The sequence below is a fragment of the Arthrobacter sp. TB 23 genome, assembly GCF_000294595.1.
GTDB lineage: Bacteria > Actinomycetota > Actinomycetes > Actinomycetales > Micrococcaceae > Arthrobacter_D.
In genome coordinates this window covers 1-42,123 of record NZ_ALPM01000077.1, presented here as the reverse complement: position 1 = coordinate 42,123, position 42,123 = coordinate 1, and the positions used below count along the sequence as shown (strand labels likewise).

48 protein-coding genes, 1 pseudogene and 1 riboswitch are annotated in these 42,123 nt (G+C 65.0%); of the genes and pseudogenes, 19 read left to right on the top strand and 30 right to left on the bottom strand.

Features of this window, described 5'->3' with window-relative positions; translation table 11 throughout:
- Positions 1 to 431, top strand: a 431-nt coding sequence (locus tag B384_RS0111725; RefSeq protein ID WP_019483306.1) for a hypothetical protein, incomplete at its 5' end; no start/stop codon positions are given.
- 158 nt (positions 432 to 589) lie between these two features.
- Here the strand turns inward: B384_RS0111725 and B384_RS0111720 are convergent.
- From B384_RS0111720 to B384_RS18750, 8 genes are all read right to left on the bottom strand, one after another.
- A complete protein-coding gene (locus tag B384_RS0111720) occupies positions 590 to 1,444 on the bottom strand; it encodes a hypothetical protein (RefSeq protein WP_019483305.1) in 855 nt (284 codons plus the stop codon).
- A 3-nt stretch (positions 1,445 to 1,447) separates the two neighbouring features.
- Positions 1,448 to 2,248, bottom strand: coding sequence for an exodeoxyribonuclease III (locus tag B384_RS0111715; protein WP_019483304.1), 801 nt, complete (start codon positions 2,246 to 2,248; stop codon positions 1,448 to 1,450).
- Between the two features lie 28 nt (positions 2,249 to 2,276).
- Positions 2,277 to 3,101: an ammonia-dependent NAD(+) synthetase gene (nadE, locus tag B384_RS0111710; RefSeq protein WP_019483303.1), complete on the bottom strand. Its 825-nt coding sequence runs from the start codon at positions 3,099 to 3,101 to the stop codon at positions 2,277 to 2,279.
- Between the two features lie 102 nt (positions 3,102 to 3,203).
- On the bottom strand, positions 3,204 to 4,202 hold the full coding sequence (locus tag B384_RS0111705; protein WP_019483302.1) for a sugar phosphate isomerase/epimerase family protein: 999 nt from the start codon (positions 4,200 to 4,202) through the stop codon (positions 3,204 to 3,206).
- A gap of 8 nt (positions 4,203 to 4,210) precedes the next feature.
- The gene (locus B384_RS0111700) at positions 4,211 to 5,314 is read right to left on the bottom strand and encodes a Gfo/Idh/MocA family protein (protein WP_019483301.1); all 1,104 of its coding nucleotides are present in this window, start codon (positions 5,312 to 5,314) and stop codon (positions 4,211 to 4,213) included.
- Complete coding sequence (locus B384_RS0111695; protein ID WP_019483300.1) at positions 5,311 to 6,048, bottom strand: sugar phosphate isomerase/epimerase family protein; 738 nt, start codon at positions 6,046 to 6,048, stop codon at positions 5,311 to 5,313. Before B384_RS0111695 ends, B384_RS0111700 begins: the two co-directional genes overlap by 4 nt.
- A gap of 28 nt (positions 6,049 to 6,076) precedes the next feature.
- Entirely contained in the window at positions 6,077 to 7,237 is a 1,161-nt protein-coding gene (locus tag B384_RS0111690; protein ID WP_019483299.1) for a Gfo/Idh/MocA family protein, read from the bottom strand.
- Entirely contained in the window at positions 7,234 to 7,683 is a 450-nt protein-coding gene (locus B384_RS18750; protein ID WP_024476243.1) for a TIM barrel protein, read from the bottom strand. The genes B384_RS0111690 and B384_RS18750 overlap by 4 nt, the downstream gene beginning before the upstream one ends.
- A 116-nt stretch (positions 7,684 to 7,799) precedes the next feature.
- Between B384_RS18750 and B384_RS0111680 the strand changes: the two genes are divergently transcribed.
- The 3 genes from B384_RS0111680 (at position 7,800) to B384_RS0111670 (ending at position 10,687) form a co-directional block, all read left to right on the top strand.
- Complete coding sequence (locus B384_RS0111680; RefSeq protein WP_019483297.1) at positions 7,800 to 9,011, top strand: ROK family protein; 1,212 nt, start codon at positions 7,800 to 7,802, stop codon at positions 9,009 to 9,011.
- A gap of 95 nt (positions 9,012 to 9,106) precedes the next feature.
- The gene (pyrE, locus tag B384_RS0111675) at positions 9,107 to 9,670 is read left to right on the top strand and encodes an orotate phosphoribosyltransferase (protein WP_019483296.1); all 564 of its coding nucleotides are present in this window, start codon (positions 9,107 to 9,109) and stop codon (positions 9,668 to 9,670) included.
- A 15-nt stretch (positions 9,671 to 9,685) separates the two neighbouring features.
- Positions 9,686 to 10,687: a thioesterase domain-containing protein gene (locus B384_RS0111670; RefSeq protein ID WP_019483295.1), complete on the top strand. Its 1,002-nt coding sequence runs from the start codon at positions 9,686 to 9,688 to the stop codon at positions 10,685 to 10,687.
- On the opposite strand, the gene B384_RS18745 is transcribed toward B384_RS0111670, so the two are convergent.
- On the bottom strand, positions 10,681 to 11,415 hold the full coding sequence (locus B384_RS18745; protein ID WP_019483294.1) for a tyrosine-protein phosphatase: 735 nt from the start codon (positions 11,413 to 11,415) through the stop codon (positions 10,681 to 10,683). The two genes, B384_RS0111670 and B384_RS18745, sit on opposite strands and share 7 nt — an antisense overlap.
- 3 nt (positions 11,416 to 11,418) lie before the next feature.
- Positions 11,419 to 12,198, bottom strand: coding sequence for an HAD-IIA family hydrolase (locus B384_RS0111660; protein ID WP_019483293.1), 780 nt, complete (start codon positions 12,196 to 12,198; stop codon positions 11,419 to 11,421).
- Positions 12,199 to 12,261: 63 nt separating this feature from the next.
- On the opposite strand from B384_RS0111660, the gene B384_RS0111655 reads away from it, so the two are divergent.
- The 3 genes from B384_RS0111655 to B384_RS0111645 all read left to right on the top strand — a co-directional run bounded on the left by B384_RS0111655 (position 12,262) and on the right by B384_RS0111645 (position 14,525).
- Positions 12,262 to 12,897: a TrmH family RNA methyltransferase gene (locus B384_RS0111655; protein WP_019483292.1), complete on the top strand. Its 636-nt coding sequence runs from the start codon at positions 12,262 to 12,264 to the stop codon at positions 12,895 to 12,897.
- A 187-nt stretch (positions 12,898 to 13,084) separates the two neighbouring features.
- A complete protein-coding gene (fbaA, locus tag B384_RS0111650) occupies positions 13,085 to 14,104 on the top strand; it encodes a class II fructose-bisphosphate aldolase (RefSeq protein ID WP_019483291.1) in 1,020 nt (339 codons plus the stop codon).
- Position 14,105: 1 nt separating this feature from the next.
- Positions 14,106 to 14,525 carry a DUF3151 domain-containing protein gene (locus tag B384_RS0111645; RefSeq protein WP_019483290.1) on the top strand — a complete coding sequence of 140 codons (420 nt, stop codon included), beginning with the start codon at positions 14,106 to 14,108 and terminating at the stop codon, positions 14,523 to 14,525.
- Positions 14,526 to 14,535: 10 nt separating this feature from the next.
- Here B384_RS0111645 and B384_RS0111640 read toward each other — a convergent pair whose 3' ends face one another.
- Positions 14,536 to 15,138, bottom strand: coding sequence for a hypothetical protein (locus B384_RS0111640; protein WP_035747412.1), 603 nt, complete (start codon positions 15,136 to 15,138; stop codon positions 14,536 to 14,538).
- A gap of 47 nt (positions 15,139 to 15,185) precedes the next feature.
- Between B384_RS0111640 and B384_RS18740 the strand changes: the two genes are divergently transcribed.
- The 4 genes from B384_RS18740 to B384_RS0111615 all read left to right on the top strand — a co-directional run bounded on the left by B384_RS18740 (position 15,186) and on the right by B384_RS0111615 (position 17,774).
- Positions 15,186 to 15,572 carry a DoxX family protein gene (locus tag B384_RS18740; protein ID WP_019483288.1) on the top strand — a complete coding sequence of 129 codons (387 nt, stop codon included), beginning with the start codon at positions 15,186 to 15,188 and terminating at the stop codon, positions 15,570 to 15,572.
- Positions 15,573 to 15,802: 230 nt separating this feature from the next.
- The gene (locus B384_RS0111625) at positions 15,803 to 17,089 is read left to right on the top strand and encodes an adenylosuccinate synthase (RefSeq protein WP_024476241.1); all 1,287 of its coding nucleotides are present in this window, start codon (positions 15,803 to 15,805) and stop codon (positions 17,087 to 17,089) included.
- Between the two features lie 8 nt (positions 17,090 to 17,097).
- The gene (locus B384_RS0111620; protein WP_019483286.1) at positions 17,098 to 17,364 is read left to right on the top strand and encodes a DUF3253 domain-containing protein; all 267 of its coding nucleotides are present in this window, start codon (positions 17,098 to 17,100) and stop codon (positions 17,362 to 17,364) included.
- A gap of 149 nt (positions 17,365 to 17,513) precedes the next feature.
- Positions 17,514 to 17,774: an EAL domain-containing protein gene (locus tag B384_RS0111615; protein ID WP_019483285.1), complete on the top strand. Its 261-nt coding sequence runs from the start codon at positions 17,514 to 17,516 to the stop codon at positions 17,772 to 17,774.
- A 17-nt stretch (positions 17,775 to 17,791) separates the two neighbouring features.
- On the opposite strand, the gene B384_RS0111610 is transcribed toward B384_RS0111615, so the two are convergent.
- Together B384_RS0111610 and B384_RS0111605 are read right to left on the bottom strand one after the other, a co-directional pair.
- Positions 17,792 to 18,568, bottom strand: coding sequence for a SurA N-terminal domain-containing protein (locus B384_RS0111610; RefSeq protein WP_019483284.1), 777 nt, complete (start codon positions 18,566 to 18,568; stop codon positions 17,792 to 17,794).
- Between the two features lie 141 nt (positions 18,569 to 18,709).
- Positions 18,710 to 19,204, bottom strand: a complete 495-nt coding sequence (locus B384_RS0111605; RefSeq protein WP_019483283.1) for a DUF427 domain-containing protein — start codon at positions 19,202 to 19,204, stop codon at positions 18,710 to 18,712.
- Positions 19,205 to 19,276: 72 nt separating this feature from the next.
- On the opposite strand from B384_RS0111605, the gene B384_RS0111600 reads away from it, so the two are divergent.
- A complete protein-coding gene (locus tag B384_RS0111600) occupies positions 19,277 to 20,083 on the top strand; it encodes a carbon-nitrogen hydrolase family protein (RefSeq protein ID WP_019483282.1) in 807 nt (268 codons plus the stop codon).
- Positions 20,084 to 20,196: 113 nt separating this feature from the next.
- On the opposite strand, the gene B384_RS0111595 is transcribed toward B384_RS0111600, so the two are convergent.
- From B384_RS0111595 to B384_RS0111565, 7 genes are all read right to left on the bottom strand, one after another.
- On the bottom strand, positions 20,197 to 20,700 hold the full coding sequence (locus B384_RS0111595; protein WP_019483281.1) for a CoA-binding protein: 504 nt from the start codon (positions 20,698 to 20,700) through the stop codon (positions 20,197 to 20,199).
- Positions 20,697 to 22,028 (bottom strand): O-acetylhomoserine aminocarboxypropyltransferase/cysteine synthase family protein, encoded by a 1,332-nt coding sequence (locus B384_RS0111590; protein WP_019483280.1) that lies wholly within the window; start codon positions 22,026 to 22,028, stop codon positions 20,697 to 20,699. The genes B384_RS0111595 and B384_RS0111590 overlap by 4 nt, the downstream gene beginning before the upstream one ends.
- A complete protein-coding gene (gene sfnG / locus B384_RS18730) occupies positions 22,028 to 23,173 on the bottom strand; it encodes a dimethylsulfone monooxygenase SfnG (RefSeq protein ID WP_019483279.1) in 1,146 nt (381 codons plus the stop codon). The genes B384_RS0111590 and sfnG overlap by 1 nt, the downstream gene beginning before the upstream one ends.
- Positions 23,174 to 23,179: 6 nt before the next feature.
- Positions 23,180 to 23,284: riboswitch (SAM riboswitch) on the bottom strand.
- 86 nt (positions 23,285 to 23,370) lie between these two features.
- On the bottom strand, positions 23,371 to 25,323 hold the full coding sequence (gene acs / locus B384_RS0111580; RefSeq protein WP_050994969.1) for an acetate--CoA ligase: 1,953 nt from the start codon (positions 25,321 to 25,323) through the stop codon (positions 23,371 to 23,373).
- Entirely contained in the window at positions 25,314 to 26,228 is a 915-nt protein-coding gene (locus B384_RS0111575) for an ABC transporter permease (protein WP_019483277.1), read from the bottom strand. Before B384_RS0111575 ends, acs begins: the two co-directional genes overlap by 10 nt.
- Entirely contained in the window at positions 26,225 to 27,268 is a 1,044-nt protein-coding gene (locus tag B384_RS0111570) for an aliphatic sulfonate ABC transporter substrate-binding protein (RefSeq protein WP_019483276.1), read from the bottom strand. Before B384_RS0111570 ends, B384_RS0111575 begins: the two co-directional genes overlap by 4 nt.
- A 137-nt stretch (positions 27,269 to 27,405) precedes the next feature.
- Positions 27,406 to 28,215 carry an ABC transporter ATP-binding protein gene (locus B384_RS0111565; RefSeq protein ID WP_019483275.1) on the bottom strand — a complete coding sequence of 270 codons (810 nt, stop codon included), beginning with the start codon at positions 28,213 to 28,215 and terminating at the stop codon, positions 27,406 to 27,408.
- 225 nt (positions 28,216 to 28,440) lie between these two features.
- On the opposite strand from B384_RS0111565, the gene B384_RS0111560 reads away from it, so the two are divergent.
- Positions 28,441 to 28,857, top strand: a complete 417-nt coding sequence (locus B384_RS0111560; protein WP_019483274.1) for a CoA-binding protein — start codon at positions 28,441 to 28,443, stop codon at positions 28,855 to 28,857.
- A 13-nt stretch (positions 28,858 to 28,870) separates the two neighbouring features.
- On the opposite strand, the gene B384_RS0111555 is transcribed toward B384_RS0111560, so the two are convergent.
- The gene (locus B384_RS0111555) at positions 28,871 to 29,698 is read right to left on the bottom strand and encodes a DUF1206 domain-containing protein (protein WP_019483273.1); all 828 of its coding nucleotides are present in this window, start codon (positions 29,696 to 29,698) and stop codon (positions 28,871 to 28,873) included.
- A 60-nt stretch (positions 29,699 to 29,758) separates the two neighbouring features.
- Here B384_RS0111555 and B384_RS0111550 point away from each other — a divergent pair, with 60 nt between their 5' ends.
- Positions 29,759 to 30,154: an MmcQ/YjbR family DNA-binding protein gene (locus B384_RS0111550; protein ID WP_019483272.1), complete on the top strand. Its 396-nt coding sequence runs from the start codon at positions 29,759 to 29,761 to the stop codon at positions 30,152 to 30,154.
- Positions 30,141 to 30,668 (top strand): DUF1990 family protein, encoded by a 528-nt coding sequence (locus B384_RS0111545; protein ID WP_019483271.1) that lies wholly within the window; start codon positions 30,141 to 30,143, stop codon positions 30,666 to 30,668. The genes B384_RS0111550 and B384_RS0111545 overlap by 14 nt, the downstream gene beginning before the upstream one ends.
- 145 nt (positions 30,669 to 30,813) lie before the next feature.
- Here B384_RS0111545 and purL read toward each other — a convergent pair whose 3' ends face one another.
- The 5 genes from purL to B384_RS0111520 all read right to left on the bottom strand — a co-directional run bounded on the left by purL (position 30,814) and on the right by B384_RS0111520 (position 35,892).
- Complete coding sequence (gene purL, locus B384_RS0111540) at positions 30,814 to 33,126, bottom strand: phosphoribosylformylglycinamidine synthase subunit PurL (protein ID WP_019483270.1); 2,313 nt, start codon at positions 33,124 to 33,126, stop codon at positions 30,814 to 30,816.
- Positions 33,127 to 33,882 carry a phosphoribosylformylglycinamidine synthase subunit PurQ gene (purQ, locus tag B384_RS0111535; RefSeq protein ID WP_019483269.1) on the bottom strand — a complete coding sequence of 252 codons (756 nt, stop codon included), beginning with the start codon at positions 33,880 to 33,882 and terminating at the stop codon, positions 33,127 to 33,129.
- Positions 33,879 to 34,151 carry a phosphoribosylformylglycinamidine synthase subunit PurS gene (gene purS / locus B384_RS0111530; protein ID WP_019483268.1) on the bottom strand — a complete coding sequence of 91 codons (273 nt, stop codon included), beginning with the start codon at positions 34,149 to 34,151 and terminating at the stop codon, positions 33,879 to 33,881. The genes purQ and purS overlap by 4 nt, the downstream gene beginning before the upstream one ends.
- Before the next feature lie 169 nt (positions 34,152 to 34,320).
- A complete protein-coding gene (locus B384_RS18725; protein WP_019483267.1) occupies positions 34,321 to 34,863 on the bottom strand; it encodes an SSI family serine proteinase inhibitor in 543 nt (180 codons plus the stop codon).
- Positions 34,864 to 34,914: 51 nt separating this feature from the next.
- Positions 34,915 to 35,892: a hypothetical protein gene (locus B384_RS0111520; protein WP_019483266.1), complete on the bottom strand. Its 978-nt coding sequence runs from the start codon at positions 35,890 to 35,892 to the stop codon at positions 34,915 to 34,917.
- Positions 35,893 to 36,002: 110 nt separating this feature from the next.
- On the opposite strand from B384_RS0111520, the gene B384_RS0111515 reads away from it, so the two are divergent.
- On the top strand, positions 36,003 to 36,209 hold the full coding sequence (locus B384_RS0111515; protein WP_019483265.1) for a hypothetical protein: 207 nt from the start codon (positions 36,003 to 36,005) through the stop codon (positions 36,207 to 36,209).
- Positions 36,210 to 36,211: 2 nt separating this feature from the next.
- Here B384_RS0111515 and B384_RS0111510 read toward each other — a convergent pair whose 3' ends face one another.
- Positions 36,212 to 36,847: a maleylpyruvate isomerase family mycothiol-dependent enzyme gene (locus tag B384_RS0111510; RefSeq protein ID WP_019483264.1), complete on the bottom strand. Its 636-nt coding sequence runs from the start codon at positions 36,845 to 36,847 to the stop codon at positions 36,212 to 36,214.
- A 154-nt stretch (positions 36,848 to 37,001) separates the two neighbouring features.
- On the opposite strand from B384_RS0111510, the gene B384_RS18720 reads away from it, so the two are divergent.
- Positions 37,002 to 37,283 (top strand): hypothetical protein, encoded by a 282-nt coding sequence (locus B384_RS18720; RefSeq protein WP_019483263.1) that lies wholly within the window; start codon positions 37,002 to 37,004, stop codon positions 37,281 to 37,283.
- On the opposite strand, the gene B384_RS0111500 is transcribed toward B384_RS18720, so the two are convergent.
- Complete coding sequence (locus B384_RS0111500) at positions 37,280 to 38,572, bottom strand: aspartate kinase (protein ID WP_019483262.1); 1,293 nt, start codon at positions 38,570 to 38,572, stop codon at positions 37,280 to 37,282. The two genes, B384_RS18720 and B384_RS0111500, sit on opposite strands and share 4 nt — an antisense overlap.
- Positions 38,573 to 38,737: 165 nt before the next feature.
- Between B384_RS0111500 and B384_RS0111495 the strand changes: the two genes are divergently transcribed.
- Positions 38,738 to 39,670: an ABC transporter ATP-binding protein gene (locus B384_RS0111495; RefSeq protein WP_019483261.1), complete on the top strand. Its 933-nt coding sequence runs from the start codon at positions 38,738 to 38,740 to the stop codon at positions 39,668 to 39,670.
- Positions 39,667 to 40,803, top strand: a complete 1,137-nt coding sequence (locus tag B384_RS0111490) for an ABC transporter permease (RefSeq protein ID WP_019483260.1) — start codon at positions 39,667 to 39,669, stop codon at positions 40,801 to 40,803. Before B384_RS0111495 ends, B384_RS0111490 begins: the two co-directional genes overlap by 4 nt.
- An 18-nt stretch (positions 40,804 to 40,821) precedes the next feature.
- Here the strand turns inward: B384_RS0111490 and recR are convergent, their stop codons facing one another.
- A complete protein-coding gene (recR, locus tag B384_RS0111485) occupies positions 40,822 to 41,418 on the bottom strand; it encodes a recombination mediator RecR (protein WP_019483259.1) in 597 nt (198 codons plus the stop codon).
- A 39-nt stretch (positions 41,419 to 41,457) separates the two neighbouring features.
- Positions 41,458 to 42,123: pseudogene (locus B384_RS0111480) on the bottom strand (hypothetical protein); the annotation flags it as partial.

The following is a 42,123-nucleotide window of genomic DNA, read 5'->3' as shown; positions in this document are numbered from 1 at the left end:
CCCGCCTGCACTCGGCCGGTCATGTGGTGGACCTGGCGGTTGAACGGCTCGGCCTGCCCTGGGTTCCAGGCAAAGGCGCACACTATCCCCACATGTCCTTCGTCGAATACAACGCTGCGCTGGCTCCGGAGGAAACCGAAGCCACGCTCGTGAGGATCCAGCAGGCAGCGCGTGATGTGGTCGGCGCCGGAAGCACCAACGAAATCAGGTTCATGCCGGTATCGGAGATGGGCGACTACTGCCGCAACGTTCCGGACAACATCCCCACCAACAAACCAGCACGGATCGTGCTGTACAGCGATGACTTCGGAGTCCCCTGTGGTGGCACCCATGTCCGGGACGTCAGCGACATCGGCACCCTGACCATCACCAAGATCAAGTCCAAGAAGGGCGTCACCAAGGTGTCCTACGCCGTGGAGGGGATCAACTAGCGCCGTCGTCGTCCGGTCTGGTGAGCGACCTGGACGTTGGCCCCCGACGTCAAGGTTCCTCACCGGAACGGCGCAGGTGGCGGCCGACGACGACGGCGCGCGCCCGGGCAGGCGGCTGGCAGCGAGGTGCTGGTGTCGATGTGGCCGGTAGCAGGCGGCTAGTTGGCGCGGGCCAACTGGCGGATCGGGATCCAGCGGGAGGCCAACCGACGATACGACGCTGCGGCGCCCGTCATGTCGCCTTCCGCCAGGCACTCGATGCCCATCCTGACGTCCATGGGTGACTCGTCGGGGAACACCAGGTCGGCGACCGGGCCGTAGTCGAGTTCCACCACCGCGTCGAGACGGAACAACTGGAGCCATTCGATAATGTCTGTCAGGTCATCGAGCAGGTCCAGCTCCGGCGCAGCGATCGCCAGAGACGCCATCGCGTGCTTGGCCCGCTCGATGCATTCGTGCACCGCCGCGGCCATCCGCACGGTGCGGACCTTGCCGCCGTCCTCAATCACCTCGGTGAGATCGTCTTCGTGGATCAGGACAAACCAGGAGAATGGAATCCCCCAGGTGGCTGATCGGGTGTGGAGCTTGGCGGTCGTCTCGGCGACGGTCTCGGGATCGAGTCGCGCCTGGTGTGCGTCGGTTGCCGCTTCGGGCAGCAACACATCCACCAGCGGACCGCGAATCGTTTGTCCCAGCGACTCGGCTGCCAGCGAGGTGCGGACCGCCAGCTGATTGGGGCAATAGTACTGAGCGGTGACGCCGTTAGTGCCGGGGAAATGAAGGACCCGGACCAGGTCTGCCCCGTGGTGGGGGAACGGGTCCGACACCTGGCGAAGAATCCGCTGCAGCGAGTTGTTGCGTTCAATCCCCTCGGTGTCCTTGCGTTCCCGCGACCGCTGCTCCAAAATCACCAGTTGCTGGGCGTCGCTGAATGCCTCAAGCGGTTCGAAGACCCTGAGGAACGACACGTAGGGGAAGGTGTGGCCCGTGGCGGCCGGACCGATGGCCGCCATCAGTTACCCCAGCTCCACAATGACCGGTGCATGGTCCGAGGCGCCCTTGCCCTTGCGTTCCTCCCGGTCGATCGAGGCGCCGGTCACACGCTCGGCAAGCGCCGGAGATGCCAGCACGAAGTCGATCCGCATGCCCATTTTCTTGGGGAAGCTCAGCTGCTTGTAATCCCAGTATGTGTAGACGCCGGGGCCCGGGGTGTGGGGGCGGGCGACGTCGGTGAAGCCCGAGTTTTCGAACGCGTGGAAGGCGGCGCGCTCCGCCGGGCTGACATGGGTGTAGCCCTCCCGCTGGAACAGGTCGATATCCCAGACGTCCTCATCCTGGGGGGCGATGTTCCAGTCGCCGGTCAGGGCGATCTGCGCCGTCGGGTCGGTTTCGATCCAGCCAAGGGCTTTTGCCCGCAGAGTGTCGAGCCAATCAATCTTGTACTGCATATGGGGGTCGTCGAGGGACCGTCCGTTGGGGACATACAGGCTCCAGACCCGCACGCCGCCACAGGTGGCACCGATAGCGCGGGCTTCCTGGATCGGCTCCGCGTCCTTCCCGAAGAGGGGCTGATCCTCGAAGGTGCGTTCGACGTCGTCGAGCCCCACCCGGGAGGCGATCGCGACGCCATTCCACTGGCTCAGACCAAAGTGGGCCACCTCGTAGCCGTTGGCTTCGAACAGATCCCAGGGGAAGTTCTCGTCCTTGCATTTGGTCTCTTGAATTGCGAGGACATCGACGTCGGAGCGGTCTAGCCAGGCTTCGACGCGGTCCGCGCGGGCTCGGAGGGAATTTACGTTCCAGGTGGCAATCTTCACAGGGAACACGTTACCAATGTCCCGGGCGTCAGCCCCGCCACCAGGTGTCCAGAATGGTGACAGGGACGGTGCGCTTGTGGCGGGTCATGGTGTGGCGGCGCTCAATCGCGAGAGCAGCCCACTCTTCCACCTCCCTGCCTTCCAGATAGTCGTCAATCTGGTCGTAGGTGATTCCCAGTTCGTGTTCGTCGGTGCGGCCGGGCTGATGATCCAGCAGATCAGCCGTCGGCACCTTGGTGTAAACCTGGGGCGGCGCGCCGAGTTCCTTGAGCAGCTCCCGGTTCTGGCGCTTGTTGAGGCCAAACAGCGGCAGAATGTCAGCACCGCCGTCGCCGTACTTGGTGAAGAACCCGGTGACCGATTCCGCTCCGTGGTCGGTGCCAATCACCAGGAGGTTGTGCTGGCCGGCGAGCGCGTACTGGGCAATCATCCGCGCCCGGGCCTTGATGTTTCCCTTGGTGAAGTCGGAGATGTCCTCACCCGTGGCACTGGCATACTCCGCTTCGAACCCGTCAACAGCTGCTGCGACGTTGAAGGTGCGCTGGCTTTTCGGCTGAATAAACTCCAGGGCCGCCTGCGCGTCATCCTCATCCTGCTGTTCCCGGTAGGGGAGGCGGACGGCGATGAAGTCCGCCTCAGTCCCTTCCTCGGCCAGTTCAGTCACGGCCAGCTGGGCGAGCCTGCCGGACAGCGAAGAGTCCACTCCGCCGCTGATCCCGAGAACAAAACCGTTGGTCCCGGTGGCCTTGAGGTAGTCCTTCAGAAAGGTGACCCTGGCACGGATTTCCGTTGCGGGATCGATGGTGGGCCGCACGCCCATTTCCTCAATGATGCTGGCTTGGTTTTCGCGCATGTGGAAAGGCTACTACGGTGGCGTTTCCGGTGCGTTACGGCAAATCACACGGCCGCTACACCGGCCCGCCCTACAGGGGCCGCGCCCTGGGACAGGAGCCCGCTACTGCTTGAAGGCAGCATCGAAGGAGGCGCCCGAGGGCCCGAAGTTAAACTGCCTCAGGAAGGCCAGGGCTTCGGGTGCACCCTGCAGCCGGTCCATCCCGGCGTCCTCCCACTCCACTGAAATGGGCCCGTCGTAGCCGATGCTGGTCAGTGCCCTGAAACTGTCCTCCCACGGCACATCGCCGCGGCCCGTGGACACGAAGTCCCAGCCGCGCCGGGAATCTCCCCACGGCAGGTGCGAGGACAGGATGCCGTTGCGGCCGCCGCCCATCCGCATCTTCGTGTCCTTGCAGTCGACGTGGTAGATCCGGTCCGCGAAGTCGGAGATGAACGCCACCGGGTCGATCTGCTGCCACATGAAGTGGCTGGGGTCCCAGTTCAAACCGAAAGCCGGCCGGTGCCCGATGGCCTCGAGCGCCCGCTGGGTGGACCAGTAGTCGTAGGCGATCTCCGACGGGTGCACCTCATGGGCAAACCGGACCCCGCACTCGTCGAACACGTCGAGGATGGGGTTCCAGCGGTCCGCAAAGTCCTGGAAGCCGGCGTCGATCACGTCCTGGGACACCGGCGGGAACATGGCCACGTACTGCCAGATCGAGGAACCGGTGAACCCCACCACCGTTTTCACCCCGAGCTTCTGGGCCAGCCGCGCGGTGTGCTGCATTTCCTCGGAGGCGCGTGCCCTGACGCCGTCGGGCTCCCCATCGCCCCAGACCCGGGCGCCGACGATGGCCTGGTGCCTGAAGTCGATCGGGTCGTCGCACACGGCCTGACCCTTGAGGTGGTTGGAGATGGCCCACACTTTCAGCCCGTTACGTTCCAGAATGTCCAGCCGGCCAGCGATGTACTCATCGTCGTCCCAGCGCCACGCATCCAGATGGTCCCCGGAGACGGCGACCTCCAACCCGTCGTAGCCCCATTCGCCCGCCAGCCTGGCTACCTCCTCGAAGGGTAGATCGGCCCACTGGCCGGTGAACAGGGTGTAGTTGCGTGCCATGGTGTCTCCTAGGAAAGGGTGAGCTGGGACGGGTCCCAGTCCTCGGGAAGGGGATCGAGTGCTGCGGCGGAACTGGTCACCGGCACGAATGCTCCGGTGTCGACTGATTCGGCAATCGCCACCATCGCATCGAGAATGTGGAAACCGGTTGAGCCCTGCGCGCGGTGAGGTACGCCTGCCCGGATAGCCCGTGCCATGTCCAGCACGCCGGAACCACGGCCGAATACCGACCCGACGGCGGGTATGGTCTCCCAATCATCGGCACCGTGCCGGTGCAACCGGACCTCCCCGTGGAACTCGTTCGGGTCGGGGAAAGCGATGGTGGCATCGGTCCCGGTGATTTCGACGAAACCCGTTCGGGGCCTGGGGGAGTCGAAACTGAAGATACTCTGCGACGACCGGCCGCCGTCGAACTCTGCCAGGGCACTGACATGGGTGGGCACGGACACCCTAAACGATTCACCCGCCTTGGGCCCCGAGCCGATGACCCGGGTGTCCCGCGCGCGGGAGCCGAGGGCCGCGACCCGCCGGATGGACCCGAACGCCTGCACCAGGGCGGTCAGATAGTAGGGGCCGATGTCGAAAAGGGGCCCTGCCCCCGCCTGGAACAGGAAGGCAGGATTGGGATGCCATGATTCCGGGCCCGGGGACTGCATCAGGGTGAGGGCGGTCAACGGCGTGCCGATATCGCCGCGCCGGATGGTGCGCAGCCCAGTCTGGAGCCCCGCGCCGAGGAAGGTGTCGGGGGCGCATCCCAGCCGGACTCCCGCTGCTTCGGCCGCGGCCAGTAGCTCGGCTCCGGAGGCGCGGTCGAGGGAGAACGGCTTCTCGGACCAGACATGCTTTCCGGCCGCGACGGCGGCAAGGGCCACCGGCACGTGGGCGGCGGGGGTCGTCAGGTTGACGATAATTTCCACGTCCGGGTGAGACAGGGCAGCTTCAACCCCACCCGCCGCTGCCACGCCGAACTCGGCGGCGCGGGTGCGCGCGGCATCCTCAAAGAGATCGGCGACGATGTGAACGTGGAGGTCGGGGAAAGCGGTGAGGTTGGTCAGGTATTCCTTGCTGATCACCCCGGCGCCGATCACGCCGACGCCGACAGGGCCCCTCATGCGCCGGTCCGGGCAAGCAGGAACCGGCGGCTCTCCTCAATGGCGGTGAAAAGGTCCCCGGCGCTGTCGTCGAGTTCGACCACTGCCGTTTCGACTGTCGACGACGCGGCCAGGACCCCCTCGATGTCCATCCGTCCGGCGCCGACTGCCACCTGGGATTTGTTGTCCTGGTCGACTGCACCGTCCTTGATATGGATGAGCCGGACCCGGTCACCGAGGCGTCCCAGCAGGGCCGCCGGATCCTGCCCGCCGACCGCCACCCAATAGGTGTCCACTTCCAGGACTACCGACTGATGCAGGTTTTCGGCCAGTACCTCAAGACCAGTGCGGCCATCAAAATCGGTCTCTATTTCGAACCAGTGGTTGTGGTAGCCCACGCGCAACCCATACTCCGCGGCGAGCGTCGCAGCCTCATTGAGCTGCGCGGCCGTGGCGGCGATGTCGGCAACCGATGTCCAACGGTCGGGGTGCACATAAGGATCGATCACGGTGCGCATCCCGAGGGTGCGGGCCGCCTCGAAGATCCTTGCCTGGTCGGTTGAGAGCAGTGGTGCGTGCCCGGAGGGTGCCGAAAGGTGGTTCCGTTTCAGGGCTGCAGCCAGCGGAGCCGGATCCGCGGCGAAGTTGTACGGCTCGACGTTGGTGAAACCCATCGCCGCGATCCGGTCAATGGTGCCATCGAGGTCCGCTTCGAGGGCGTCGCGGACGGTGTAGAGCTGGACGGACAGTTCCATAGGTTTCTCCTGCGTGCAATAGATCGTCTCAGGCGGGTGCGACGGCGGCGCCCGCCTGGGCGGCGCTGGCCTCCACTGCGGCCAGTACCCGCTGGGTTGCCAATCCGTCCTCGAACGACGGCGTCGTCGGTGTGCCCGAGTTGATCGCTGTGAGGAAGTCGGCTGCCTGGCTGGTGAAGGTGTGGTCCCAGCCGAGGGTGTGCCCGGCGGGCCACCAAGCTCCAAGGTACGGGTGGGATGGCTCGGTGACCAGTATTTTGCTGTACCCCTGCAACTCTGCCGGTGTGCCGCTGTCGAAGTACTGCAACTCGTTCAGGTGCTCCAAATCGAAGCGCAGCCCACCCCGGGAACCATAGATCTCAATCTGCAGCGAGTTCTTGCGCCCCGTCGCGAACCGCGAGACTTCAAGGCTGGCGACCGCCCCGGAGGCGAGTCGCAGGGTGGCCCAGGCGGCGTCGTCGACGGTTACCTGTTCGGGGCCGGCCGGGCCGGGACGCTCCGCCACGAACGTATTGACCGTGCCGGACACGCTCGCCACCGGGTCATCGAGCAGGAAGGCCACCTGATCAACAGCATGCGATGCCAGGTCGCCCAGGGCACCGGAACCGGCCGATGCCTTGCGCAGACGCCAGCTCATGGCGGCCCGCTCGTCGGCTAGCCAGTCCTGCAGGTAACTCACGCGAATCTGACGGACGTCCCCCACCCGCCCGTCAGAAATCAGGGTCCGCGCCAGGGCGAGCGCGGGAAGTCGTCGATAGTTGAAGCCGACCATCGACTGGACGCCGCGGGACCGGGCTGCCACAGCCGCTGCGACCATCAGCTCGGCTTCGGCAACCGAGTTGGCGAGCGGCTTCTCGACGATGACGTGTTTGCCTGCCTCCAACGCGGCGATCGCCAGTTCGGCGTGCAGGTGGCCGGGGGTGCAGATGTCGACAATGTGGATATCGTCGCGCTCCAGCACTTCCCGCCAGTCGGTGGAGCTTTCGGCCCAGCCGAATCGGGTGGCGGCGTCGGCGACGTGACCGGCGTCCCGACCAACCAGGAGCTGCTGGGTCACGCGAGGGGTCGGATAAAAAGCGTTCACATTGCGCCAGGCGTTCGAGTGCGCCTTCCCCATGAAGGAGTAGCCGAGAACGGCCACCCCGAGCGTGCCGGGCACGGCAGCTGCTGCCGAGGCGGGGGTGGTCATCGGTGGTCTCCTTGAGGCAGGGGCGTAGCGGTCCTGGGCGGCGTGATCGAGCGCAGGAAGGCGAGGCCGTCTTGGGCTAGCCGGTCCTGGGACTCGGCGAGGGGCCGCCAGATGGAGGCGGCGATGGCAATGCTGGCGTTGTGCGAGGTGAAACTCTCAATATTCAGTGGACCCTCGTAGCCCACCGTATCGAGGGCTTCGAGGATGCCGGTCCAGTCGGTCTGGTCGCCGCCGGGGGCACCACGGTCATTGCCGCAGACCTGGACGTGCACCAGGTGTTCTCCGGCACTGATGATGGCGGCCGCAGACGAACGATCCTCGATGTTCAGGTGGAGGGAGACATCTTTCAGCACCTCAATACCAAAGAAACTCTTGGACAGTCCGGAGACACTTAGCACCGTCGAGGTGCTGTCCCGAGACTCTGAGGGGAAGACATCGTTATCCACCAGCCCACTGTGACATGGAACTTATACTTTTGTCGAGCATCATTCAAAAGTAGGCCGTTGTACATGAATTAGTGGAATGTGAGACACGCCGAAGTTCCGCGTGGTTTACTGAAACTGTGTTGAAGATTGAGTCCGAAAAGCAGGCCCGAACCTCGGCTTTACCTGCTCCTGGTGCCAGCGAGGTGTTCCAGCTCCTCCGCGATGGGCAGCCGCGGACCCGGGCGGAACTGGCTCAGCTCACCGGGCTGGCCCGGTCAACCGTCGCTTCACGGGTGGAGACGCTGATGACCCTCGGGTTGGTCGCCCCGTACGGGGGTGCCGTGTCGACCGGCGGCAGGCCGCCGTCGTTGTTCGCCCTCAACCCCGGGGCACGGGTGGTGATCGGCGCCGATCTGGGCGCCACCCACGCCCTGGTAATCCTGACGGACCTCTCCGGAACAGAACTAGCCAGCGCACGCCAGTCCATGACCATCTCCGACGGGCCAGAGACGGTGCTGGGCTGGTTGGTGGCAGCGATCGGTACCCTGCTGCGGGAGGCAAAGCGGTCCAGCTCCGAACTGGCAGCGATCGGCATTGGGTTGCCCGGGCCGGTGGAGCACGAGACGGGCAGGCCTATCAACCCGCCGATCATGCCGGGCTGGGACCGGTTCGACGTGCCGGGGCTGGTGCAACGCAGCTTCAACGTGCCGGTGCTCGTCGACAACGACGTCAACATCATGGCCCTCGGCGAGCTGAGCGGTAACTGGCCGGACACCACCGATCTGATGTTCATCAAGGTGGCCACCGGTATCGGCGCCGGGATCATTTCAGGATCAATGCTGCAGCGCGGTGCGCAGGGCACGGCCGGGGACCTCGGCCACGTCCGGGTCCCACGCGGTGGTGAGATTCCGTGCCGCTGCGGAAACACGGGGTGCCTCGAAGCCCTGGCCGGCGGGCCCGCGCTCGCGGCAGCATTGAACGCACTTACCGGGGGTGAACTGACTTCCAGTCAAGGGGTGATCGACCTGGTGCGTTCGGGCGACCGCGACGCCATCCAGGTGATCCGCCAGGCGGGCCGCGACATCGGCGATGTGCTGGCCACCTGCGTGAACCTCATCAACCCATCGGTGGTCGTGATCGGTGGGAGCCTGGCGCAGGCGGGCGAGCACCTGCTGGCCGGGATCCGCGAAGTGGTCTACCGGCGTTCCCTGCCTTTGGCCACTGAGCACCTGCGGATTGTGCCATCGGTTGCCGGGCAGAATGCTGGTGTCCGGGGTGCCTCGGTGATGGCCATTTCCCACGTCCTGTCGCCGGAATCAATCGAAACCGCGAGCCTGAGCGCCCCCTGACAGGTTTAGGCATGCCAGGGGAAAGGCACTTGGCGTCCGGTCACACTGACTGGGACCTGGCATCTCCGGTACCGAAAGACATTAGGATTGCAACCATGACCGCCGATAGCACCGCCCGCGTCCGCCTGCGTGAACTGATCCAGGAACTGGCCATCGTGCACGAGAAAGTGACGCTGTCCAGCGGCAAGGAAGCCGACTATTACATTGACCTTCGCCGGATCACCCTGCACCACGAAGCATCCCAACTGGTGGGGCAGGTCATGCTGGAGTTGCTCGACGACGCCGGAATCGCCTTCGAGAGCGCCGGCGGCCTGACCATGGGAGCTGACCCGGTGGCCACCGCCGTGATGCACGCCGCGGCCCGCGACAACCGTGGCATTGACGCGTTCGTGGTGCGCAAAACCCAGAAGACTCACGGCATGGCCCGCCAGGTGGAGGGCCCGGACATTACTGGCCGGTCCGTCGTCGTGCTCGAAGACACCTCCACCACCGGTGGGTCAGCGTTGACCGCTGTCGAGGGTGTCCGGCGGGCTGGTGGCAAGGTGCAGGCAGTGGCGGTGATCGTCGACCGCGACACCGGGTCGAAGGAACGCATCGAGTCTGAGGCAGGGGTGCCGTACCTCTACGCTTTCGGCAAAGACGAGCTCGGTCTGGGGTAACACCCCCGACTACCTATGACTGAGGACGCCGAACGGCTGCTTCGCTACGCGCACGGGATCAAGGGCATGTCCCGCCGCTCTTTCCTGGTCGGCTCCGGGTTCGGCCTCACCCTCGCCGCCGACCTGTTCCTGACAAGGAGGATCCAGGAGGAACGGGAGGAGCTGCAGCTCCTCCCGGTTGAGGATGAGGAGGCGGCGCGGCGGTTCCCCCGAACCCGATGGATCATCTTCCCCGGGTACAAAACGAGTTGGGAAGAGGGCGGCTGGATCGCCAACTCCCTTCGACCGGCCCTCGCGCAGCGCGGACAGATTTCAGTCATGGGGTACTCGAACCGTGGGCTGAATATCACCAACATTGTTGCCGCACTGAACCGCTATGTACGGATCTTCCAGGTCGAAACCCTCTACTTCTATGGGCACAGTTTTGGTGGGATGGTAGCCATCGAGGTGGCGTCGCAGCTGCGTGAGTTGGGGATCAACGTGAAGCTGATCATCCTCGACTCCAGTCCGCATTCCCGCACCGATGTGCTGGACCAGGCGGTGTTCGAGGGTGTGGTGCGCCTCTACGACGCCGGATACCGGGTGCCTACCGTATTGAGGGGCGGATACGAGCTGGGAGAGCGGATCGTCAACAAGAACGAACGCAGCTGGCAGCAGGTCATGAACCAGACCCTCGAGCAACTGTCTCCGCTGGCGCCGTCGAGTTTGCTGATCCAGTCACAGTCGTCGTACATCTACCACTACAACGTCACCCGGTTCCAGGGCACCCTGGGGGATACCCAGATTGCCTTCATCGGCAACCCCAATGACAACACCGTGAACTACACGACGACCCGGCCGGGATGGGCTGAAGCGTTCCCGGACAACCTGGTGTCTGCTGACTACGTCACCGAGGGTGCGCTCCCAGCCCACGCGAGCCCGCAGTGGAACCCCTTGATCTATCAGGGCATTGTGGTGGCGCTGCAGGAGGAGTTCCTGCCGCTCCCACGTGGCGGGTCGCTGCGAACCGTCTACTGACCGTTGAGTGTCTTCCGCAGTCGCGTCAGATCGTGGCGGTCCATGCCAGCTCCCGTCAGGAAAGCGTCAACGGTCCCGTATTCGCGGCGCAGCCCGTCGATGAACGTGGCCATGGCTGCAGCCGGGGAGGTGAGGATTACCGGCGGGTTGTCGAACGACATCCGTTGCGAACCGGATGGGGCGTTCCCCAGCCAGAGCTTCGCCAGTGCTGGCAGGATTTCGGGCAGGGCGCCCGTGGTGTGGGCGTAGTCCTGGATGATCAACTCGTCGGACACCCCGGCGACCAGGAGGACGACGGCGGTGATCACGCCCGTCCGGTCCTTACCTGCCGCACAGTGCACCAGCGTGGTGCGGCCCGCCACGATCGGTTCGAGGGCGCTGACCACCGCTCCCGGGCGGCTATGCAGCCAACCGACGTAGTAATTCCCCAGGTCCTCGGCGGTCAACAAGCCCATGGTCGATGCGGGGTTGGCCTCGGAGGGGTCGAGCGGTGCGGCGACGACGTCGATCCCGGCGTCGGCGGCGACCAGCCAGGGCACCATCCCCGCCTCACGTTCGCTGCGCAGGTCGACGATTGTCTCGATGCCCCGGCCGGCAAGGAACTCCATCGTCGCGACGAGGTCCCAGTCAAAGGGCTGGCTGGAACGGAACACCCGGCCCGGCGCGGGCGCCCTCGGATCGGAGGCGGTGAGTTGAGCGATGTCGCGCAGGTTCAGGATTCCCGCCACTGCCTACACCTGGTCGATCAGGTCGGCCACCGACTCCAGGATCTGGGCGGGACGGAACGGGTAGGCGTCGATGTCGGCGCGCTGGGTGATCCCGGTCAGCACCAGGACGGTGTGCAGTCCGGCCTCCATCCCCGCGATGATGTCGGTGTCCATCCGGTCGCCGATCATGGCGGTGGTTTCCGAGTGGGCGTCGATCTGGTTCATCGCCGACCGGAACATCATGGGATTAGGCTTGCCCACAATATAGGGGACACGACTGGTGGCGGCGGTAATCAGCGCCGCCACGGCGCCGGTGGCAGGAAGCGGCCCTTCCTTGGATGGCCCGGTCACATCCGGGTTGGTAGCGATGAACCGTGCGCCGCCTTCCACCAACCGGATCGCCTTGGTGATGGCTTCGAACGAATAGGTGCGGGTTTCACCCAGCACCACATAGTCGGGGTGCTGATCGGTGAGCACGAAACCCGCGTTGTGCAACGCCGTCGTCAATCCGGCTTCGCCGATGACGTAGGCGCGTCCACCCGGCAGCTGCTCCTTGAGGAACTGGGCCGTGGCGAGGGCCGACGTCCACAGGTTCTCCTCGGGAATTTCCAGGCCCGAGGCTTTGAGCCGCGCCGCCAGATCCCTGGGTGTGTAGATGGAGTTGTTGGTCAGCACCAAAAACCGTTTGGAGGTGGCCACCCAACGGTCAAGTAGATCGGCCGCGCCTGGGATGGCCTGGTTCTCGTGAACGAGAACACCGTCCATGTCCGTCAGCCAGCATTCGATGTGTTCGTTCTCGCGCATGTGATCTCTCCCTGCCGTCCGGGCGGTGCTATCGGTCCCAGTCTTTCACCTTAGGCTGGGAGCGTGAAAGAAAATCCCGAAATTCCGCTCATTCCGGTAGGTGTCGGGCCCTGGGAGGGTCAGTTGCCGGCGGGCAGCCAGTGGGACCCCGAACTGCTGGCGGCAGGTGACACCCGCAACGTCGTCGATCAGTACCGCTACTGGACGCACGACGCAATCGTCGCCGACCTCGATTCCCGCCGTCACAACTTCCACGTGGCGATTGAGAACTGGCAGCACGACCTGAACATCGGTTCCGTGGTGCGTACCGCCAACGCCTTCATGGCCAAGGAAGTCCATATCATCGGACGACGACGCTGGAACCGTCGGGGTGCCATGGTCACCGACCGCTACCAGCACGTGCGACACCACCCGACCGTCGAGGAATTTGTTGCCTGGGCCAGCGGCGAGGGACTACGGATCATCGGGATCGACAACTTCCCGGACTCGGTGCCGCTGGAAACCTACGAGTTGCCGGAGAACTGTGTGCTGGTTTTCGGCCAGGAGGGACCGGGTCTGACCCCGGAAGTCCACGCCGCCGCCGATGCCACCCTGTCCATTGCCCAGTTCGGTTCAACGAGGTCCATCAACGCGTCGGCGGCTGCGGCGATCGCGATGCACGGGTGGGTTCGCCGGCACGTGTTCGGTCAGGGCGTCTAGCCTGGTCAGGTGAGGCCGTTTAGCGTGGTGCGGGGCCAGAAACGGCCCCCGCCGTCAGGTTTGGCGGTTGCAAGCGGCAAACCTGACCCTCCGGGTCGTTTCTGCCGAACGAGCAGTCGAATAGGATGGAATGAGCGGTCCGTTACCCATCCCGCCTGTCTAATACGCATTCCACAGAGGAGTCCTTATGCCTATCGCAACACCTGAGATCTATTCGGAAATGATCGACCGTGCCAAGGCCGGGGGCTTCGCATATCCGGCCGTCAACGTCACCTCTTCCCAGACCCTCAACGCCGCAATGCGGGGGTTCGCCGAGGCCGGATCCGACGGCATTGTGCAGGTCTCCACCGGCGGAGCAGCGTACTGGTCCGGTGCGTCGGTCAAGGACATGGTGGTGGGATCCCTGGGATTCGCAGCCTTCGCCCACGAGGTGGCCAAGAAGTATGACGTGAATATTGCGCTGCACACCGACCATTGCCCCAAGGACAAACTGGACGCATTCGTCCTCCCCCTCCTTGCCGCATCGGAAGAGGCAGTCAAGCGCGGCGGCAACCCACTCTTCCAGTCCCACATGTGGGACGGTTCAGCGGAAACCCTTGAAGAGAACCTGCGGATCGCCAAAGACATCCTGCCCCGCGCGGCGGCTGCCAAGATCATCCTCGAGGTCGAGATCGGCACTGTCGGCGGTGAAGAGGATGGCGTCGAAAACGCCATCAACGACAAGCTGTACACCACTGTCGAAGACGCACTGGCCACCGTTGAGGCCCTGGGCTCCGGCGAACACGGCCGTTACCTCACAGCGCTGACCTTCGGCAACGTCCACGGCGTGTACAAGCCCGGCGGCGTGAAGCTCCGCCCCGAAATCCTCAAGGACATCCAGGATCAGATCGGCGCCAAGCTGGGCAAGGACAAGCCCTTCGACCTGGTGTTCCACGGCGGATCCGGTTCCTCAGCCCAGGAAATCTCCGACGCTGTCTCCTACGGCGTCATCAAGATGAATATCGACACCGACACGCAGTACGCATTCACCCGACCCGTGGTGGACCACATGCTGAAGAACTACGACGGCGTGCTGAAGGTCGACAACGAGGTTGGCAACAAGAAGGTCTACGACCCACGGGTGTGGGGCGCCGCAGCCGAGGCCGGTCTTGCAGCCCGCGTGGTCGAGGCCGCAGCATCACTGGGATCCGCCGGGAAGAAGCTCTAGCATGTCGGACGAATTCCGCCGCAACCTCCTCGGCCCCGAGCCCACCCTCCTCCCCGAGGAAACGGACCTGGGTGCACGCCTCGACGCCGGCGACGAGGCGGTAGACCTCGCCGCCAAGTACCCGACGTCGTCGTTGGTGTGGGCCATCCTCGCGGATGAGGCCTACGCCGAGGGGCGCACCATCGAGTCCTACGCGTACGCCCGAACCGGGTACCACCGCGGCCTCGATGCGCTGCGGCGGAACGGATGGCGGGGCACCGGCCCGGTCCCGTACTCGCACGAACCCAACCGCGGGTTCCTCCGCTCGCTGTACGCGCTGGGCAGGGCTGCGGCCTCCATCGGAGAGATGGACGAGGCGGAGCGCATTGCCAAGTTCCTCGGCGAATCCGATCCGGAAGCCAGCAGGCAGCTCGGCAACTGAAGGTGAAAAACTAGGTTGACGGTCGCTTGATGCTGGTCACCACGGTGACCAGCATCGGCGCGGCCGGGGCGGAGCTGAACCCGAACCGCACCGGTGGGGACAGCCGGGCGAGTGCGCCCTGGTCCCTGCCGTGCCAGCGCACCGACGCGGCCGCAATTTTCACCGCCGCCGTCACCCCGTAATACTCGGTGCGGCCGTTGCCCGCCGAACCCGCCGTCTGCACCCCCGGCATCACAAGACCGGCCACCGGGTTGATCAGGCTGAGCCAGCGCGGTGACGTTGCTACCCGGGCGGGAACGAGGCTGAGCAGCCGACCGAGCCCTGTCACGCCGCCAAGGTCGGCGGTCAGTTCGAGCGGCGCCGCTGACACCGTCAGCCGATGCTCGTCGAGTGTGGAGACCACGTCCACCACCTGAATCTGATCGAACGTGTAGGTAGCGCTGACGTAGTCCGCGACGGCCTGGTTCGGCGCGAGCAGGGTGCGCCGGCCGCCGTCGTCCTCCACCATGACGTCGGTAAAGGCGCCCAGCGGCGAATCCGCCCACAGGCCAACGACCAACCGGATTCCGGCGGCGGTACCAACTCCCGCAATGTTGCCAACAAATCGATCCATGATCATATTCTCCCCTCCCGGTGCGCCCCAGGTGGCATCATGAGCCTATGCAGACGAACCGGATGGAACTGGTGTGGGTGGCGCTCGCCGCCGTGCTCGCGTTCTTCTTTGTCCGGGCCGGGATCGAGAAGGTCATGGGGGACCCCGCCGCGCTGCTCCCGTTCCAGGAATCCGGGCTTCCCGGCTGGACTGTCTACCTGACCGCTGCCGGCGAATTCATCGGGAGTGCTGCCCTATTCGTTCCCAGGGTGCGCACCCCGGGAGCGTTGCTGCTCGTTCTTGTCATGACCGGCGCCGCGGTGACGAACATCGTCAACGGTGACGTGGGGTACCTGTGGACCAACGTGCTGCTGGGCGCCGGTGCCATGGTGCTGGCCTGGCAGGGGCGAAGCCACCTGCTGAACCCACTCCGGCGGGACAATCGTCCGGGCTGAGGAGCTCGAGGCTTCCGGGACCCAGAACAGGTCAAGAAGTCGGTTGTGGATGCCGCTGCCGGAGCCGGGTAATCATCAAGCCGAGCGTCAACGGGATCTGTTGCTAAACTTGGGTGGTAAGAGCCCCAGATCTCTTGCCGCAATGCACTGAGGTCTTGGGGCATTCTCATGCACTTCTGGCGGCATCGGCACGGTGTCCGGATGCCGCCGCAACGATGGGGGAGGATCCCATGCCAGCGATCGTTATTGTCGGAGCCCAGTGGGGCGACGAAGGTAAAGGCAAAGCAACAGACCTACTCGGCGGGCGGGTTGACTACGTCGTCAAGCCAAACGGCGGGAACAACGCGGGGCACACCGTCGTCGTCGGCGGTGAAAAGTACGAGCTGAAGCTCCTTCCCGCAGGCATCCTGAGCCCCAACGCGGTCCCCATCATCGGCAACGGCTGCGTCATCAACCTTGAGGCACTCTTCGAGGAGATCGAGGGGCTCGAGGCGCGCGGCGCCGACACGTCCAAGTTGCGTATTTCGGCGAACGCGCACCTGGTCGCTCCGTATCACCAGGTGTTGGACAAGGTCACTGAACGGTTCCTGGGCAAGCGGGCCATCGGCACCACCGGGCGCGGCATCGGTCCCGCCTACATGGACAAGGTGGCACGGCTGGGGATCCGGGTCCAGGACGTCTTCGATGAGTCGATCCTGCGGCAGAAGGTTGAAGGCTCACTCGCCCAGAAGAATGAACTCCTGGTCAAGGTGTACAACCGGCGTGACGTGGAGGTGGAGGAAGTGGTCGAGTATTTCCTCGGCTTCGCCGAGCGCCTCCGGCCGCTGGTCATCGATTCCACCTATGTGCTGAATGAGGCGCTCGACGCCGGCAAGGTGGTGCTCATGGAAGGCGGCCAGGCCACGTTCCTGGACGTAGACCACGGCACCTACCCGTTCGTGACCTCGTCGAACCCCACCGCGGGTGGCGCATCGGTCGGCTCGGGGATTGGCCCTACCCGGATCAGCCGCGCAGTGGGCATCATCAAGGCCTACACCACGCGCGTCGGCGCCGGTCCCTTCCCCACCGAACTCTTCGACGACATGGGCATGTACCTGCAGACGAAGGGCGGCGAGTTCGGTGTCAACACCGGGCGGCCACGCCGCTGCGGTTGGTACGACGCCGTCCTGGCCCGCCATGCGGCCCGCGTCAACGGCTTCACCGACTACTTCGTGACGAAGCTTGACGTGCTCACCGGGATCGAGCGGATCCCGGTTTGCGTGGCGTACGACGTCGACGGCGTCCGGCACGATGAGATGCCGATGACCCAGACCGATTTCCACCACGCCAAACCCATCTTCGAGTACTTCGAGGGCTGGACCGAGGACATTACCACCGCGCGGACTATCGATGACCTGCCCGATAATGCGCAGGTGTACGTTCGGGCGCTGGAGAAGATGTCAGGTGCCCGGTTCTCGGCCATCGGCGTGGGTCCAGACCGGGACCAGACCATCGTCATCAACGACCTGATCGGTTAGGGAACCGGTTGGGCCCCGCTGGCGACGACACCGGTCGGCTGCTTGAGGACGCCATTCGGCGGCTCCTCGACGAGCGGGCCCCCGAGGCGACGATCTGCCCGTCGGAGGCTGCCCGCGCAGTATCCGACGGGCAGTGGCGGGACCTGATGGAGGCGTCCCGGGACGCTGCCAAGCGGTTAGTTGCCGCCGGTGAGGTGGAGATTACGCAGGGCGGAGCGGTCATCGATCCGTCCACCAGCAAGGGGCCGATCCGGATTCGGCGCCGTCGCGCCTAAACGCTTACATTTCGGTCCGCCTCGCCGACAGTTCAGTGAGGAGCCGACAACCACCCGAATCCAGGTCGTCGCCCACACAACTTTTGAGGGGCGGAAATGGCGCCGACGGCGTTTTCTGAGCGAGCCTTTCCCGCTCACCGGCGGCAGCCGTGAGCGCCGCCGGGCTGGACTATCAGGCGCTCTTCGATCATGCCCCCTGCGGGTACCTGCTGGCCCACGCCGTCGGGATCAAGGCGGTAGCCGAGGGCGTCGAAACCGAGGGGCAGCGTGAGGCCCTGATCGGGCTCGCCTGCGACCTGGCCCAGGGATATCACTACGCCCGGCCACTTCCAGCCGACGAACTGGCGTCATGGTTCGCGATGGAATCCCCTGACCGGACGCCGGTCAGCCCCGGTGCCGCAGCCCTCTAGCTGCGGCACCACCTGCCTTAGAGGTTGATCGTGATGTCGGCTTCCTCGCGGAGGCTGGATATCAGGGACTCCGCTGCGGCGGATTCCTTCTGGGTCTGGAGCTGCTCCTCGAGAGCTGGCCGTGCTTCCTCGAACGGGGGAACCTCGGTCTCTTCGCCGCTCTGGGCGCTCTGCTCTTCCTGCTGGGCCACTGCCTCGTCGTAGGCGGTGGTGAGCTCCTCCTCGGAGGGTGCGGAGTCCCCGGCCTCTTCCTGGATGAGCTGTTCCACCTGGACCTGGGTGGCGAGCTGGTCGTTGACTGTCGCCTCGTCCATGCCCTGCTCGGCGAGCGCTGCGTAGAACTCCTCGGCCGAACCAAGCTGGTTGGCTGCTACGAGCTCATCGAGTGCTGCGGTAGTTGCTTCGTCGCTTGCCTCAATTCCGCGTTCGTCAGCTTCCTGAACCAGCAGTTCGGTGCCGATCATTCCCTCGATGGTCTGGGTTTTGAGCTCATCCTGGTCGACAGCTTCCCCGGACATCTGAGACTGGATTGCGGCCTGCTCGTACTGGGCGGTGTAGACCGATTCGAAGTCCGCCTTCAGGATTTCGGTGCCGTTGACCAGCGCCACGACGTCAGGCACGCCTTCCAGATCGGCGTCGGCAACTTCGGGGGCCGCTTCGGGCGCTGCGCTCTCATTGGCGGGGGCCTGCGACGTCTCGGATCCCGACTCGCTGCCGTCTTCGGGGGTGCCGCATGCGGACACCACCGAGATAATTCCGGCCAAGGCAATACTCAGTAAAAACTTCTTCCGCACAATATTCTCCTGCCAGATAGATAACCAACCTGCGAAGGTATCAGTCCTCTATGAGCGTTAGCTGGGCGTCACCGTTCCACGGCGGGGTCGCACTGTCCGGGTTCGCACTGTCCGGGTCGCACTGTCGGGACTGGGCCCGGACTACCAGCCCCAGGTGCCGGGGGCGCCTTTGAAAGGCCCGACGATGCGGCTGGTGATCCAGCCGCCGTAGAAGTCGCCCTCCTGCGCCGTGACCACTTCACCGTCAATAAAACAGCGGTCCATTGCTCCCGGATAAATCGCCACCCGGGTTTGCAGCGCCTCGAAGCCGGGGGTGGGGGTTGGGTAGGTCCACCCGGCGCGGGGTGCGCGGTGCTGCCCGCTGACGACGTCGTAATACGCTGCCATCCCCTTGTACTCACACAACGATGAGCCCTCCACCCGAGCCAGGGCGCCGGCGACGAAGTCGTCCATCGGAACGTAGTACACCGGGGGGTGGCTGGTTTCCAGGACCCGGACCGAATCGGTGCTGTCGGCGATCACCATACCGCCGAACTCAATCATCACCCGCTCGGTGGTGGGCTCCAGCCGTGGCGGTCGCGGGTAGTCCCACACTGATTCCTGGCCGGGGCCGGGGACGATAGGTTGCAGTGTCATAACCCAACAATAAGACGTTCAGGCATTCGGTAGGCTGTGAGGGCACCTATTTCATGACTGAAAGCGGCGACGATGAAGATCAGCGTTGGGCAGTTCCGACCGGGCGGTAGCGTCTCGGACAACCTCAAGACCATGCGTGGGCTTGCCGAACAAGCGCGTTCCGAAGGGTCCGAGCTGATCGTCTTCCCCGAGGAATCCATGTTCTCCATCGGGAAGGTGGAGGGTTCGCTGGCGGCTGCCGTCGACGAAAACTGGTCGACCTTCGTGCAGCAGCTGTCCTTCATCGCCGTCGAGCTCGGCATCGCTATTGTTGCTGGCGGGTATGAGGGGAGCGGCGAGGACCGCCCCTACAACACGCTGGTCCTGGTGGATGCCACGGGGAAGATTGTTGACACCTACCGCAAACTTCACCTCTACGACGCTTTCAGCTATCAGGAGTCCACCCGGATCAAACCCGGAGACGGCGGCATCAAGGTGGTTACGATCGGTGACCTGTCAGTGGGGCTCATGACCTGCTACGACATCCGCTTCCCGGAACAGGCACGTGCGCTCGCTGACCGCGGGGCGGATCTGATCCTGGTGCCGGCCGCCTGGTTCAAGGGCGATCACAAGGTGGATCATTGGGAAACCCTGCTGAAGGCCCGCGCCATCGAGAACACCGTCTGGATCGCGGCAGCCGGGACCTCGAGCGGGCATACCATCGGGCACTCGGCGATCCTCGACCCCATGGGAATCCCGCAGGTCTTCCTCACCGACGAGGAAGAGGGAGTGGTCACCACCAACGTGTCACGCCGACGGATCGCCGACGTCCGCGAGTTCCTGCCCGTGCTCAAGAACCGCCGATTCGCGCGCAACGAGGAAATCGTCGAGTCCCACTAGCCCAGCCACCCTGCCCCCAACCAACGGGATCGAGTCAACCGAAATAGCCACTTTTCGGGGCGATTCCTGTTGACTCGATGGGGGTGTGGGATGGGGCTAGATGATGGGTGGGGCTAGGCGGTAACCTGCCGCTTCGACGAGATCACTCCGGTGTTGAAGCCAGCCAGGTTGAGTCCACCGTGGAATCGCGCGTGCTCAATCTTGATGCAGCGGTCCATTACCACGTTCAGGCCCGCCTCCTCGGCGTCGTGCGCAACGTCCTCATGCCAGGACCCCAACTGCAGCCACAGCGTTTTCGCGCCAACAGCCTTCGTCTCCTCAAGGACACTGGGCAGATCATCGTGCTTTCGGAACACGTCGACGATGTCGGGGACCTCCGGTAGGTCGGCCAGGGACGCGTAGACGGGCTGCCCCAGAATCTCCTTCGCCACCGGGTTCACGAAGTACAAGCGATAGGGCGACGACGACTGCAGGTAGGTGGCCACGAAGTACGACGCGCGGGACGGCTTATCCGATGCCCCAATGATCGCCACCGACTTGGCGTGACGCAGGAGCGAGAGTCGTTCAGGGGCGGACGGGCCCTCCCAGGTCCGTGCCGTTTCCAGATCGGCGCTCATGCGGTGGCTCCCTCGTGCGGAGTAGGTGTTGAGCCCTGCGGAGTTGCAGTGGCAAGGTCCAGTGCCTGGTCGATGTCCCACAGGATATCGTCCAGGTCCTCGAGTCCGATCGAAATCCTGACCAGGTCCTCGGGGATGCCGGCCGTGACCAGCTGCTCGGCGGACAGCTGCTGGTGCGTGGTCGAGCCGGGGTGGATGACCAGGGTGCGGGCATCGCCCACGTTGGCCAGGTGTGAGGCCAGCTGCAGCGACTCAATAAACTTCTGCCCTGCCGCCCTACCACCTTTCACCCCGAAACTGAAGACCGACCCGGGCCCCTGCGGCAGGTACTTGGCGGCCCGCTCGAAATGCCGGTGCGAGGGGAGGCCCGCGAAGTTCACGTACTCCACCCGCGGGTCGTTCTCCAGCCACTCGGCGACCGCCTGGGCGTTGGACAGGTGTTCGTCCATCCGCTGGGCCAGGGTTTCCACGCCCTGCAGCAGCTGGAAGGCCGACATGGGGGAGAGGGACGGCCCGATGTCCCGCAGCTGCTCGGTGCGCAGCTTGGTCAGGAAGCCGTACTCGCCGAAGTTGGCCCACCATTGGATATTGCCGTAGGACGGGACCGGCTCGGTCATGGTGGGGAACCGGCCGTTACCCCAGTTGAAGGTTCCGGCCTCGACGACGACGCCGCCCAGGGTGGTCCCGTGCCCGCCGATGAACTTGGTGGCGGAGTGGATCACAATGTCGGCGCCGTGCTCGATGGGCCGGATCAGGTAGGGGGTGCTCAGGGTGGAATCGATGATCAGCGGCACACCGGCGTCGTGGGCGATCTTCGCTAGCCCCTGGATGTCGGCGATTTCACCCGAGGGGTTCGCGATCACCTCCGCGTAGACGGCCTTCGTGTTGTCCTGGATGGCCGCAGCATAGTCAGCGGGATCCGTGCCGGGGACGAAGGTGGTGTCAATGCCGAACCGGCGCAGGGTCACATCGAGTTGGGTGACCGTGCCGCCGTAGAGCTGCGACGCGGCGACAATATGATCCCCGGCCTGGCAGAGGGCCGCGAACGTGATGAATTCGGCGCTCATGCCCGACGCCGTCGCGACCGCCCCGATGCCACCCTCCAGGGACGCGATCCGCTCCTCGAACGCGGCGACCGTAGGGTTGCCGATCCGCGAATAAATGTTGCCGTACTTTTGGAGCGCGAAGAGGTTGGCGGCGTCGTTCGTGTCCTTGAACACGAACGAGGTCGTCTGGTAGATGGGTACCGCTCGGGCGCCGTGGGCCGAGTCGGGGGTGCCACCCGCGTGAAGAGCGCGTGTACGGAAACCGAAGCTGCGATCAGCCATCAGACACCTGCCTTAATCTGGTTGTCAACATTGAAATCTAGGCCCTCTTTACGGGCGAGGTCCGCTTCGAGTTCGCGGACGATGGGGAGGATGTCTTTGCCGAAGGCTTCGACCTCCTCCTGGAAGTGGAGGTAGCAGGTCAGCATCAGGTTCACCCCGATTTTCTTGTACTCGACGATCCGCTCGGCGATCTGCTCGGGGGTGCCGATCAGCTGGGTCTTGAAGCCGTCGTTGTACTGGATCAGGTCCTCGAAGGACGAGTCCGCCCACATGCCCTTGCCGTCCTTGGTCGAGGCCCCGGCTTCCTGCACTGCGCCCCGGAACCCCTCCACCGCCGGTTTGTGGGCCTTGGCCACGATCTCGCGGAGCGTCTCGCGGGCTTCCTTCTCGGTATCGCGGGCAATCACAAAACCGTTGAGCCCGAACCGGGGGTGGCGGCCGACGTCGGCCGCTGAGGCCTGCACGCCGGCGATATTCTCCTTGAATCCCTCGAGGTCCTTGCCGTTGGAAAAGTACCAGTCGGCCACCCGGCCAGCAGTGGCCTGCGCCGCCGTCGAGTTGCCGCCGAAGAAGATTTCCGGGTGTGGACGCCCGGGCACGTCGACGGGCGGCGGGTTGAGGGTGAAATCGGTGATGTTGTAATATTTGCCGGCCTGGGAGAAGTTCTGCTCTGTCCAGAGGCCGCGGAGGATCCTGATGAACTCTTCGGTGCGGACGTAGCGCTCGTCGTGCTCCAGCCACGGCAGCCCGAACCCGGTGAACTCACTCTTCAGCCAGCCGGACACAATGTTCACCGCCGCCCGACCACCGGAGATGTGGTCAGCGGTGATGATGAACTTCGCCAGGACTCCGGGCTGCCACATACCGGGGTGGACGGCGGCGATCACCTTCAGCTTTTCGGTCGCACCGAGCAGCGCCAGGGAGAACGACGTCGCCTCATGCTGCTTGTCGGCGCCGTACGACGCCGCATACCGGGTTTGCGAGAGGGCGTACTCGAAGCCGGCGTCCTCCGCGATGCGGGCCAGCTTCTTGTTGTACTCGAAGTCCCAGCTGGTGCGCTGCTCAATGGTGGAGACCACCAGGCCGCCGCTCACATTGGGCACCCAGTACGCGAACTTCAGGGGTTGGGAAAGGTCAATAGCCATAGTGGTCCTCCATCGTGCCTGGCATTAGCACCCTAATGTCACTGCCGTGGGCAGTGGCCAGGGTTGCTGCGGTGTCAATGAGCCAGATCTCTCAACCGCTCGGGATGGTCCCCACCAGTGTGACAGTCCTCTCACGGTCGACCAACATTGTTGCTCTCCGTTGCGGGTTGTCCCTCCGGTGGGGTTTACAGGCGGGGTCACGGTGACGCCCTTGCGGCCAGTGCGGCAGCGATGCCGGGCACGCACGCCTCGTTCTGCAGGGAAGTGGTGTCACCCAGCGTTGTGTTCTCGAACAGTTGCGTCAGGAGTCGGCGCATGATCTTGCCGGACCGGGTCTTCGGGACGTCCGCGACGACGACGACGGCGGCCGGCTTGGCGATCGGCCCGATCACCGCCGCGACGTGGTCCCGCAAGACCCGGCTCACCTCCTCCGCCGCGTGCGCGCCGGCCCCGTGGGACGCAGCCAGCACCACGAAGGCGGCAATCGCATGGCCGGTCCGCGGATCGGAGACCGGACAGACGCCGGCCTCGACCACCCACGGGTGAGCAACCAGGGCCGATTCAATCTCGATGGTCGAGAGCCGGTGGCCTGACACGTTGAGCACATCGTCGACCCGGCCGAGGATCCAGGTGTCGCCGTCGTCGTCGTTCCTGGCCCCATCACCGGCCAGGAACCAGCCCTGGGCGGCGAACTTTCGCCAGTAGGAATCCAGGTAGCGCTGCGGGTCGCCCCAGACGGTGCGCGCCATCGCCGGTCCGGTGCGGTCCACGACGATCAGGCCCTGCTCACCGGTGGGTACCGGGTTTCCGGCGTCGTCGACAATCCGGGTGCTCACGCCGGGGAGGGCGCGGGAGGCAGAACCGGGCTTGAACGAGGGGTCAGTGGGGCGGGGAGAGAGGATGGTGGCGCCGGTTTCTGACTGCCACCAGGTGTCGACGACCGGTGCGGTGCCAGCCCCGAGGTGCTCCCTGAACCAGCGCCAGGCCTCGGGGTTGGTGGCCTCACCGACGGTGCCGAGGAGACGGATCGAGGACAGGTCGTAGCTGGCAGGCACGCCGTCCGGGAACCAGCCCATCAGCGACCGGATCAGGGTGGGGGCCGTGTAATAGCTGGTCACCTTGTAACGCTGGATGATCTCGAAGTGCCGCCCCGGATGTGGGGTGTTGGGGGTGCCCTCGAAGATCACCTGGGTGGCGCCGTTGGAGAGCGGACCGTAGATCTCGTAGGTATGGGCGGTCACCCAGGCAAGGTCGGCGGTGCACCAGTGGACGTCCTGGTCCCGCTGCGACGGATCGGGGTTGCTGAACAGGTAGTCGAAACTCCACGACGCCTGGGTCAGGTACCCACCGGAGGTGTGCACCAGGCCTTTGGGCTTACCCGTGGTGCCGGAGGTGTACATGATGAACAGGGGAGTCTCGGCGTCGAACGCCTCGGCAGCGTGATGCGGGGCCGCGGCGCCGACTGCGTCATGCCACCAGACGTCCCGGCCCTCGGTCCACTCGATGTCGCTGCCGGTCCGGCGGATCACCAGAACATGTTCGATGCTGTTGGAACCGGACACGGCCTGATCGGCGTTGGTCTTGACCGGCACCGCTGCGCCGCGCCGGTACTGCCCGTCAGTTGTGACCAACAGTTTGGCGCCGGTGTCCTCAACCCGGAAGCGTAAGGCTTCAGCAGAGAATCCGCCGAACACCAGTGAGTGCACCGCCCCGATTCGCGCGCACGCCAGGGTGACCACAATCGTTTCCACGAGCACGGGTAGGTAGATCACCACGCGGTCGCCCTTGCCGATCCCGAGGTTCAGCAAGGCGTTGGCTGCGCGTGACACCTCCTCCTGCAGGTCCGAGTAGGTGACCGTTCGCTGGTCCCCGGGCTCACCCTCGAAATGCAGTGCGACCTTGCTGCCCAGCCCGGCATCCACGTGCCGATCCACGCAGTTGTGGGCCACGTTGAGGCGGCCCCCCGCGAACCACTCGATCGCCGGGACGGTGAGCTGCCCGTCGGCGCCACCCGATACCGGCCGGGCTGGCTGAAAGCTGTGCGCCGTGGTCCATTCGGCAGCCCAGTCCAGCCGGCGCGCCTGCTGTTCCCAGAACGCCAGGCGGTCCGTCTCGGTCAGGGGGTCGGCCTCCTGAAGGCTCACGCCCATCGCCGGACCGCCCACTTCTCGGCGATCCCCAGGAGGGCATCGGTGGTTTTGCCGATGATCGCCAACAGGATGATCGCCAGGAAGATCCTGTCCACCCGTCCGTTGTTTTGTGAATCACTCAACAGATATCCGAGCCCCAGCGAGGAGGCAATCAGTTCAGCCGCGACCAGGAACAGCCACGCCTGGGCGAGGCCCAACCGGAGACCGGAGAACACTGATGGAATCACGGCCGGGAGTTGCACCGTGGTCAGCAGTTTGAAGCCCTTCAACCCGAACGCCCGGCCGGCCTCCACCAGGTTCCGGTCCACGTGCCGTAGCGCGAGGTACACGGTGGTGAAGACGGGGAAGAAGGCGCCAATGAGGATCAGCGTGATCTTTGAATCCTCGCCGATCTTCATCCACAGGATGAGCAGCGGCACCCAGGCCAGGGACGGGACAGCACGCAAGGCGCCGATGGTGGGAGCGAGCAGCGCGTCCGCGATCCGGGACAGCCCGACGAGTGAGCCGATCGCGAGGCCCAGGGCGGCGCCGAAGGTGAAGCCCAGCAGTACCCGTTGGGTGGAGATGCCGATGTGGGTCCACAGCTCGCCGCGCTGGATCAGTTCGACTGCCGCATTGAGCACCGCCGCGGGCGGCGGCACCTGGACGGCGCTGAACAGGCCGGTGACGGAGTTCAGCTGCCAGACGGTGATGATCAGCCCGGGCAGGATCAGCCCGAGGAGCAGACGCACCCAGCCACGCCGCAGCGGGCCGGTCTGGGACCATCCATGTGCCGGTCCGCCCCGTTCGGGCGGCGGCTGGGTGGCGTCTGCCGTTGCCACGGTGGAGCCGGAGGCTTCCAGGGAAGTCTGGCTCACGCCCGTGACGCTGTTCCCGGTCACGTACGGATTCCCGATGTGGGTCATGAGGAGGCCTCAATCGCCGTGGGATCCGCGTTGCGTACCAGGGAGTCTTCAAAGAGGGTGTCGAGCGCTTCGTCAACCTGTTCCTGGCTGGAGACGTCACCGGATTCGACGAACACCGGACCGATCTTCTCCAGCACAGCCCGCTGCGCGTCACCCGGGATGGGGTCAACGTCCAGGTTGGTGCGGTCGATGATGACCGCGTTGGCGATTTCGACGTCGATCCCTGCCACCTCGGCGAGGATCTTGGCCGTCTCTTCGGGGTTCTCGATGGCCCATTCGCGGGCCTTCTCGTAGGCGTTTACGACGGTCTGGGCCAGCTCGGGACTCTCCGCCAGGAAGTCTTCGGTGGCGTTGAGGAAGCCGTAGGTGTTGAAGTCGATGTCCCTGAAGAACAGGGTGGCCCCATCCTGTTCGGCCGAGGCCATGATCGGGTCGAGGCCCGACCAGGCGTCCACCGATCCGTTGGCGAGGGCGGCCCGGCCGTCGGCGTGCTGCAGGTTCTGCACCGTGACCTCGGAGGGATCGACGCCGCCGGCCTCGAGCGCCTGCAGAAGGAAGAAGTAGGGGTCGGTGCCCTTCGTGGCGGCGATCGATTTGCCCCGCAGGTCCTCGATCTCCTGGATGTCCGAGTCAGCGTTCGTGACCAGCGCCGACCATTCCGGCTGGGAGTAGATGTCGATCGTCTTGATCGGGGAGCCGTTGGATCGGGCGAGCAAGGCAGCGGAACCGGCGGTGGAACCCACGTCGATGGCTCCGGCGCGCAACGCCTCGTTCGCCTTGTTGGACCCGGCGGACTGGATCCAGTTGACGGTGACGTTTTCATCCGCCAACTCGTCCTCCAGCCACCCCTGTTCCTTGATCACCAGGGACAGCGGGTTGTAGGTGGCGAAGTCAATGTTCAGTTCGCCGCCCGCGGGGGCGGCCGCGCCGTCGGCGTCCTCACCGGCCATGCATCCCGTCAAGGCGAGGGAGGCGACGGCGGCCAGTGACGCGGCGCCCAGAAAGGTGCGGCGGGGGTGGGGTGCTGGTTGGCGGTTCATGAGTGTCCTTCGGTGAGACGGGTCGTCTGAGACGAGTTGGGTGAGACGAACAAAAGGGTGGGTACGGTGTGACACAGCGCGCAGGCCGTGCAGGGGTGGGTGAAAAGAGAAACCCGGAGGGCAGGGGAAGGTGCGGCCTAGTGGCCGGTGACTCCCAGGGAGGCGAGCAAGGAGCTGCGCATTCGGCCGAGGTCGGCCGCGTTGCGGTCGCGGGGGCGGTCGCCGGGGACGGTGAGAACCTCGGTGATGGTGGCGCCCGGCAGGTTGCCGTCGGTGCCCAGGACGATGATGCGGTCTGCCAGTTGCAGCGCCTCGTCGACGTCGTGAGTGACCAGTAGCACGGTGGTGGGTTGGGCTCGGTGGATGTCGAGCAGGAGATCCTGCATCTTGATCCGGGTGAGAGCATCAAGGGCGCCGAACGGCTCGTCGAGGAGGAGTACGCCGGGGTTGCGGGCCAGGGCACGTGCCAATGAGGCTCGCTGTGCCATTCCGCCGGAGACTTCCCGCGGACGGTGCTTGGCGAACGAAGCAAGCTCGACCAGTTGCAGCAGCTCGGCTACTTTGGCTTTACCCACGCTGGCACTCGACGCCTTGGGCAGACCAATGGCGACGTTGGCCTGCAGGGTGTGCCAGGGCAGCAGCCGGGGTTCCTGAAAGGCGACGGCGCATCGTTCGTCGATGCCGTGTACCTCGGTGCCGTCAATCAGGACGGACCCGGCGTTGAGGGAGTCCAACCCGGCGGCAGCCCGCAACAGGGTGGATTTGCCGCAGCCGCTCGGGCCGAGGATGGCGAGGACCTCGCCGGCGTGCACTTCGAAGTTGATGTCCCGCAGGACGGTCCGCCGATCGGAGGCGGCACCGAAGCTTCGGCCGAGGCCGGCGAAGGTGACGTTGAGTGCCTGTTTGGTGGGCACAGTGGTTGACTGTGGTGATGCCAGAACGGTCATAGGATTAACTCCATCGGTCCTGGCGGTAGCACCCTACTGTCACCGGTTGGCCGCTGCACTTACGTGCTGCAGATGGTCAGCCGGATGGCCAGGGTTGCTGCGGCTTCATCGATCCAGGTCTCTCAGCCGCTCGGGATGGTCAAGCACTACTAAACTCCTGTGCACGGGTTCTCCGCAAGTGTTGGCGTAACAATCCGACCGATTACAGCGAAAGGGCACACCACCATGGCACACAGCAACGATCCTGAAGTGATCCGCACGCTCCTCACAACTCCCGCCCGCTGGGCGGTGGTCGGACTCTCCAACAACCCCCGGCGCGCTGCGCTCGGAGTCTCACGGTTCCTGATCGACCACCTGGGGATGGAGGTGATCCCCGTCAGTCTCAAGGGCGACGACGTCCATGGGCGCACCGGCTATCGGCGACTGGCGGATATCCCCGGGACCATCGACGTCGTCGACTGCTTTGTGAACTCCTCAAAGGTGGGAGCGGTGGTGGATCAGGCCATCGAGGTGGGCGCGAAAGCGGTCTGGCTCCAGCTAGGGGTCATCGACGAGGCGGCCGCTGACCGCGCGCGGGCGGCGGGGCTCGACGTCGTCATGAACACCTGCCCGGCCATCGAAGCGCCACGCCTCGCCCGCTGACGACGGCGGCAGACTACATCTTCTGGTAGCGGGACCGGATCACCATAAACACACCGTAGGCGATCAGACCAACGGCGACGACCCCCAGAATCCAGGCGCCGTACGGCTGACCCTGCAGGGACTTCAAGGCCCCGTCCAGGCCGGTGGATTCCTCCGGGTTGTTCTTGACCGTTGCCACGATAAACAGCAGGCCCAACACCAGCAGCGCCACTCCCTTGGCGATATAACCGACCATGCCGAGCCGGATGACCGCGGTCCTGGCACCGTGGCCGGGCAACCCGGACAGGTTCTTGGTGAAGTGTCTGGTGGCCCCGCTGTAGACGAAGTACCCGCCAACCACCATCACACCCGCCCCGACCGCCATCAGCAGGACCGAACCCGCCGGGTTGGACATGAGGGAGGCGCTCAGATTCTGGGTGCTTTCGCTGCTGTCGCTGCTGCCACCCGACGCATAGGTGGCGAACGTTCCGCCGATGACACCGTAGGTGATCGCCTTGGCGCCGTTCTTCGCGCGGAATTTGAGCTTGTCGGAGTCCTTCATGCCGCGGGCCCCGAAGAAGATTTCGCTGAGCATAAAGAGGGCAAGCGCAATAGATCCGATGGCGCAAGCCCAGAGGAGCAGGGCGCCGCCGGGGCCGTCGCCGAGCGCGCTGATCGCACCGCTTTGGTCGGCACTGCCGGATCCTCCCAGGGCCACCCGGAGGGCAATGACGCCGATCAGAAGGTGCAACAGGCCGGCAGCGATGTAGCCGGCGCGTGCCGCGATCTCGAAGGCCTTGGAATCCGATACGTCCTCGGCCGTGTCCACTGCCTTATCAGCCTGGCGTTTTGCCTCGCCCATGGTGCGCTCCTGCGGTTGGTTTTCTCCTATCCTGCCATTCTTTGGCAGTAAGCTCGGCCCATGAATGGAGTTGTTCTGCGGGAGTTTTGCCTGGCACTGCCGGGTGCCTTCGAGGACTTCCCCTTCGGTCCCCTGGCCTCGGTGTTTAAGGTGAGGGCGGCGGGCGGTGCGGCAAAGATGTTTGCCTTGTCCGACCTCTCCGCTCCCAACTTGTCGGTCAGCCTGAAATGCGAGCCGCAGCTTGCCGAACAGCTGAGGGCCGCGCACCCGGAGATTGTTGGGGCCTACCACCTCAATAAGACCCACTGGAACGGGGTTTCATGCACCGGGAACCTTCCGGATGCGATGATCCGCGACATGATTGAGGATTCCTACGATCTGGTGGTGGCCTCCTTGCCGGCACGGGATCGCGAAACGCTCGGCTGGAGCAGATTGGCAGCAGATGGTAAAACCTGATTTCACGTATGAGCCGCTCGGGCTGAGCCAGCGGAACGAATCCCCGCCCGGGTACCGGGTGGTGGACCGGCGGGTCCGGGTCGGAACCGGGTATGCGGCCTACGCCCGGCTCGCCGAAGGGATTCTGTCCTGGCAGCTGCATCGGGGCGCCGGGTTGAGGGTTCCGCCGGGCCAGGGACGGGCTGCGGTTGGCCGGGACGTGGTTCCCGCCTTCGGCGTCGGCCCGCTGCGGCTGCCAGCACCGTGCCGGGTGGTGTGGACCGAGGACCCGGTCGAGGACGACGGCGGGGCCCAGCGTACCGGTTTTGGGTACGGCACGCTGCCGGGCCACCCGGAGCGCGGTGAGGAAGCGTTTATGGCTGTCCTCGAACCGGACGGTGCCGTCTACTTCGAGGTGTTCGCCTTCAGCCAGCACGCCAACTGGTTTTTCAAACTGGGCGCACCGGTCGCCCGGTTATCTCAGGAGTTCGTTACCCGCCGGTACCTTTCCACCGCGCAGCGGCTGGCCAGCTAGCTTCCGGGCCCCTGATCCGCGGGCATCCGAATCCGCTAGCGCCCCCGATCCCTGCAAACGCCCCAGATATCGGCGGACGCCCCTGAAATATCGGGGGCGTTCGCCGTTTTGTGGGGCGACTGCCGGGATCGGGCGCGGTGGACGGTCAGGCGAAGTGGTTCGGCAGGGTGGCCTCGTGGGCGGTCCGCAGTTCGTCGAGTGGCAGGGTGAAGTGGCCCTGCACGTCGAGGGCTCCGTTCTCCGCGTCGACCACACCAATCCGCAGGTGCGGGTAGTTGCGTGCCGTGCACATGTCGTTGAACCGCACCTCTTCGGAGCGGGCCACGCTGACGACGGCGCGGCCCTGGGACTCGGAGAACAGCGCAGTGAACGGGTCAATGCCGTCGCGCTCGCAGAGCTCGTCGATTCCGATCCGTGCGCCCACCCCGAAGCGCAATGCCGCCTCTGACAGCGCTGCGGCGAGACCGCCCTCGGAGAGATCATGGGCGGCGTCGATCATGCCGTCACGGGAAGCGTTGATCAGGATGGCGGCGAGGGTCTTCTCGGCCGTCAGGTCGGCGACCGGAGGTTGCCCACCCAGATGGCCGCGAAGATTCGCCCACTCCGAACCGTCCAGCTCGTCCCGGGTGGTGCCGAGCAGGTAGATGGCCTGCCCGTCGTCGCGCCAGCCCGAGGGGGTGCGGCGGGCGACGTCGTCAAACACGCCGAGAACGCCGACCACCGGGGTCGGGTGAATCGGGACGCCGCCGGTCTGGTTGTAGAGGGACACGTTGCCGCCGGTGACCGGGACGCCGAGCTCCTGGCAGGCATCGGCGAGGCCGCGCACGGTTTCGGCGAACTGCCACATCACCTCGGGGTCCTCAGGGGAGCCGAAGTTCAGGCAATCGGTGACCGCCAGCGGCTTGGCGCCGGTGGTGGCGACGTTCCGGTAAGCCTCGGCGAGGGCCAGGCGGGCACCCTCGTAGGGGTTGAGGTAGGAGTAGCGGCCGTTTGCGTCGGTGGAGATGGCGACGCCGAGGCCGCTCTCTTCGTCCACCCGGACCACGCCCGCGTCGTCGGGCATGGCGAGGGCTGTGTTGCCCTGCACAAACCTGTCGTACTGGTTGGTGATCCAGTCCTTGGAACACATGTTCGGCGAAGCCATCAATTCCAGTACTGCGGCGCGCAGGGTGCCGCCGTCAGCTGGCCGGTCGCCGTCGAACGTGTTCTGCTGTAGCGCGTCGAGCCAGGTGGGGCGGTGGAAGGGCCGGTGGTAGACGGGGCCGTCGTGGGCGACGGTCCGCGGGTCGACGTCGACAATCTTTTCGCCGTCCCATTCAATGATGAGCCGGCCGGTGTCGGTGACCTCACCGAGCCACGAGTACTCAACGTTCCACTTGTCCATGATGGCCTCGAACGCCGCGGCGTTGGCCGGGGTGACCACGGCCATCATGCGTTCCTGCGACTCGGACATCAGGATCTCGCCCGGTGTCAGGGAAGGATCGCGCAACAGCACATCGGTCAGCTCGACGTGCATGCCGCCGTCGCCGTTGGAGGCCAGTTCGGAGGTGGCGCAGGAGATCCCGGCGGCGCCAAGGTCCTGGATGCCTTCCACCACCGAAGCCTTGAACAGCTCAAGGCAGCACTCGATGAGGACCTTCTCGGCGAACGGGTCTCCCACCTGCACGGCGGGGCGCTTGGAGGGCTTGTCAGCGTCGAAGGACTCGGAGGCCAGCACCGAGGCGCCGCCGATGCCGTCGCCGCCGGTGCGGGCACCAAACAGGACCACCTTGTTGCCCACGCCCGAAGCGTTGGCCAGACGGATGTCCTCGTGCCGCAGGACGCCGACGGCGAGTGCGTTGACCAGCGGATTGCCCTGGTAGACCGAGTCGAATACCACTTCGCCGCCGATGTTGGGCAGGCCGAGGGAGTTGCCGTACCCGCCGATGCCGGACACAATGCCGTGCACCAGGCGGGGGGTGTCCGGGTGGTCGATCGCACCGAACCGCAGCGGGTCCATGATCGCGACCGGGCGTGCGCCCATCGAAATGATGTCACGCACAATACCGCCGACGCCGGTCGCTGCGCCCTGGTAGGGCTCGACGAAGGAGGGGTGGTTGTGGGACTCGACCTTGAAGGTGACAGCCCAGCCATCACCGATGTCGACGACGCCGGCGTTCTCGCCGATGCCCACCAGGAGGTGTTCCTTCATGGCGTCGGTGACCTTGTCCCCAAACTGCGCCAGGTGCACCTTCGAGGACTTGTAGGAGCAGTGTTCACTCCACATCACCGAGTACATGGCCAGCTCGGCGGCGGTGGGGCGGCGGCCGAGGATTTCGACCACCCGGTCGAATTCGTTTTCTTTCAGGCCGAGCGCGGCCCAGGGGAGTTCGACGTCGGGAGTCTCTAGGGCGTGGGCCACGGTGTCGATGTTGAACTTGCGGGCCTCGGCGGGCGCGGCGGAGCTATTGAGGGTCACTTACTTAACCAGTTTCTTCAGTACAGAGGTGAATATTCCCAGTCCGTCGGTGCCACCGCGGACACCGACCTGTCCGACGGCCGACGAATCGGGGCCAAACCCGGCTTCGACTGCGTGTTCAGGGTGTGGCATCAGGCCCACAACATTCCCGGCAGCGTTGGAGATGCCGGCAATGTCCCGGCGGGACCCGTTGGGGTTGCCGCCGACGTAGCGGAAGACGACCCGACCCTCACCCTCCAGCTCGTCGAGGGTGCGTTCGTCAGCAACGAACTGTCCGTCCTGATTCTTCAACGGAACCACGATCTCGTCGCCCGCAGCGTAGGAAGCGGTCCACGCGGTGTCAGCATTCTCCACCCGCAACCGTTGGTCCTGGCACAGGAAATGGAGGTGGTTGTTCTTGATCATCGACCCGGGCAACAGGTGGGCCTCGGTCAGGACCTGGAAGCCGTTGCAGATTCCCAGCACCGGCAGCGCGTTCTCGCCACCCGATGCTGCGGCGGTGATCTGTTCCATCAGCGGAGCGAACCGGGAGATGGCACCGGCGCGGAGGTAGTCGCCGTAGGAGAAACCGCCCGGAACGACGACCGCGTCAACGCTTTGCAGGTCGTGGTCACCGTGCCACAGCGGGACTGCGGTGCCGCCGGCGAGGCGAACCGCCCGCGCAGCGTCGCGGTCGTCAAGGGAGCCGGGGAAGGTGACTATGCCGACCCGGACTGAGTCGAGCGTCGAGTTGAGGGTGTCGGCTTCCAGGGTCACTGCTCGCCCTCGGCGGATCCCTCGGGGAGCACCTCAACGCGGGTGACATCCTCGATGACCGGGTTGGACAGCAAGGTGGCGGCCGCGGTCCGCGCCTGTTCCAGCAACTCTTCGGTCACCTCGCCGTCGACAGTGAGTTCAAAGCGCTTTCCCTGGCGGACCCCTGAGAACCCGGTAAAGCCCAGCCGGGGCAGTGCGCCGGCAATGGCTTTGCCCTGTGGGTCAAGGATCTCGGGTTTGGGCATGACGTCGACAACTATCCGGGGCATCCGGTAACTCCTGGGCTCAAGGTGCGTTAAATGCAGTGGCTTCGGAGGTGCCGTCTCACGCTGAGGAATGTGGTGAATCCAGCGCTCCGCGAGCTTGCCTTACCAGTCTAACGGGGATCGCCTACCAGCTGTGATTTTATCTGCGCAGCTTACGAAACGCCGGCGGTGGTCACAGGGCGCCGGTGCCGCCCGGGGTCCCGAGCAGCGGTTCGAACATGCTCCACCTGTCGAGCTCACAACCGTTCTCACGGGAGAAGGACGCGTCGATCTGTTCGCCGTCGAGGGTGCCGGTCACGACGGCGGTTTCCGGTCCTCCGTACTGCATCGTGCACATGGCGTCGGGGTCCGGCTCCGTCTTGATCAGGTCGCCGTGCGCCGCCAGCACCGCGCAGGCCGCCGCTGGATCCGGTAACGCCGACTCGCTGACCGGGGCTCCGGCGGCACAGGCCAACTCGTAGGTGACCGGTTCGACGTCGTCGCCGGCTGACACGATCACTGTGAGCTGAGAATCGGCGGTGACCTCGTCTCCGGGGGATGCTGACGCTTCGGGCGTGCCCGTCGTAGCGTCTGGGGTCGGTGCGGTGCTGGTGGACCCAGTCGCCGGGCCGCCGCTTTCGGCACCGCATCCCGCAAGAGCCAGGAGCAGTACGCCTGCACCGAGGAGAAGATTTACCCGCGACAGCTGGTGTCGGGGTTGGTGTTCGCGGATCATGGGGGCTCCTTCACTTGCCGTGATAGGACGTTTCTGCTGGGCGCCGGGGGTTCACTGATCCAACGCCTGCTCGGTGCCCGCGGGTTCCAGTTTCCCCAAAGCGGTACCCAATCGTTGCCGAAGCTGCTGCGACTCCTCGGAGAACCCACGCTGCAGGCGGGCATATTCGGCGCGGCCCTCAGGCGTTTCAATGCGGATCGGCGGGTAGCCCCACGCGCTGAGGTCATAGGGCGAAGCCTGCATATCCATTGCGCGGATCCGCCAGGCAAGCTCAAAACAGTCCATCACCAGATCGCTCGGCAGTAAGGGGCTGAGCTTGTAGGCCCACTTGTAGAGGTCCATGTTGGCGTGCAGGCAACCCGGCTGTTCAAGGTCGCGTTGTGTTTCCCTGGTGGGCTGCAGCGTGTTCAGCGGCGCAGCCTGCGGCGTATAGAAGCGGAACGCGTCAAAGTGGGTGCAGCTGATCCGGCTGTCCTCCACCAACTGATCGGTTCCTTCAGCCCCGAGCCGGAGTTCAAGATACTCATGCCGCACGCCGTTGACCTGGGACCGGTACGCCATGGCCCACTCATGCAACCCGAAACAGCCGAGTTGCGCGCGCCGGGCCTGCGTGCGGCGAACAATGATGGCTGCGAAATCCAGTGCTTCTGCCCGGTCCTGCCGAAAGCCGTCGACGTCCGCGGTGACGGCTACGTCCTCGCCGGCCAGCGCCAGCACCGAGCGCTCTGCTCCGGTGAGCAGCCGATAGTGTTTCCAGCCGGCCCGCTCGGCGGCCTCGGGACCTACGAGCACGACGCCGGCGCCCGGGTGCCACCGCGCCAGTGGGCCTGGTTTCTGGGTGTAGTAGGTGAACAGGAAATCCTCGACCGGATGCTTCTTCCCAGCCGCGCGACGGTTCAGGTAGGGCTGCGCGAACGGCTCCACCCTCGCCCGATGAGTTTGGGCAGCGGCAATCCACTCGTCCCGCTGGAGCACTGTGAGGGTGCCCGGGCGGGTCGGCGTCGGCGCATTGATTGTTGAGCTGCTCACCCAACAAGTGTCTCACCGGGCCCGTACTCCGGTCGAAGCGTGGGGCCTCTCAGCGCAGGAGGATAATGAGAGAAGACACTCGGTCAAGCAGGACCCGCGGAAGGAACAGCATGGCTAGCAAGCCCAGTTTTGTGCACCGGTTCATGAAGGCGACCGGACGTGCGCGAGCGGTGTTCGGGCCGGCGCAAAGCAGTTCCCTGGACCACCCGATGACCAGTGAGAGTCAGGCGTCCCTGAAGGAGCGCGAAGCAGACGCGTCACAGTGGGAGACCGTGAAGCGGCCCGACGGCAGCACCTACATCGTGCCGAAAAGTTAGGGCTACGCGGCGCCGGTCAGGCGGTGCGCGCCGCGGCCGGCCAGGGTCTCCGGGCCGACCGGCCTTCCGGAGACCGCCACCAACAGATCGAGGGGATCCCCTTCGACGTCGTCGCCCAACCCCCACGATGTTCCGGTCCCGCGATCAATCAGCCGCAGCCCAGCGGCCCGCTCACGACCGCCCCCGTAGGAGACACGGGTTTGTAGCTGGTAGGCGAGGGCCTGAATCACCGCTCGGTGTGGGTAGCTCCCAGTAAGACCCAGGGGGCGGCGAATATCTTCGCCGTGCACGATTGCCTCGACCAATCGGGTTGCGGGGTTGGCCGGAGGCGTCCGAGTCAGATGCGCCGTGTCCATGAACGCGGCGAGCGTATCCCGCGGGTCATCCCGCCGGGTGCGAGCCACACCAACCTCGTTCGCGCGGTCAAAATTCATTCGCGCCGCTAACAGGTCGCGGATAAAGGAGACCCTGCTGGTCCGGGCGGTGTCCACCAGGTGGGCGAGGACATCGTGGATTGTCCAGCCCGGGCAGAGCGATGGAACTGTCCACTGTGATTCGCTCAGATCGGACAAATCTGCGGCCAGATGCCGTCGTTCGGCGTGCACCGTTTGCCAGATTGCTGCTGCCGAGTTCCGCATCGCGGGTTCCTTAGGGTCGGTCCGGTGGGCTGTGTCTCGATTGTGCTGGACACGGCTCAGGAACGGAAGGAAGGCCCCGGGAATGTGGCGCCTTTTCGGTGCCTTGGCGGTAAAATTGGCCAACGGCGTATCGCGAGGAAAGAAGGCGGTTCGAATGAGCGAGTCCATCAGGAATTCCCCTCGAAAATGGCTGAAGAACCCGGCCAAAGTGTTCCTGGGTCCGGCCGAGCGGGGCGATCCCACCCTCCCGGTGGTTCACCGGCATGACGAGTTCGAGCAGGCCTCCGAGGCGGACCTCGCCGGGTTCGAGGTGGAGGAAGATTCGGAGGGCCACCACTACGCCGTGCGTAAGGAGCACCCGCCGGCCCCGCCACCCGAACCTCCGATGAAGTATGCCGACTGGTCAGGCAAGAAACCCCTTCACACCGAGGGTTAGCGGCCGGTACCTGCGTGAACCGTAGCGACCGTTTCGCCGTCCAGATCAAACGCCGCGTGCACAGCGCGGACGGCGCGGTCCAGCAGGTCCGCGTCCGTCACCACCGAAATGCGGATCTCGGAGGTGGAAATCATGTCGATGTTCACTCCGGCGTCGGAAAGCGCCTTGAAGAACCGGTAGGACACGCCCGGGTTTGACCTCATGCCTGCGCCGATCAGCGATAGCTTGCCGATCTTTTCGTTGTAGTCGACGCTTTCATAGCCCACATGCTCCTGGGCGCTTTTCAGCGCGGCGAGCGCCTCAGAGCCCTCGACAATCGGCAGGGTGAAGGAAATGTCTGTGCGGCCCGAACCGTGGGTGGAGACGTTCTGCACAATCATGTCGATGTTGGAGTGCGCCCCCGCGACGATGCCAAAGATTTCGGCGGCCTTGCCGGGAATGTCCGGTACGCCCACCACCGTGACCTTCGCCTCCGAACGGTCGTGGGCGACGCCCGAGATAATGGGCTGTTCCATGGGATCTCCCTCTTGAATTTTGATTTGGTCATCGGGGCTGGGTAGCACCCAGGTCCCTTCCTGCTCGCTGAACGAGGAGCGGACGTGCAGCCGGACCCCGAACCGTCGCGCGTACTCGACGCTCCGCAGATGCAGGATTTTCGCGCCCGAGGCCGCCATCTCCAACATTTCCTCACTCGAAATCTCGTCGATCTTCCGGGCGCTGGGCACCACCCGGGGATCAGCCGTATAGATGCCGTCCACGTCGGTGTAAATTTCGCACACGTCAGCATTCAGCGCAGCGGCGAGCGCCACCGCCGTCGTATCCGACCCGCCACGACCGAGGGTGGTGATGTCATTGCTTTCCCGGCTCATACCCTGAAACCCGGCGACAATCGCGACGTCGCCGCGGTCAATCACGGTCTTGATTCGATGCGGGGACACCGAGATGATGCGGGCACGGCCGTGTATGGCGTCAGTGATCATGCCGGCCTGGCTGCCGGTGAATGACTGAGCCGAGGAGCCGAGACCCTGGATGCCCATCGCCAGGAGCGCCATGGAGATGCGTTCACCGGCGCTCAGGAGCATATCCATCTCGCGGGGGGCGGCGACGACGTCGTTCGAGACCTGAGCGGCCAGGTCGAGAAGCTCATCGGTGCTGTCGCCCATCGCCGATACCACCACCACCACCTGGTGGCCGGCGCGCTGCGTCTGAACGATCCGCTGCGCGACACGTTTGATCCCGGCGGCGTCCCCCACTGAGGAACCACCGAATTTTTGGACGATCAGGCTCATGCGCACGCTCGCTGACGAATGTTGGTAGGTGTTGCCGTGCGACGACTACGGCGCCTCGGTTGACGGTCCAAGTTTAGCCCTGTGCCTTTTGTGGCAGCCAATTGCGCGTCCGATTGTTCCGTCCATATCCCCTGGAGGTGACGCAATTCGCATAGGGTTCACCTTATGAACAACGAGTATGGGGGAATCGTTGCCAGAGGGATTGCGCGGAGTTTTGGCTCCGTTGCGGCTATCAGGCACATCGACTTTGCGGCGCCGCCCGGCGAGGTGACAGCGCTGATTGGGCCTAACGGCTCAGGCAAGACCACTTTGTTACTGATCCTTGCCTCGCTTCTCGCGCCCGACAGTGGGACGCTCACTGTTGGCGGGGCGGACCCAATGCAGGACGCCGCAGCGGTGCGACGCCAGGTTGGGTGGATGCCTGACACCCTGGGGGTGTGGGAATCGTTGACCGCTACCGAGATCCTCACTGTCATGGGCTCGCTCTATGGAATGCCGGTTGGGAAACGCCGGTCACGGGCTGCGGAGCTGCTCACCACCGTGCGCCTTGAGGAATTCGCGGACCAGCCAGCACGGGTGCTGTCGCGGGGGCAGCAACAGCGATTGAGTCTGGCACGGGCGCTGATCCACGACCCGGCGGTTCTCCTCCTCGACGAGCCGGCATCGGGGTTGGATCCGGGGTCCCGGGTGGAACTTCGCGCCACGCTGCGGTCTCTGGCGGACCAGGGGAAGACCGTTGTGGTGTCGAGCCACGTGCTGTCTGAGCTCGACGAAATTGCGGACCGGGCGGTGTTCATCAATCGTGGCGAGTCGGTCAAGAACCAGACGCTTGATGAGGCAGGCACCCAGGTCCGCCGCTACTACATTCAGGCGGAACCCATGCAGCCGCTGGCGGCTGCCCTCGCCAGCCATGGCGTCGAGTTCGAAGTGCGTGGCGATTCCCGCCGCGCCGAATACCAGGTGCTGGTCAGCGGTACAGACGAGGCGGCGTGGCTGCTACGCACCCTGGTCATGGCCGACGTCGCAATCACCGCTTTCGCCCCGGCGGGTGGAGCCCTCGAAGAAACCTACATGAGCCTCGATACGGACAGACAATGAGCGTTTCAATCGCAGAGCAGCCGGGCTCGACCGGCGCGTCCCCTGATCTGGCCCTGTCCTATTGGGGTGGCATCAAAGCCGTGTTCGGCCTCGAAATGCGGCAGCGGCTCCGTGCCCGGGCCTGGTACATCATGCTCGTCGTATGGTTCGTTGTCATCGGCCTGGTGTTCTTGCTGGCATCGGTGACCACTGCTGCAACGTTCGGATCGGGGGCCATCCTCTTCGACCTGGTGGTGGGGTTCGTCCTCTTTTTCGGGCTTCTGGTGGCGCCGGGACTCTCAGCCAATGCCGTGAACGGAGATCGAGCGGCCGGGACGCTCGCCATCCTGCAGATCACCCTGCTCACCCCTGGGCAAATCCTTTGGGGCAAATGGCTCGCCTCCTGGGTTGCCTCGCTTGCCTTCCTTCTGGTCAGTACCCCGTTCATTTTCTGGGCGCTCGCTCTCGGCGGAGTGAACCTAGCGGAGGCTTTCGTCTCGCTGCTGATGCTCAGCGTGGAACTGGGTATCGTGTCAGCGATCGGGATCGGCATTTCGGCGCTGGCCAACCGGCCGCTCTTCTCCATCGTCACCACCTATATGGTGGTGGCTCTGCTGGGGATCGGCACCCTGATTGCTTTCGGCCTGAGCTATGCGCTGATCGAGGAGGAGAACGCGCAGGTGACCTACTCGTACCTGGACTATCAGGCGGACACTGATTTTTCGGTAACGCCGCCACCGGAAGACCAGCTGGAATGCGTCACCCAGACCCAGATCCAGACCGTGCACCACACCGAACGGACGGCCTGGTTACTTGCAGCCAACCCCTTTGTCATTGTGGCGGATGCGGTGCCCTACGGTCGCGGGTTCGACGCGGGCCAGATGTCGGAGCCGGTCGACGCAGATGTCTACCGGCAGCCCGGCATTATGGAGAGCATCAGCGAAGGTGTCCGCTTCCTGCAGGCCGGACCCGACTACGACATAACCTGTGATGAGGTCCGGGGCTACGGGCGGGACCTCCCCGAAGACCGGTTCCCAATCTGGCCCCTCGGGCTGGTGCTGCAGTCGGCGCTCGCCGGCGGGCTGCTATGGCTCGGGCAGCGAAAGCTGGTGACCCCGGCCCGGCGGCTCGCGCAGGGGACCCGGATCGCCTGATCCCAGCCGGGGGACAGGCTAGGAAACGGTGCGGCGTCCTTCGAAGGCGCGGCCGAGGGTCACTTCGTCGGCATATTCGAGGTCGCCACCGACCGGCAGTCCTGAGGCCAGGCGTGTCACCTTGATCCCGATGGTCTTGAGCATCCGGGCCAGGTAGGTGGCGGTCGCTTCCCCTTCGAGGTTCGGGTCGGTGGCGATAATGATCTCCTCGATCTTGTCGTCGGAGAGTCTGCTGAGGAGCTCACGGATCCGGAGCTGGTCCGGGCCGATACCAGCGATCGGGTTGATGGCGCCGCCGAGCACATGGTAGCGCCCCCTGAACGATCGGGTCCGTTCGACGGCGATGACGTCCTTTGACTCTTCCACCACACAAATCGCTGTCGGGTCGCGGCGCGGATCGCGGCAGATCCCGCAGGTTTCCTGCTCAGCCACATTGCCGCACACCGTGCAGAATTTGACCCGTTCCTTCACCGTGACGATGGCATTGACCAGGCGCTTGATGTCCTCGCCGTCGCCCTCCAGGATGTAGAAGGCCAGCCGCTGGGCCGACTTGGGTCCAACTCCCGGAAGCCTGCCCAGTTCGTCGATGAGCTCCTGGACTGCGCCTTCGTACACTGGACCTTCTTCTGGTTGCTATTTCACTGGAACGGAACGCTAGGGGCTGTCGACGCCGCGTTCCTCAATCAGTTTGCCGTTCAGGATGCGTTCGATGGCTGAGCGTCCAACCAGCCCGGACTCTTCGATGGTTTCATCGTCGGCGCTCGGCTCGTCCTCAACGTAGGTCAAGTCTACGGCGCCTTTGGGGGGATTGGCCGCTTCCTCTTCCAGCCGCTTCCGCTCCGCTTCGTCAAGGAGCCGCTGATACCTGCTGAGCGGTTTGGCTGGCTGGCCGGCGACCGCCGGTGGGGGCTGGTCAACCGCAGGAGCCCGCGGGGGCTGTTGCTGCGATGTGCCCACCGGGTCTGCCGTCGGCCGTTCCTGGGCTTTTTCCCGAACCGGCGCGTCGGGCTGCGCCGGTGTTGAGTTCTGACCTGGGGCGGTCTGCGGCGGACGGCGGGTGGACAGGGTCTGACCAGAGTCGTCGGGGGCTGCGGGTTGGGCTGTTTGCCAGGCATTGCTTTCCGGGCCCAGATCATATTCGTCGGAGGGCGGCTCCACGGAGGCCCACGAGTCGTCCGGTTCCGAAGTTGCCACCCTGCTTCGCTGGGGGCGGCTGGGTGTGGCGGCGGGCGTAACGGGGGACTGCGGGGCGGGACCGCTCTGGCCTGCGCTGGTGCTGGGGCCGGTATTCCAGCGGGCCGGCGGGGCCCCGACTGACGG

Excerpts from the sequence above, each read along its gene's own strand:
- B384_RS0111555 (WP_019483273.1), bottom strand. The coding sequence starts at position 29,698 with ATGGGCGAGGCAAAACGCCAGGCTGATAAGGCAGTGGACACGGCCGAG.
- B384_RS0111500 (WP_019483262.1), bottom strand. The coding sequence starts at position 38,572 with ATGAGCCTGATCGTCCAAAAATTCGGTGGTTCCTCAGTGGGGGACGCC.
- acs (WP_050994969.1), bottom strand. The coding sequence starts at position 25,323 with ATGGGCGTGAGCCTTCAGGAGGCCGACCCCCTGACCGAGACGGACCGC.
- B384_RS0111670 (WP_019483295.1), top strand. The coding sequence starts at position 9,686 with ATGACTGAGGACGCCGAACGGCTGCTTCGCTACGCGCACGGGATCAAG.
- B384_RS18725 (WP_019483267.1), bottom strand. The coding sequence starts at position 34,863 with ATGATCCGCGAACACCAACCCCGACACCAGCTGTCGCGGGTAAATCTT.
- B384_RS0111645 (WP_019483290.1), top strand. The coding sequence starts at position 14,106 with ATGTCGGACGAATTCCGCCGCAACCTCCTCGGCCCCGAGCCCACCCTC.
- B384_RS0111605 (WP_019483283.1), bottom strand. The coding sequence starts at position 19,204 with ATGACACTGCAACCTATCGTCCCCGGCCCCGGCCAGGAATCAGTGTGG.
- B384_RS0111570 (WP_019483276.1), bottom strand. The coding sequence starts at position 27,268 with ATGAACCGCCAACCAGCACCCCACCCCCGCCGCACCTTTCTGGGCGCC.
- B384_RS0111560 (WP_019483274.1), top strand. The coding sequence starts at position 28,441 with ATGGCACACAGCAACGATCCTGAAGTGATCCGCACGCTCCTCACAACT.
- B384_RS0111565 (WP_019483275.1), bottom strand. The coding sequence starts at position 28,215 with ATGACCGTTCTGGCATCACCACAGTCAACCACTGTGCCCACCAAACAG.
- B384_RS18720 (WP_019483263.1), top strand. The coding sequence starts at position 37,002 with ATGAGCGAGTCCATCAGGAATTCCCCTCGAAAATGGCTGAAGAACCCG.
- B384_RS0111515 (WP_019483265.1), top strand. The coding sequence starts at position 36,003 with ATGGCTAGCAAGCCCAGTTTTGTGCACCGGTTCATGAAGGCGACCGGA.
- pyrE (WP_019483296.1), top strand. The coding sequence starts at position 9,107 with ATGACCGCCGATAGCACCGCCCGCGTCCGCCTGCGTGAACTGATCCAG.
- B384_RS0111705 (WP_019483302.1), bottom strand. The coding sequence starts at position 4,202 with ATGGCACGCAACTACACCCTGTTCACCGGCCAGTGGGCCGATCTACCC.
- sfnG (WP_019483279.1), bottom strand. The coding sequence starts at position 23,173 with ATGGCTATTGACCTTTCCCAACCCCTGAAGTTCGCGTACTGGGTGCCC.
- B384_RS0111600 (WP_019483282.1), top strand. The coding sequence starts at position 19,277 with ATGAAGATCAGCGTTGGGCAGTTCCGACCGGGCGGTAGCGTCTCGGAC.
- B384_RS0111550 (WP_019483272.1), top strand. The coding sequence starts at position 29,759 with ATGAATGGAGTTGTTCTGCGGGAGTTTTGCCTGGCACTGCCGGGTGCC.
- B384_RS0111695 (WP_019483300.1), bottom strand. The coding sequence starts at position 6,048 with ATGGAACTGTCCGTCCAGCTCTACACCGTCCGCGACGCCCTCGAAGCG.
- nadE (WP_019483303.1), bottom strand. The coding sequence starts at position 3,101 with ATGCGCGAAAACCAAGCCAGCATCATTGAGGAAATGGGCGTGCGGCCC.
- B384_RS18740 (WP_019483288.1), top strand. The coding sequence starts at position 15,186 with ATGCAGACGAACCGGATGGAACTGGTGTGGGTGGCGCTCGCCGCCGTG.
- B384_RS0111545 (WP_019483271.1), top strand. The coding sequence starts at position 30,141 with ATGGTAAAACCTGATTTCACGTATGAGCCGCTCGGGCTGAGCCAGCGG.
- B384_RS0111575 (WP_019483277.1), bottom strand. The coding sequence starts at position 26,228 with ATGACCCACATCGGGAATCCGTACGTGACCGGGAACAGCGTCACGGGC.
- B384_RS0111720 (WP_019483305.1), bottom strand. The coding sequence starts at position 1,444 with ATGGCGGCCATCGGTCCGGCCGCCACGGGCCACACCTTCCCCTACGTG.
- B384_RS0111590 (WP_019483280.1), bottom strand. The coding sequence starts at position 22,028 with ATGGCTGATCGCAGCTTCGGTTTCCGTACACGCGCTCTTCACGCGGGT.
- B384_RS0111690 (WP_019483299.1), bottom strand. The coding sequence starts at position 7,237 with ATGACCACCCCCGCCTCGGCAGCAGCTGCCGTGCCCGGCACGCTCGGG.
- B384_RS0111595 (WP_019483281.1), bottom strand. The coding sequence starts at position 20,700 with ATGAGCGCCGATCTGGAAACGGCACGGACCTGGGAGGGCCCGTCCGCC.
- purS (WP_019483268.1), bottom strand. The coding sequence starts at position 34,151 with ATGCCCCGGATAGTTGTCGACGTCATGCCCAAACCCGAGATCCTTGAC.
- B384_RS0111490 (WP_019483260.1), top strand. The coding sequence starts at position 39,667 with ATGAGCGTTTCAATCGCAGAGCAGCCGGGCTCGACCGGCGCGTCCCCT.
- B384_RS0111660 (WP_019483293.1), bottom strand. The coding sequence starts at position 12,198 with ATGCGCGAGAACGAACACATCGAATGCTGGCTGACGGACATGGACGGT.
- B384_RS0111625 (WP_024476241.1), top strand. The coding sequence starts at position 15,803 with ATGCCAGCGATCGTTATTGTCGGAGCCCAGTGGGGCGACGAAGGTAAA.
- B384_RS0111640 (WP_035747412.1), bottom strand. The coding sequence starts at position 15,138 with ATGGATCGATTTGTTGGCAACATTGCGGGAGTTGGTACCGCCGCCGGA.
- B384_RS0111495 (WP_019483261.1), top strand. The coding sequence starts at position 38,738 with ATGAACAACGAGTATGGGGGAATCGTTGCCAGAGGGATTGCGCGGAGT.
- fbaA (WP_019483291.1), top strand. The coding sequence starts at position 13,085 with ATGCCTATCGCAACACCTGAGATCTATTCGGAAATGATCGACCGTGCC.
- B384_RS0111700 (WP_019483301.1), bottom strand. The coding sequence starts at position 5,314 with ATGAGGGGCCCTGTCGGCGTCGGCGTGATCGGCGCCGGGGTGATCAGC.
- B384_RS0111510 (WP_019483264.1), bottom strand. The coding sequence starts at position 36,847 with ATGCGGAACTCGGCAGCAGCAATCTGGCAAACGGTGCACGCCGAACGA.